Source organism: Paraburkholderia sp. BGA-UO-ETr-F21 (assembly GCF_059567925.1).
The window spans coordinates 1,371,413-1,427,982 of the sequence record NZ_JCAQOY010000040.1 but is presented as its reverse complement, the minus strand read 5'-3'; the positions used below and the strand labels follow the sequence as shown (position 1 = coordinate 1,427,982).

Below are 56,570 nucleotides of genomic sequence, written 5' to 3'. Positions count from 1 at the left end.
AAGAATGAGAGTTGAGCATGACTGGCCCAATGACGGATTATCGAAGCGGTGATAATCGTCGGTCGGGCGCAGCCTGCGTTGTTTCAGGTCAATGAGTCGGCACAAGACCGAATCGTATGTGCCGCTCAGTTGATGCCGGTCATCTGAATTGAATCACGCCTTGAATTGCATGGACTTGAGTTCGAGATACTCTTCGAGTCCATAGACCCCGTTTTCGCGCCCGAATCCCGATTGCTTGAAACCGCCGAACGGCGCGGCCATATTCCATGTTCCGCCATTGATATCCACCTGGCCGGTTCGAATCCGCCGCGCAATGCCGGCGGCACGCTCGTCGCTGCCGGCCCAGACCGCGCCGCCGAGACCGTATGGCGAATCGTTGGCAATCCGAACGGCTTCCTCTTCGTCCTTAAAGGTCAGAATCGACAGGACCGGGCCGAAGATCTCCTCCTGAGCGATCGTCGCCTTGGGGTGCACGCGGCCAAACACGGTAGGCTTGACGAAGAAGCCCGTCGACACCCCGTCAGGCAAGCCCGCACCGCCTGTCACCAGCTCGGCGCCCTCCTCGATCCCCTTCGCGATGTATTGCTGCACGCGTGCCTGCTGCGCCGCCGACGCCAGCGGGCCCAGGCGGGTCGTCTCGTTGCGCGGATCACCGGCGACATACTTCTCGGCGGCCTGCTTCGCCAGCGTGCGCGCTTCGTCGTAGCGGGCCTCGGGCACCAGCATGCGCGTGTGCGCGGAGCATGTTTGTCCGGAATTCAGAAAGCACGCGCTGACCGTGCCCTTGACCGCCGCGGCGAAATCCGCGTCGTCGAGAATGATCGAGGCCGACTTGCCGCCGAGTTCGAGCGCCACGCGCTTGACCGTCGCCGAGGCCAGCTCGGACACCCGCTTGCCGGCGCGGGTCGAGCCGGTAAACGACACCATGTCGACCGACGGATGGCTCGCCAGCACCTCGCCCACCACCGGCCCATAACCGCTCACCAGGTTGAACACGCCGGCCGGCAGCCCGGCCTCGTGAATCGCCTCGGCAAGCACGAACGCGTTCAGCGGCGCGATCTCCGAGGGCTTCAGCACGACTGTGCAACCGGCGGCGAGCGCGGCCGCGACCTTCAGCGTGACCTGATTGAGCGGATAGTTCCACGGCGTGATCGCGGCCACCACGCCGACCGGCTCGCGCACCACGAGCGAATTGCCGACACGCTCTTCATATTGGAACTCGCTCGCGAGCTTCGCATACGCGCCCCAGTTGTAGACGGGGCCGCCCACCTGAATCGCGCGAGCCAGCTTTATCGGCATGCCGACTTCGCCGGCGATCAGTCCGGCCAGTTCGTCGGTGCGCCCTTTCAGGTTCGCCGCGATCTCGTACAGATACTCGCCGCGCTCGGCGGCAGGCGTCGCGGCCCAGGCGTCGAAGGCCACGCGCGCGGCGGCGATCGCGCTTTCGGCATCGGCCTCGATGCCTTCAGGGATGCGGCCCATGATCTCTTCCGTGCCCGAGTCGATCACGTCGATCGTGCCGGTGCCGCACGGCGCGATCCACTTGCCGCCGATATAGAGTTGGTTGTAGGTCTTCACGGTGGTCGGTCCCTGTCTTTGTCTCCGGAATGGTCTTGTATTCTAACCAGCAGGGCGGAGCGGGCCGATGCGTGGGGCGCGCGCCATAAAAAAGCCCGCTTCTTCGAAGAAGCGGGCTTTTTACGGTGCAACGAGATTCCGCGGGCGGTTCAGGCGCGCTTACTGCACGCCTTGGCTCAACAAAAAGTCTTCGTAATTACCGCCAAAGTCGTTCAGCGTGCCATCCGTCTTCACCTCGATGATCCGGTTCGCGAGGCCGCTCACGAACTCACGGTCGTGCGAGACGACGCCCATTCATGTTCAAAGTCAACCACTTGGAGAACATGAATGGCCTCAATCAGCTTACGTGGGACAAAATGGCAGGTCAAGATTCGTCGCAAGGGACAACCGCAACTGTCCGCGACGTTCGCAACCGAGAAAGACGCAATCAAATGGGCAGCGGAACAAGAGCGTGCCGACACCGGGCCAACGGTCGGTGATCTGTTCAAGAAGTACATCGCGCTGGTAGCCCCGCACCGCAAATCAGGGGAGTGGGAGCGGCGCGTTCTGCAACGCATGCTCCGCAGAGAGAAAGGGCTATGCGCCGTGCCGATTACTGAATTCGGAAAGCCGCACCTCGCCGAATGGCGGGACCGACGTGTCACAGAGGTACTTGGAAGTACTGTGGGGCGCGAACTGGACGCCATCTCGCTCGTGTACAGAGTGGCAATAGACGAATGGAACATGGGCCTGACAGTCAACCCCGTGATCGGCTTCCGCAGACCCAAGCTGCCGTTGCCGCGCGATGTGCGATTGGCGGCAGGCGATGACGAACGGCTGATCGGGGCAGCTATCGAATTCAACCGCGAGATCGCCCCGGCCATAATCCTTGCCATCGAAACGGCGATGCGTCAGGGTGAGATAGCGAAGTTGCGCTGGGAGCACATCGACCTAGAAGCTCGCACCGCATTCTTGCCCATGACGAAAAACGGGACGGCGCGCAAGGTGCCACTATCCACGCGGGCGGTAGAGGCGCTGACATGGTGTCCACCGCCTCATAAAGGCCGCGTGTTCAAGTTGACTCAGCACGCCATGAAACATGCATTCAGGCGAGTAAGAGAGCAATGCGGACTAGGGACGCTGCGATTCCACGATCTGCGTCACGAAGCCGCCAGCCGCCTTTTCGAGAAAGGACTGAACGTCATAGAGGTCGCAACCATAACCGGGCATCAAAACCTGAAGCACCTCCAACGCTACACGCATCTACGCGCTGAGGATCTAGCCAAGAGGCTCGGCTGACAGCCCGGTTAGCGTTGATTACGGGACGCTCCGCACCTTGGAGCGTCTCGCTCAATACTAGGCATCTCACGCGCCCCACCCTGCCCGGCAAAGCACGTAGTTAGCTTGACCACTGCAGAAACAGCTTGGCGAACTGTACACAAACAGAAGCAAGCCCAGCGCCGAGCGCCAGCACTGCGGATACGGCCACGAGCGGCGTCAACCAGCGTTGCTCAAACCGATTGGTCTTCTGCACGTCTGCAAACACCCGCTTCGTCTCGGCTTGGAGTGCTGCGAGCTCTGCCTGCATCTTGAGGATGTCCATAGTTACACCGTGGGCGAAGTGCATCGTACCCGCATTCTACGCCGTGGGAGATAGCCAGCCCAGCGTCGGATTGCGCTCCTCGCCTACCTTTGGTGGCTCGCCTAACGGGAGCGCGCAACAGATGGGAGCACCACGGTATGACATACTGTCGGCGCTGAGAAACGGCGGCATGACCGCCCGCACCTGCATCCACCAAGGAGATACAGGTATGGGCACTATCCAGAAGCGACCAAACGGGTCGTACACCGCCAAGGTCAGACGCATGGGCCACCCAGCCCAATCACGCACGTTCTTCGGCAAGCGGGACGCACGGAGATGGATTACCGAGACTGAGGCCGCTATGTCGCGGGCCTGCTTCGTAGATACCACTACGGCGCACCGGACGCTGCTACGGGACGCGTTCATTCGCTACGCTGCCGAAGAGTCCCTAAAGAAGAAGGGAGCCGCAGAGGAGCGCATACGCCTCCGGGCCATGCAACGCGATCCGATAGCCGCGTACTCTCTAGCCAACCTTAAGTCTGAAGTTGTCGCTGAGTGGCGCGACAGGCGACTGTTAAGCGTCTCCGGTTCAACCGTAAACCGCGAACTCAACCTCCTGCACCACGTTCTCGAAGTGGCGCGCAAGGACTGGGGTATTGCGATGGTTGCGAACCCTGTATCGGATGTACATCGCCCACGGTCGAATCCGGGGCGACAGCGCCGCCTGTCAATCGCAGAACAGTCCCTATTGTTGCATGCATGCCGACAGGCTCGCTCATGGTGGCTCGCTCCTATTGTGGAATTAGCGATCCATACCGGCATGCGACAGGGCGAGGTCCGCACGCTTCTTTGGGAGAACATCGACCTCGGGCGGCGTGTCATCGTACTAGACGCCGCTGCCACAAAGACCATGACCATGCGAAGCACGCCGCTCGACAGCCGCTGCTTGGTCGTGCTCGAATCGCTGCCCGGTGACAGGTCCGGGCCGGTGTTTCCCGGCGTGACCCGCAACGCGGTAAAACTCGCCTTCGACCGTGCACGGCGGCGCGCCGGACTCACCGACTTCCGCTTCCATGACACGCGACATGAGGCTACGTCACGATTTTTCGAGCACGGACTCAATCCTGTTGAGGTAGCGTCCATCACAGGCCACAAGACGCCAGCCATGCTCGCCAGGTACACCCATTTGACGATGGGCGACTTGGCGCGCCGCCTAGACAGCCCTCCTCCTGCCAGCGCATCGGAGGTCGCAAGTTTGCTTGATGAACTGAAGCGCCTCATCGCCAGTGCGCAGCAGCCTCCGCCGCCCGTGGGAGTTGGCGACTGAAATCAAACGCGAATGGCACAACCGGCTCGTGAGAACCGGCTGTACCTACGCGCTTAGAAAGACCATCCCCATGCGTTCTTGCTGGAGAGACCGAGGTCTTGCTGCTGAGCATCCGGCTTGTGGCCGAACGTTTCGAGACAGCGCTTGCCGACTGCATCGGCTGTGATGTTGATGTGCTTCATGGCCCCGCTTGGTCCGGTCATGAACAGGGTCATGTATCCGTTGCCAAGGTTCTCGCCGCTCTGCACCTGCCATGCCTTCGGATCGCCGCCTGCCTTGGTGATCTCGCCATCGATAACATACTGCACTGCGTTTTGGTAGTTCGACGTGTGCTGCGCGCCCATGCCCGGATACATCGCGCCTACCGCTGCCTCGAAGGACCGCTGCCCGAGCGCAGCGTTGTGAAGGATGAACGCACCCGGCACGAAGTCCGCGTTCTTCATCACCTGCGAGAATGCCGCCTTGGATGCGTCCTCATCGGTGAGGTGATACGCCGTCTTGTACTGCGCGATGATCGGCGCGACGTGTGTAGCTAACTGCTCCTTGTTTCCGTCGTTCAGGTTGTACGGTGTGAGTTGTCCCGAGCCACCGACGAATGGCATCACTTTCTTGAACCAGCCCGGATCGGATTGCGTCACGATGTCCTTCGCGGCCTTCACATCAGCCGGTGTTGCCGTCGCCGCGCCTCCGCGAGCGATCAGTTCCCGCTGCTGCTTCAACTGCTCAGGGTCGTTGATGTCGATGCCGGAGTTAAGCAGTGCGATCACCTTCGGCGCGTCGCTGCCCACGTACGATGCCACTGCACCCGCACCGCCAGCCCCCTTGTAGAGCTTGCCTGCGTACGTGAGGGCCGTCTGCATCTGCGGCGTGGCTGGGCCATTACCGGAGATCAGACCCGGCAGGTTCTGTGTGAGCGCCTGCTTGAGTTGCGGGGACTGGAACTGCTCCTCGTGCGCCACAGCACTGAGCTTGTCGAACACGTTGTCCTGCACCTCGGCGTCTTGCGACTGCACACCCTTGGCAAACGCAGCGTCTGCCGCCTGCCCTGCTGCACCACCGGCCAGCGGAATACCCGCGAGGCCAGCCGTGTTCGATGAGTTAAGAGCCTGCGTAGCGAGCGCTACCGACTGATCGTAATTCAACTGATCCTTCGCCGCCGCCTGAATCTGCGCGAGCCGTCGCGCGTTGCCCCAGTCCAGCAGCTTGTGCATCTGTGCCCGCTGCTTGTTGTCGTACACCTGCGTGGCGTCACCGTTCAGCTTGCGGTTCGAGTCCTCCATACCATCCATGATCTTGTCGAGCATGGCGTGGCCCTGCGGTGACGAGTCGGGGTTGGCTTGGCCTGATTGCAGGCTGTACTGGAGATCGGCACGCGAGGTGAACAGGTTGCGTGCTGCCGGGTTCTTCAGCGCCCATTGCTCCTCAAGCTTTGGAATCTGCGTCTCAAGGCTGTCCTTCATCTGAGTGTTCATTTCAGCGTACTCAGGCATCGCCTTGATCGCGCGTACCGCCGCCCAGTTACCCGTCTGCGCGTTCGAAAGAACCACATCGCGCAGCCCGCGCTGGTACGCCTCGGCTGTCATGTTGTCAGGCCGCGCAAGCGTGTTCGTGTAGTCCGCGTTGGCCCGCGCCACATCATCCTCGGACAGGTTGTTGCTCGCCTTCAGTGTCGCCTGTAGCGCACCGCCGCCCTGTGTCCCGAGATTGGTGAAGCCGTTATAGTTCTGCTCCTGCGTGTACTGCATGTACTGCGACAGGTGTGTGTCGAGCATCTTTGGAAGCTGCTCAGCCAGCCCCTGCTGCACCATCGAATCGAAGCGTGGATCACCCGTGCTCTGTACTTCGCCCATCTTCTGCACGAGATACTTGCGCACCTGATCGGGTGACTTCTCCCGAAGCTGGGGCATCGCCTGCATGAACTGCGACTGTGCCTCCTGCATGGACGCCGCGACGTTGAACGCCTGCGCGCCCTGCACCGAAGCGTCCGGTCCATACAGCTTCGTGTACCACGGCTGATCGTTTTCGATCTGGATCAGGCTGCGACCTTGCGCCGCCTGCGCCATACCTTCGGCGTACTGCTCCTTCTTCGTGCGGTCGATGTAGCCTTGAATCATGCCGCCCGTGACCTTGTTCAGCGCGTCGATGTTAACGCCAAGGCCGAGCGGCCCTTGCTGCTTGTACGCGTTCGCGAGCGCTGCGTAGTCGGTGCCACCACCGGCCACGCTACCACTGGACTGCCCACTCGCGCCGCTGCCGCCTGAGAAGCTGTTCGAGCTTCCGCCGCTCAGCGTGCTTTGCTGCGTTACTACACCGCCGTCCGAGTTGAGGCTGAAATTGATTGCCATAGATTGCTCCTATTCTGTTCGTTAGATAGACCATCCAGCCTGCCGCAGCAGGGTAAGGAGGTCGGGGTGCTGCTCGCACAATTGAAAGACGCGTGGGCCGGGGACCGTGCGAAAGTCCGCGTTATCGATGTGATGGCCAAGACACCGCACGCTGAGGCGGCCTGTCGGGTACTGCCGCGCCATCCACTCGCCGCTGCGATACTCGACGTATTCGCCAGCTTTCTCTCGGCGGCGTTCAACGTTGCGCGCCAGCCAACCATCTCGTGATTGCTTCGCTGGTGGGAGCGCGGTACATTGGCCTCTCGCATCGGTCTGGAACCCGCGCCCTAACTGCTGACACTCGTAGCAGCCCACGTTGTAGACTCGCCGCCGCGTACCGCCGCACTTCGCACACTCTCGTCCTTCAAACCACGTGCGGCCAGCGATAAGCGCATCGACGCGCGCAGGGTAAGCCGTCTGCGCACGCAGGTGGTTCGCGTATGCCGCATCCATTCGGGCAAAATCGCGATGACGCCGAGTGAGCTTGGCTGCGTAGGGCGGTACCTGATAATGTCGAAGCGCCGCAGGAATACTGTTGCGACTACCGGGCGGCTTCATCTCGCAACCTCATTTCGATACCCTGCGAGCGCCGAGTTCCGCGCTGAAGTAATCCGCAAACTGCCTCTTTGTGTATGCCATCGCTGATTCAGCAGACATGCTCCGCTTCGAGACGGCCCGACTGATCCGGGCCAATTCTGCGTTGACGCCACGCCGGATGCTGCGGATTAGACGTGCCTCCGCAAGAAGATCTGCCTTAAGTTCCGGGTCAAAATGAGACTCCGCGCTCACTTCGCTTTCCCATTCGAGTTGCTGACAACCATAAATCGACTCCTCTTCAATGTCGCACTCGAAGGCGTGCGACGTGCCTAAACTGTTCTGTCGAGACACTGCCATTCGCAACCTTCGTTCACGACGTTTAACGGCGATACAAAGCTAGCCTCCGCCTCTCGCGCTTCGCGCAGACGCTCGGCATGCTGCTGGTCACAGACCATTGCTGGCGTGAGACACCGGCCATGCTGCTCGCGGTCCTTCACCCACTGCTGCCACTGATAAGGCGTCCTAGGCCTATTTCCCATACCTTATTATTCCTTTAATAAAAAGTAATACTAAATTGTGACTCAACGACTAATCTGAACTAGCGAGCGACCGTCCCGTGCCCATTCGCTTCCAATCAAAGCAATGTCAACGGCTTCAGAGACGGTGCGCGGATTCAGCTTCGTTAGCTCCGGCAGAGCCTTCCTGATGCGCGAGAGTGACACCTTACTGATCGTCAGCCCGTCAAGATGAACCCTAATCTGCCCCGCTGCCTTGTCGGCTTTTGTTCCCGCGCGTCTTGGCTTCTCCGCATCGGGCCAAACGACACCGGGAAGCGACGCCGCTAGGATGCTGCGTAATTCGTCTGCTTTCGCCACGAGGATCGTGCATGTCATTTCGTTTGCCTCGCCATTTACGTCAGTCAAGCGACATGCACCACGGTTCATGCCTTGCATCGCGCAATGCGCCATTTCCGACAGCGTTACATCGCGTAACGCCTTGGCGGTGTTGCGGCGCGTCATGTCACCTTGTTGCGCCAACAGTGAAGCAGATAGCTCTAACGGATTTCGACGAAGCACGCCAACCATAATGACGTGTCGGCAATGCACCCATTCGTTCCGGCTCGTCTCTTGCCCCCACGTTGCGAACTCGATACGGTCCAGCCTGACACCTTCGGCGCACAGATTCCTGCGCAGATAGTCGAGCGCATCCTTGAACGTAAAGATCAGCACTTTGCCCTCGGGCAACGACTCGATCACGTGCGCCACTTGCCGCGCCACTGACCGTGAGGCGGCCTCATTGCGGATGAGGTGGTGCTTGCCGGTAGCCATGTCGATCTGCCTTACGGAGACGCGGCTGTAACGCTTGTAGTCCGGGAGCTTCACATTCACGATACTCGCGTCTGCTTGCACCAAAAGCCGGATTGTGTGAGACGCGTCCAGAATCGCGACGTTCGATAGTGCCGGATCCACCGTCACCTCGTAGCGGATGACACCATCTGCTGCACGTCCGTTGCCATTCGCCACGACAGACACCGGCATCGCAAGCAGCCGCAGCAGAGATTCAACGGTCAAAGCCAGCGCCTTTCCGAACGGATCACGCCGGTTCACTGTCCCCAGTGAGTCGCGAATGGCCTGCAACTCGTCCGCATTCAGAATGCCCTCCAAGACTCTTGGCTTGCGCTTGGGGTCATCCTGCAACGCAGCAAGCTCGTTGCCGACGATGACCACGACCTTCGCGAGGTGTGGCGTCATAGCAGGTGCGAAAGTCGATGCCGTAACGTTCGCTGCATTCAGACTCGATACCGCCAGTGATTGCGCCTCCGTTGCGATGAGCGATTCGTCCCATACCAACAGGGAGCGGCGCATCATCCGCTCACGCAAGCGGCGCACTTTCTCCTGAGAAAGTAGCAGGATGCGCGGCGTGCAGCCTTCCGGCGTGGGCGGTTCCGACGCGTATCCCGTACCGGCACCTGCCAGCCGCTTGTCCACTTTCAGCGAGTGCCACAGGCCGATGTCAGCCGAAGACATACCAGCGCCGACTAACTGCCGCCTCAACCGACATAACGCCTCGACTTGAGATGTAGCCACCGCGAAGGTCAGCCCCGGCTCAATCTCCGCCGCCGCCAGAATCAATGCCGCCACTCCCTGCGTCTTGCCGCCGCCACATGGCAGACCGTACGCGAAGCGCCCCGGATCGATGCCGAGTGCCTGATTCGCCATGCCACCCAGCATGAGAAGGGTCGCCTCGCGATGTGCTGGCGACAGGTCGTTCCCGGCATCCTCCAACCGACGAACCAGCTTACTATGCGCCAGTTCTGCCAGAGCAACGGCGCGCTGCTGCAATTCCTTCATACACCTCCGAATTAATGGTAGTCCTCCCAAGAAGGGAAGTCTTTATTAGGGAACACTGCAACTAAATTTCCCTTTCCCGAATGCCCTGCACTCGGCAGGACACTCCAGAAAGGGCCGGGTGTGTTGTCTGTATCCCGGCTTCGCATTGGTTGCCCTCCGCGACTCCCTTGCATCGGCTTTAACGTCGCCCGGACCAAGGTGTCCTCGCCGCCGCCCCTTCCATCCTCCCGACACCAGCCAGTCGGCTGTCGCGAGAATCCAGCGCGGTAAACGCAAAAAGGCGGCTACCTTGGGTTCGCCCGGCGTAAAAGCCGAAAGCCAATCCCAGATAGCCGCCCTTATCGCGTGTTCAGGAGTTGTACGTCCTGAGCAGCCGTTGTAGCGCTTGCGGTACATCTCCGGTTATTACCCAGATCCGCTACAACGACGTTCACTATACCGAACATAATTTCGGCATGCAAGACTTTAAATTGGAGGAGTTACAGGAACGGAATCATCTAATGCGCTTAATGACCTGCGGGTAGGGTGCGTCTGCGTCGCGGCCTCAGCCACGTAGCCCGGTGTTCTTCCGCAATCGCCTGCCGTCTCTGCTCGTCGCAGCGCTTCCTCGGCACGGTATCTGTCGCCTCGCTCGCCGCTCGCATCCGCCAATGCTTGCCACCGCGCCGCACCGGCCCACGCCCCCCGAATCGCGCGAAGCGCCTTATCGCGCGTGCTCGCCTTCGCCGTCCACGGCTCGCACTGGAGCACCCATCCCTCAGTGTCAGCTAGCGTTCCCGCCTCGGCAAACACCTCGTATCCGGCCTCGCCAGCGTCCGCAAGCTCGGTGGCGCGGTCTTCATAGCCGACGAAGAACGAAAGACGCGCGAACTCGTCATTCCACTCGGGGCGTACGGTCCCTGAGATGAACGCCCAAGCGGTTGCGCGGTGCTCTGCCATGCTCGACGGGCGGGCAGCTTCGTCTTCCTTAAGCGCCCACTGCCAATCAGTCTCCGCGAAGAATGCGCCCTCGTCGTACGCCTCGTCGTGGAGGTCCGTGCCGATGTTGAGCGCGGCGTGGCGGCCTTCGGTGTTCAGTGCAATGTTCGGCTTCATGTTGGTCTGCGATAATGTGCGGGCGCGCTGGCCCGCGTGTGAGATGGTTGTCCGGTCGGTCCCTGCCAAGAGTCAACCGGGCTGCTACGGTGTGCGGTGCCAGCGCCTACTCTGCCGCGTCCTCCTTCACCACCTTCAAGATAGTGTTCGGCGCTACGCCGTATTGCTTCGCCAGCGCTCTAGCGCTCGTGTCGCCCACCTTTAGCGCTTCTCGAATCTCAGCTTTCTGCGCGTCCGTCAGCGCATCTGGCCTGCCGCCCGTGCGCCCCTCTGCTCGCGCTCTTGCCAGCCCCGCATGCGTTCGCTCAATCAACAGATCGCGCTCGAACTGTGCGACAGCAGCGAGCACTGTCATGTGAAGCTTCCCCGCTGCGCTGGTCAGGTCAACGCCCTCTAGCGCCAAGCAATGCAGGCGCACACCCATCGCCGCCAGCCGCTCAACGGTAGCCAGCACGTCGCTCGTATTGCGGCCCAGTCGGTCCAGCTTGGTGACGATCAGCGTGTCTCCTTCGTCCAGCTTGTGCTCGACCAATGCCCGGAACTTCGGGCGCTCCATCGCGGCTACGCTGCCGCTGATCGTCTCCTCGACTGTACGCTTCGCATCAACTGTGAAGCCCTTGGCTTTCGCCTCGTGTATCTGATTGGTCGTGGTCTGCTCACCCGTCGAGACTCGGGCATAAAGGAAGGTACGGCTCATGCTGACATCCTGTGTTCAACAAAGGCGTTCACATACTGCACGTGTGCAACAACCCTGTCAATGGACTTTTTGCACACTCCGGCGGCAATGTTGCGCGCGTGCATCATTCGGTCGTTTGTTGAACAGTACGGCTGCGAGCGCCGCAGAGGCTCTAGCGTATGTCGTAGCTTGTTTGAGGTAGTGCGGAGCGCTGCGGACGCTCTGCGCGAGCAAGGCCATCGACCGGGCACCGTGGCACCCTCCGCTGGCTGGAAAGATGCGCGCAGGCGCGCCTACGGGGGAGCGCGGGCGCGTGTGGGCGGCGTAAGTGCCCGCGAATAGCTATGACAAATTTGGGTTCGATCAGCTACAGTCTCGCTGCGTACCGCAATCGTCTAAATCATCCCGGGGGGACTGAATGCCCGATGCGTCCACAATTGCAAGCGCCGTTTCCACAATCCCTCTTTACCGGGACTGGTCATTTTGGAGTTCAGCCATTGCTTTCGCGGCGCTCGCCTTCTCGGTCTGCCCGCTTCTGTGGAAATGGCTAAGGCGACCCAAGCTAGAACTTGAGTTATTCGAGCGGATCGCCATCACCCACAAAGTAGGCAATCCGAATCTGCAAGCGCACCTCATCGTAAGCAACGTTGGGGGCCGAGAAGTGCGCATCGCATCTGTGACGGCCGCCGTTAGCAGAGACGGTGGAACGCCCTACGCGCTACCGGCACGGACTTATCTAGTATCTGGTCAAGCTGTGATGTTCACGCCCTTCACGCTACGATCAGGTGATCAATGGGCGTATGCTGTCAATTTCATAGCACCGTGGGGTCGAGAAAACGAGCAGCGATACCGGGCACTGCAACACGCACTCAGGGACGACATCAATCAACAAATAGCAGAACGCGCACCGGGTGGCGGCAATCAGCCGGCGATTGCAGATGACCGCTTAGTGGCCCCGCTGATTGCCATGTATGAAAATAGCAATACCCGCTGGCAACCGGGGCAGTATGAGCTAACAGTAAAAGTTGTCACCACTTCAAAGCGTGTACACATCGAACGGCGTTACCGATTCACTCTCTTTGAAACCGATGCCGAAGAACTTCGAAAGTTGACGGATGAATACAAGATGGGGTTCGGCATTTACCTCAATCATCCGCACCGTGATCCGTGGGTCTATCCCGATGTGACACGTGCGTAGCTGCTACGGACTGCAGCGTGTATTCAAACGAGATGAGAGCTAATGTGGGTATGTTGAGTAAGGACGGTATCACTAAGGGCGTGATCAAAGGAACACTCGGCAGCGCGGGCAGTGCCGGGCTAGTTGCGCTCTCAAACTACCTTGGTCTTACGCCACCCACATTTGTGGCATGGCTTAAACGTGGAGCGTCTTTCTGGAAAGCCCAAGAGACACTGGCTCGTTGGGAGTTTTGGCTGTGGACACTTGCGACGCTAGTGCTTATCTTGGCGGGTATCAGCGCGCTCGCTGTTCTTAAAGCGCCACGATCACCTCGGCAAAGCTATCGCAGCGACGTTATCCCGGGGCTCCGGTGGCGTTGGGATGTAACCCCGAGAAACGACGTGCTGAATCTGAAAATGTACTGCCCAACGTGCGACCATCAACTTCATGACGCGACCTTCGCGTTTGCGCAACCGACTCCGAGCGGGCCGCGCTTCAGCGGCGCTTGTGAAAATTCCGGCTACACAACATCTGTGCCCGGCCTCCATGCTCTGTATCGGCAAGTCAAGCTGGAGGCCGAGCGAAGGATGCGAACGGGCGAATGGAAACGAGCCAAATAAGATACAGACACAATACGGCTGCTTAACTAATCGGGGAGGATCATGGCGGACGGGAATGCTGCATTAATCGCGTTCATCGGCGTGCTCGCTGGAGGCTACGTCAACAACTTTCTGGCCGAGGACTATCGACGGTTCAGAGACGGGACCGCATTAGCTGGCGCGTTGGCGGGTGAGTTGGCTTCGCACATGCTGGCGTTCCCGCTCTTGAAGGCTATGCTGATGGCTCAGATTACTGCCATAAAGAACGAAGAAAACCCGGCATTCCGCCACTTCGATCCACCCAATGACCCGATTTATGAGAGTGGTGTATGCAAACTCGGGTTACTAGGAAGCGGTCTCGCCGAGGACGTGGCATTCGCGTACCAGCAGATTCGCGCGTTTCGACTGAATTATGCTCTGGTACTTTCGCAGCATGAGAAGATGGGCGGTCCCGAGATCATGGCGCGGCTAGAAGGTTGCCTCGCCACTATCGTCCGGGGCGAACAACGAGCGAACAACCTGCTGTCGGGTCTGCGGACTTTGGCGGCCCAGCGGTATCTCGAAACAAGAACTAGATGGGTTAGATCGAAGGTCACGAGCATCAATTAATTACCGCGCCTTTCCGATCTGCACGCTCTGGAATCTCGGCACTCAAGCACCTACTATCGCGACGATGGACATCACCACATCAGATAAGCTACTTCTAGTCGTGCTATTTGTTATTCCGGGCTTCGTTGCAATGAAGACCTATGCAATTCTCAGTTCAGCTCCACGACTGGACGCATCGAAGGCCGTGATCGATGCCATCGCATTTAGCTGCTGCAACTACGCCGTATTTGCCTTCCCGATCTACTGGATGCGTTACGCAGGGTTAGCTGCGCGCCAACCCGTGATCTATGCCTTCGCTTGGGTCGGCATTATTCTGGTCGGCCCACTGTTATTGGCGGTCGGAGTCTTTGCGTTGCGCAGGGCAAAGTGGATGGGCCGCTGGTTGCCGCATCCGGTAGATCGAGCGTGGGACTATGTGTTCGGCAAGCGCGAGCCGTTTTATCTGATAATCACCTTGACTTCGGGTAAGCGCATAGGAGCGACATACGGTTCGAATTCGTTCGCTTCCAGTTACCCTGCCGACCCAGAGATTTATGTAGAAGAAGCTTGGGATGTAGACGACGCAGAAGGTTTTGTTAGGCGGCACACCAAAACACGCGGCCTGCTAATCACAGGTAGCGCCATTGAATCAATTGAGTTTATTGGACCGTACGATGACGACGAACAAGGGAACGACGAGGCCAAGGACACCCACGAACGACGGGTTCCAGCCGATGCAAAAGGGCTATCAGCCGACCAGCAAACCGAGTCCGGGGGCAGGATACCAGCCACCGACGGGGCATTTGCCGCCGCCGCCCCCGCCGAAGAACAAGAAGTAAGCCGCGACTAACGCTACAAGGGAGACCATGATGATGCCGTTACCTCAAACACTCGAGACACTGGCCCGACTCGGTGTACACCTCGACCTATCCGAGCACAGTTATTTACCACCTACGTTGGAGAATTTGGTTCGGCTAGCAAGGGGTAGTGGCGGTCATGTGACGATCAACGCGTCTAAGTGTTTGCCACCCACCTTAGAAAATCTCGCTCGAATTGGGGGCTCCCACGTCACCTTCAAGTTCTGACCGATGGAGCGGCCCGCTTGCGTCAGCGGTTTCAGCGCAAGCTGCGCTAGGACTAGCGGGTCGAGCACTGTACCAATTCTGCACCAACGCCGGTCGAAAGCAGCGCGCTTCATGTCCCGCAAAAGCTTGCTGTACAATGCCCACACCGGTTGCAGCCGCCTTGAAGCGGCGATGACAGGTTCGTCAAAATGGGCTTTTGCCCACCGGAGAGTGCGACGTAGGACGGCCCAAACGGGAGCCTACTTCCTCGTGAATTTTTTGAGTTCTGCGCTGACTTGGGTATCGCTCATAGCCTCGACTTCCCTCTGAGCTTCCAGCGCACTGATCTGAGCCGTCAAAGTCGCTTTTCGGCCAACCATGTCTGCCAGTTCTGCCGTCAACGCGTCTTTCCGATCACGTAATGCGCTGATTTCTGTAAGGCTGCACTGAGGCTTCGCAGCAACAGCAAATGAATACCCAGCCCCGGCGCATGCGCTAGCCAGTCCGAGCAAAGCCAGCCAATAGGCTATCGGAACATAACGTACCAGCCACGCGATTGTGATCTTTTCATCGACGGGAAAGCCTTCGTCCATCAAACCTCCACAAGCAACGAAAGAACTGACGGCAGCGATCAACATTGCCGCACCTGCTACGCCTCAGCCAGAAAGGCCGCCACCGATTGGCCCAGCGGGACAAATCCGTGGGACAATCGGGTCACATGAATGGGCGTCTTGGGACACTTACTGCACGCCCTGGCTCAACAAAAAGTCTTCGTAATTACCGCCAAAGTCGTTGAGCGTGCCATCCGTCTTCACCTCGATGATCCGGTTCGCGAGGCCGCTCACGAACTCACGGTCGTGCGAGACGAAAATCAGCGTGCCTTCGAACTTGTCGAGCGCGATCTGCAGCGACTCGATCGACTCCATGTCCATGTGGTTGGTCGGCTCGTCCATCAGCAGCACGTTGTGGCGGCCCAGCATGAGCTTGCCCCAGATCATGCGGCCCTTCTCACCACCGGAGAGCACCTTGACCGACTTGCGGATGTCGTCGGCATTGAACAGCAGCCGGCCGAGCGTGCCGCGCACCATCTGTTCGTCGTCGCCTTCCTGGCGATAGCCGTCGATCCACTCCATCAACGTGATGTCGTCCGGAAATTCTTCGTACGTGTCCTGCGGCATGTAGCCGATGTTCGCATTCTCCGCCCACTTCACCGTGCCGTGATCGAGTTGCAGTTTGCCGAGCAGCGAACGCAGCAGCGTGGTCTTGCCCGCGCCGTTCTCGCCGATGATCGCGATACGCTCGCCCGGCTGCACGCTGATGCTGAAGTCGTTGAAGATGGTACGCTCGTACTTCTTCGAGATCTTCTCGGCCACCACCGCGATGTTATGCAGCTTCTTCTCGTACTCGAAGCGGATGAACGGATTCTGCCGCGACGACGGCTTGAATTCCTCGATCTTGATCTTGTCGATCATCTTCAAACGGCTGGTGGCCTGACGCGCCTTCGACTTGTTCGCCGAGAAGCGGCGCACGAAGTCCTGCAGGTCGGCGACACGTTCCTTCGCCTTCGCGTTGGCGTTCTGCTGACGCTCGCGCGCCTGCGTGCTCGCCAGCATGTAGTCGTCGTAATTGCCCGGATAAACCTTCAGCGTGCCGAAGTCCATGTCGGCCATGTGTGTGCAGACCTGGTTCAGGAAGTGGCGATCGTGCGAGATGATGATCATCGTCGAGTTGTACTGGTTGAGCACATCTTCCAGCCAACGGATCGAGTTGATGTCCAGGTTGTTGGTCGGCTCGTCCAGCAGCAGCACATCCGGCTTCGAGAACAGCGCCTGCGCGAGCAGCACGCGCAGCTTCCAGCCTGGAGCGACGTTGCTCATCGGGCCGTTGTGGTCTTCGATCGCGATGCCGATGCCAAGCAGCAGTTCGCCCGCGCGTGCTTCGGCCGTGTAGCCGTCGTATTCGGCGAACTTCGCTTCGAGTTCGGCGGCGTGCATGTAATCGTCGTCCGTCGCGTCGGGGTTCGCGTAGATCGCGTCACGCTCGGTCATGGCGGCCCACATTTCGGCGTGACCCATCATCACGACGTCGAGCACGCGCACGTCTTCGTACGCGAACTGATCCTGGCGCAGCTTACCGAGGCGGATGTTCGGCTCGAGCATGACGTTGCCCGAACTCGGCTCCAGGTCGCTGCCCAGAATCTTCATGAAGGTGGACTTACCGCAGCCGTTCGCACCGATCAGGCCATAGCGATTCCCTCCCCCGAATTTGACCGAGATATTCTCGAAGAGGGGCTTTGGCCCGAATTGCATGGTGATATTGGCGGTAGACAGCACGGCGCGTCCCTTTGAATGTGATATCGGCGAAAAACCCAATATTTTAGCAGGTTATCGTGATTTCAACCCGCGCGCCCGTCGCGCTACGGGTTTTGGACACCGCGCGGCGTCTGCAAAACGTCGATGAAGGCCGACAGGTCGGCCTCGCCGAGACCCATCGCCGCCCCCAGCCGCAGTAATTGCTGGACCGTCGACGAGACCGGCATCGGCGTGCCGGTCTCGTACGCGGTCGCCGCCACCGTGTCGATGTCCTTTTGAAAGGTCCGGAACGCGCCGACCGGTGCGAGGCCGCTTTGCGTCATGCGCGGCACGAAAATCTGCAGCAGCACCGAATCGGCCCAGCCGCCGGCGAGACCTTCGGTCAGCCGGGAGGCGTCGAGCCCGCTGCGCTGCGCGAGGCTGACCGCCTCGGCGATCGCCGCCAGAGTCGCCGTGACGATGGTCTGATTGCACAGTTTGGCGGTCTGGCCCGCGCCGACTTCGCCCATGTGCGTGACACGCGACGCGTAGGCGCCGAGCAGCGGTTTGACGGCCTCGACGTCCGCCGCAGCGCCGCCTGCCATGACGGCCAGCGTCCCGGCAGTAGCGCCGGCCACGCCGCCTGAAACCGGGGCGTCAATCCAGCTCACGCCGCCGACCGACTCGGCCGCGCCTGCGTTCGTGCCTTCATTCGCGCGAATTGCCGTCAGCGCCGCCGCACGCTGCGCGAGAGCGCGCGTCGCGGCTGGCGGAATGCTGGAGTGATCGACGATCCAGCGCAAACGGCCGGCTATGGGCGCATCCCCGCTCAAAAGGCCCGACGCGCCGAAAACGGTTTCTTCGACCGCGGCCGCGTCGGCGACGCACAGCAGCACCGCCTCAGACCGTACCGCGAGTTCGCGCGGCGTGTCGACCACCTGAGCGCCGTCCGCCAGCAGCGCTTCAGCCTTGGCACGCGTGCGATTCCAGACATGCACGGTATGCCCCGCGCGCAGCAGATGCCGGATCATCGGCGCGCCCATCAAACCGGGACCGCAAAAACCAATTTCCACTTTCGAACCTCGTCGGATTTCAGATTGAGTTGCGCGGACATGATAACGGCCGCGTCTGGCCGCGGTATAGCGGGCACGGCATGTGCGGAATGACTTGCTCGAGCGAGGGCCGTTCGCGGCGCTGGCGTTGCCTATACTTTTTGAACACCAACGAAGATCAAAGGAGGAAGTTCATGTCAGAACACGTCTACAAACAGATCGAACTGACCGGCTCGTCGACCAAATCGATCGACGACGCCATCAGCACAGCCATTGCCAAAGCGTCGAAAACGCTGCGCAATCTGCACTGGTTCGAAGTGACGGAGACTCGGGGCCAGATCGAAAACGACAAGGTGGCTTACTGGCAGGTGACGATCAAGGTCGGCTTGCGCATCGACTGACGTAAGGCCGGCGAGAGCCGGCAATGTCCGGCGGGAAAAATCCGAAGTAAAAAAAAGCTGCGTCCGAACCGGACGCAGCGCTCTAGAGCAGCGGTTGCTGAGACCGCCGCCTGGTCGACCTTCTGGCGCCGCTTCCTGACGCGGCACGCCACGGACGCAGTTACTTCGGCAGCGACCCGTCCACGCCTTCGACGTACCAGTTCAGGCGTTGCAGTTCCGGATCGCTCAGCGTCTTGCCGGCCGGCACCTTCACCGCGCCGGACTGGTCCTTGATCGGGCCGGTGAACACGTCCCACTTGCCGCCCGCCAGTTCGTCGCGCTTGGCCGAAACCTGCTTCTGCGCGTCAGCCGGAATCGCGGACGTGTTCAGATCTTCGAGGTTGACGGCCTTCTGCGGAATGCCCCACCACACCGGATCGTTCTTCCACTTGCCGTCCAGCACCTGCTGGATCGCCGCGTTGTAGTACACGCCCCAGTGCGCGACCACCGAACCGAGGTGCGCGTCGGGACCGAACTTCTTCATATCCGAATCCCAGCCGAACGCGTGCACGTGCTTGGCCGACGCCGTGGCGAGCGTGGCGCTCGAATCGGTGTTTTGCAGCAGCACGTCCGCACCCTGGCCGATCAGCGTTTCAGCCGCCTGCTTTTCCTTGCCCGGATCGAACCAGCTGTTGATCCAGATGACCTTGGTATGCACCTTCGGGTTCACCGAACGCGCGCCGAGCGTGTACGCGTTGATGTTGCGGATCACTTCCGGAATCGGCACGGAAGCCACGAAGCCGAGCGTGTTGGTCTTCGTCACGTAACCCGCGGCGACGCCCGCGAGGTAAGCGCCCTGGTACATGCGCACGTCATAGGTGCCGAAGTTCGGCGCCTTCTTGTAGCCGGTTGCGTGCAGGAAAACGGTGTCCGGAAAGTCCTTCGCGACCTTCAGTTCAAAGTCCTGATAGCCGAAGCTCGAACCGATGATGATCTTGTTGCCCTTATTCGCCAGATCGCGGAACACGCGCTCGGAGTCGGCCGACTCAGGCACGTTTTCAATGCGCGTGATCTTGACCTTGCTGCCGAACTTCGCTTCCGCTTCCTTCGAGCCCTGGTCGTGCGCGAAGGTCCAGCCGGCATCGCCCGGATTGCCGAGATAGACGAACGCGACGCCCGGCGCATCGGCGGCCTGCGCGCTTTGCGCGAGCGGCGCGGCGAGCGCGAGCGAGGCCGCGCCCCATGCGAAAGCGGTCAGCAGATTTCTTCTCTTCATGTTTTCTCCTGTCGTGTTTATCGAATGATGTGAAACGTCGGGTCGATGGTCGGTCAGCCCGCCGAGAAAAACGGCTTGCCCAGCGATGCGGGCGCATTCAGACGGATCGTGTTCGGATTGCGCGAGATCAGCACCAGCACGACGACCGTCGCGACGTAAGGCAGCATCGCGAGGAATTGCGTCGGCACCGGCACGCCGATCGCCTGGGCGTAGAACTGCAGGCCGGTCACGGCGCCGAACAGCAGCGCACCGATCAGCAGGCGCCCCGGGCGCCACGTCGCGAACACGACCAGCGCGAGCGCGATCCAGCCGCGGCCCGACGTGAGCTGCTCCTGCCACAGGTGCAGATTGACGATCGAATAATAGCCGCCCGCGAGCCCGGCCATGCCGCCGCCGAAAGCCACCGCGCCGTAGCGCACGCCGACCACTGGAAAGCCCACCGAGTGCGCGACTTGCGGCGACTCGCCGACCGAGCGCAGCACGAGACCCGCGCGGGTACGGTACAGGAACCAGCCGATCACCGCGAACATCAGGAACGCGAGGTAATCGAGCGGCGTGAGGCTGAAGAACGCGGGCCCGAGCACCGGAATCTTCGAGAGGCCGGGAATGGTCCACGTGTCGATGGTCGCGCGCACCGCGGCCGACGTGTAGGGCTTACCGACATACGCCGAAAGACCAATGCCGAAGATGGTCAGCGAGAGGCCGGTGGCGACCTGGTTGGCGAGCATGGTGAGCGTGAGAAAGGCGAACAGCAGCGACATCGCGAGACCGGCGCCGATCGCGGCGAGCACGCCGAGCCACGGGTTGCCGGTGATCGCGGTGACCGCGTAGCCGGTCACCGCGCCCATCAGCATCATGCCTTCGACGCCGAGGTTGAGGACGCCCGATTTTTCGGTGACGAGTTCGCCGGCGCCCGCGAACATCAGCGGAATCGCGGCGGTGACGGCGCTCGAAGTGAGCGAGCTGGCTTGTTGAATGTCCATGGAGATCCGGCGCAAAAATCAGTGAGCAATGAGCGAATGTCGGCGAACCGGTCAGTGAACCTGGGCGGCCAGGGAGCGGCGGCGCACACGGTAGTTCACGAACAGGTCGGCACCCAGCAGGCAGAACAGCAACAGCCCCTGGAACACGCCGGAGAGCGCCTGCGGCAGTTGCATCGAGGTCTGCACCGCTTCGCCGCCGAGATACAGCAACGCCATCAGCAGGCTCGCGAGCACGATGCCGAGCGGATGCAACCGTCCCACGAACACGACGATGATCGCCGTGAAGCCGTAACCCGGCGACCACGTGGCCTGCAATTGTCCGATCGGGCCGGCGATCTCCCCCATGCCGGCGAGGCCCGCGAGGCCACCGCTGATCAGCAGCGAGGTCCAGATGGTTTTCTTGTCGGAGAAGCCGGCGTAGCGCGCGGCGAGCGGCGCGAGACCGCCGACGTTCATGCGATAGCCCGCGAAGCTCTTGCGCATGAAGACCCACACGAGCGGAATTGCGATCAGCGTGACGAATACCGAAGCGTTCAGGCGCGTGCCGCGCAGCCATTTGATGTGCCAGTCGCCGGAGAAAGTCGGATAGAGCGCGTCGCCGCTGAACATTTCCGAGAGCGGGAAGTTCATGCCTTGCGGGTCGCGCCACGGGCCGCTCACCAGATAGATCAGCAGTTGCGTGGCCACATACGTGAGCATCAGGCTGACGAGAATCTCGTTGGTGTTGAAGCGGCTCTTGAGCAGCGCCGGAATCGCCGCCCACGCCATGCCGCCGAGCACGCCGGCGATCATCATGGTCGGCAAAATCCACCAGCCGGTGGCCTGATCGAAATAGATCGCGACGCCGCTCGCGGCGATGCCGCCGAGCAGCATCTGCCCTTCGGCGCCGATGTTCCACACATTGGCGCGATAGCCGATGGCAAGCCCGAGGCCGATCAGGCATAGCGGCGACGCCTTCAGCAGCAGCTCGGACCAGCCGTTCACGCTGGAGAGCGGCTCGATGAAAAACGCGTGCATGGCCTGTAACGGATCACGGCCGACGAGGCTGAAGATCAGAAAGCCGATCGCGAGCGTGAGCAACGCGGCGATCAACGGCACGGCGAGCTGCATGGTGCGCGAGGGCGTCGTGCGTGCTTCGAGTCGATACGGAAGGATCATGGGTAGCGTGTGCTTATCTGGGTTCTGCTTCTGGTTCTGGTTCTAATGCCAGGCGACCCGCCGCGCGTGCGCGGCAGACGTCGGATCAGGCGTGCGCCGGCTGTTCCGCGGATGGCGCCGCGCCTTCGCGGTCGCCGAACAGGCCCGCCATCCAGCGGCCGATTTCCTCGGCATTGGTCGCCCCCGTGGCGCGCACCGGCGAGAGTCTGCCGCCTGCGAGCACCGCGATGCGATCGCAGATGTCGAACAACTCTTCCAACTCCTCCGAGATCACCAGGATCGCCACGCCGCGCGCCGACAGGTCGAGCAGTTGCTGGCGAATGAACGCCGCCGCGCCGACGTCGACGCCCCACGTCGGTTGCGCGACCACTAGCACCTTGGGCGCCTGCAGAATCTCACGGCCCATGATGTACTTCTGCAGGTTGCCGCCAGAAAGACTTTGCGCGAGCGCTTCGGAGCCGCCGCAGCGCACGTCGAACGCCTCGATGCAGCGTTTCGCAAACGCCCGCATCGCGCCCGCCTTGATCCAGCCCGAGCTCACCATCTGCTGACGATGCGCGGTAAGCAGCGCGTTTTCCGACAGCGTCATGGCCGGCACCGCGCCGCGGCCGAGGCGCTCTTCCGGCACGAAGCCGAAACCGAGCGCGCGCCGGCCGCCCGCGCCGAGGCGCCCTGCCGCCTTGCCGCAAATCGTGACGGCGTCGGCGCGCACGCCCCGCTTTTCGCCCGACAGGGCCGATAGCAATTCCGCCTGTCCGTTGCCCGAGACGCCGGCGATGCCGAATATTTCGCCGGCATGCACGCCGAACGACACATCACGCAGCGAGGTGCCGAACGGGTCGTCGCTTTCCACCGAGAGCTGCTTCACGTCGAGCAGCACCGCGCCCGGATTGTGCTCGCGACGCGTGTAATCCGGCAGTGAATGACCGACCATCAATTGCGCGAGCGACGCGTGGGTTTCGCCCTTCGGCTTCACATGACCGGTCACGCGCCCGCCGCGCATCACCGTCGCGGTGTCGCACAGTTCCTGGATTTCGTCGAGCTTGTGGCTGATGTACAGGATGCTGCAGCCTTCGGCGGCGAGGCGTCGCAGCGTCTCGAACAGCTTGCGGACCGCTTGCGGTGTCAGCACCGAAGTCGGTTCGTCCATGATCAGCAGACGCGGGTTCTGCAGCAGGCAGCGCACGATCTCGACGCGTTGCCGCTCGCCCACGGTCAGGCTATGCACGTGACGCTGCGGGTCGATATCGAGGCCGTAGTCGGCGGAGACTTCGCGGATACGCTTCGAGAGCGTCTTCAGATCGAAGGGTTCGTCGAGTGCAAGCGCGATGTTTTCGCCGACCGTGAGCGTCTCGAACAGCGAAAAGTGCTGGAACACCATGCCGACACCCAGCTTGCGCGCCGCTGCCGGACTGCCAATCTCGACCACCTCGCCTTCCCAGCGAATCTCGCCGGCGTCGGGCCGCACCGCGCCGTAGATGATTTTCATCAGCGTGCTTTTGCCGGCGCCATTCTCGCCGAGCACGGCATGGATTTCGCCCGGCGCGACGATCAACGTGACGTCGTCGTTGGCTCGCACGGCCGGATATTGTTTGGTGATGCCCTGGAGCACCAGCCGGGGCGCCGTCTGTTCCGGCCTGTGTGCCGGCTGCGCGGCGGCGCCGTCGCTATAAGAAGAGTCGCTCATGTGATTCCGTAGTACGTCAGTGACTGCCGGTTTCAGCGCGTCCGCCCACCTTGCCGGCAGACGATCCGTCACCACAACCGGATGACAATACCTAATTCGACCCAGTCAGTCGAGCCATCAAAATTCCCGCAAACCCGCGCCGCAGCGTGCTCTGCGGGTATCCCACTCTTGACGCGGCTTTGTGTTCATATTAAAAGTCATATACACCCACGCCCGCTCGATCAGCCAGAACATATATTTCGGAGAAGTCATGAGTCAGCAACGCGAGGCGATCGATACGTACCTATTACGCGTCTTGCATACCCTGTTGATGGAACGCAGCGTCACGCGCGCGGCCGTCAAACTGAATCAATCGCAGCCCGCCATCAGCGCGGCGCTGCGCCGTTTGCGCGACATCACCGGCGACCCGCTGCTGGTACGCGGCAAATCCGGCATGGTGCCGACGGAATACGGTCTGCGCCTGCTCGAACCGGTGCAGAACGCGCTGCGCGAGATCGAACGCATCAAGTTCCAGCAGCACAACTTCGATCCGGCCACTTCCATCCGGTGCTACCGGATCGGCTGCCCGGACTATCTGAACGTGCTGTTCGTGCCGACGGTGGTCGAACGCTTTCGCCAGGCCGCGCCGAACGCGACGCTCGAGTTTCATTCGCTCGGGCCGGCCTTCGACTACGAACTCGCGCTCGAAGACGGCAAGCTCGACATCGTGGTCGGCAACTGGCCTGAGCCGCCCGAGCAGTTGCACCTGTCGAACCTGTTCGTCGATCAGATCGTCTGCCTGATGAGCAACACGCATCCCTTCGCCAAACGCGGCGGGCTGACGCTCGACCAGTACCTGAACGCTCCGCATCTCGCGCCTACTCCTTATTCGGTGGGCCAGCGCGGCGCGATCGACGTGCACCTCGCGCGCGAGCGGTTAAAGCGTCACGTGGTCGTGACCTTGCCGTACTTCAATCTGGCGCCATACGTGCTGATCAAGTCAGACCTGATCTTTACGACGACGCGCCTCTTTGCCGATTACTACGCCAAGTTCCTGCCGCTCACCGTCGTGCCCGCACCGCTCGATTTCCCGCCGATGCAGTACTACCAGCTGTGGCACGAGCGCGTACATTACTCCGACGAAGTGCGCTGGCTGCGCAGTCTGGTCGCCGAAGCGACCAAGACGTTGATCGACAAGCCTTAATCAGTTGTTTTGCCGGTTACCGGCGGCCGCGTGTGTCGCCGCCGGCAGCCTTGCCTTCATGGTGCTTGCTTCTTCGTTCTCTCTTCTTGTTACGCCGCCGCTTGGTAAAGCGTCTTCGCCAACCGGTTGTGCTGCTCTATGACCGGTGCGAGTTCCAGCGTCGTCAACTGCCCTTCCTTCACGACCACCTTGCCGCCGATCACGCTGTAGCTCACCTGCGAAGGCGCGCAGAACACCAGCGCCGCGACCGGGTCATGCAACGCGCCCGCAAAAAGCGGCTGGCGCAGGTCGAACGACACGAAGTCCGCCGCCATGCCAGGCGCCAGCGCACCGATATCGTCGCGGTTGAGCACTTTCGCGCCGCCGAGCGTCGCAATCTCCAAGGCTTCACGCGCGGTCATCGCATCGGGACCGAAGCCGACCCGCTGCAGCAGCAGCGCCTGACGCACTTCGGCGACCATCTGCGCACCGTCGTTCGATGCTGAACCGTCGACACCCAGGCCCACCGGCACGCCCGCCAAACGCATGCGCTTGACCGGCGCGATGCCCGACGCGAGCCGCATGTTCGAACACGGACAATGCGCGACGCCAGTGCCGGTGCGCGCGAACAGTTCGATGCCCGCGTCGTCGAGTTGCACGCAGTGCGCGTGCCACACATCGTGACCGACCCAGCCGAGGTCTTCCGCATACTCCGCCGGCGTCATGCCGAACTTCTCGCGGCTATACGCGATGTCATTGACGTTCTCCGCCAGGTGCGTATGCATCGACACACCGTACTGCCGCGCCATGACTGCCGATTCGCGCATCAGATCGCGGCTCACCGAGAACGGCGAGCACGGCGCAACCACCACGCGCAACATCGCGTAACGCCCTTCGTCGTGGTACGTCTCGATCAGACGCTGCGTATCCTTCAGAATGTCCGCTTCACGTTCCACCACCGAATCGGGCGGCAGTCCGCCGTCTTTCTGCCCCACGCTCATGCTGCCGCGCGCCGCGTGAAAACGCATACCGATCCGGCGCGCCGCGGCGATGCTGTCGTCGAGCCGGCTGCCGTTCGGATAGATATACAAATGGTCGCTCGAAGTCGTGCAACCGGACAGCAACAGCTCGGCCATGGCCGTGAGCGTCGAGACTTCGATCATCTCCGGCGTGAGGTTCGCCCACACCTTGTAGAGGTTGGTCAGCCAGCCGAACAACTCGGCGTTCTGCGCGGCAGGAATCGCGCGCGTAAGGCTCTGATACATGTGGTGGTGCGTGTTCACGAGACCCGGAATCACCAGGTGCCCACGCATGTCCAGCACTTCGCTAGCGGATTGCGGCAGTTCCGCCGTCGGGCCGACCGCGACGATGCGGTTGTCTTCGATGTACAGACCGCCGTCGCGCAGTTCGCGCCGGGCGCCGTCCATCGTGACCAGCACGTCTGCGTGCTTCACCAGCATCGTTTTCTTCGGCTTATTCGTTTGATTGGCCGTTTGTTCCATCGTCATTCGTTTCTCCGCTTCATTGCTTCCGTGCAAAGCCGTTCGAACGCGATGTGACGGCACGCCACCGTGCCGCCGCGTCCCGTCGAACGCCGTTGGCCCGGTTACCCAGCGTGTTTCCGCCGTCTTCGGGGTGCGTTGCGGCTGGTTCGTCATCGATTCCTGTTTGCTGCAACGCACAGACGCAACCTTCGACGGCCAAAATAATGCTGACAACTCGCGCCAATGCGATACCCAACCTCACGCTGCCGATATAGTGGGCCTTTTTTGGCGCCGGTACGATCCGCCGGTAAGACAAATGCAGCGTAAAGGTCGGGAAAACCCGCTCGTTATGGCTTTCAGCAGGCTGTCTGTCATGCGCCAGCTATTATCTTTCCTATCTCGCGCGCGCTGAACGGAACAACCTTTTTACAATGGCTGCCACGGCGCTCGCTTCAATTCGCCGACGGGTATGTAGCCACTGACGTGGAGCCTCGATCCGCCGCAAACGTATCTGGATCGGGCTGCCGCCGAAACCTCGCATTCACATAAGGAAAATTGCGAATGGGAAAGCTCACTACCCATGTGCTCGACACCGCGAACGGCCGTCCCGGCGCGGGCATCAAGGTCGAACTCTTCGCGCTCTCAGGCGATACGCGCCGTGCGCTCAAAACCACCACCACCAATGACGACGGTCGTTGCGACCAGCCGCTGCTCGAAGGCGACGCGCTAGTCGCGGGCGAATACGAACTCGTGTTCGGCGCCGGCGACTACTTCGCGTCGATCGGCACGAAGGTGCCGGAGCCGCGTTTCGTCGATCGTGTCGTGCTGCGCTTCGGCGTGGCCGATGCCGAAGCGCACTATCACGTGCCGTTGCTGGTGTCGCCGTGGTCGTACAGCACCTATCGCGGCAGCTAAGGAGATATCTGCCACGAGGTGTTGGGAAATCGAGGTCGAGTTCGCGCCACCTGCCGATCGCGCTCGATTGCATTGCGCAGATGCTCACGCAGACTCTCGCGAGTACCCGCGAAACGCAATCGAACACATGCGGTTCCAGCGAACCCGATTCGACCCGACAAGCCAATAAAAAACGGCGCGTGCGAACTGAGCGCACCGCGTCTTTCGTCCTCAGGGGCCTGGCACCGAAAGATGGCCCCTTGTGGGCACCCCGCAGTCTGCGCAGCGACGTTTTGTCTGCCGACAACCCGCTCGCCGGGTTCAGAAAGGCACCCAACGTCGTTGCGTGTACAACGAATCAGAAGTGGAGGAGTTTCATGGAAGGCTTTATCACAGACTGGTTGAATCTGGCGATTCGCTGGTTCCACGTCATCGCCGCGATTGCATGGATCGGCGAATCGTTCTATTTCGTCGCGCTCGACAACAGCCTGAAACCGCCAACGGACCCAAACCAGCGCAAGCGCGGCGTGTTCGGCGAGTTGTGGCACGTGCATGGCGGCGGCTTCTACAACATGCAGAAGTACACCGTCGCGCCGCCGGAAATGCCGGAAGATCTGCACTGGTCGAAGTGGCCCTCGTACACGACGTGGCTGTCGGGCTTTGGTCTTTTCACCGTGCTGTATCTGTTCTCGCCGAGCACTTACCTGATCGACAAGAACGTGCTGGATATGGGGCCGGTGGTCGCTGTGGCCGCGGCGCTCGGCTTCCTCGCCGCCGGCTGGATCGTGTACGACTCGCTGTGCCGCATCCTCGGTAACAAGGATAAGGTGCTGGGCATCTGCGTCGGCGTGTATGTGCTGATCGCGGCGTGGCTCGCGTGCCATATTTTCGCGGGCCGCGCGGCTTACCTGATCATGGGCGCAATGCTGGCGACCATCATGTCGGCGAACGTGTTCTTCGTGATCATTCCGGGCCAGCGCAAGATGGTCGACGCCATGCTCAAGGGCGACACGCCGAACCCGATCTACGGCAAGCGCGGCAAGCAGCGCTCGGTGCACAACACGTATTTCACGTTGCCGGTGGTGTTCGCGATGCTGTCGAACCACTACGCGATGACCTACACGCATCCGTACAACTGGGCTGTGCTGCTGGTCATCATGCTGGCCGGCGCGCTGATTCGTCAGTTCTTCGTGATGCGCCACCGTGGCCAGGTGCTGTGGTATCTGCCGCTGGTGGGTATCGCGTTGATGTTCGGCGCGCTCTTCTGGACCATGCCGAAGCCGATCGTGCCGCAAGCGCAAGCCGCCAACGCACCGACGGTGAAGGTGGCCGATATCGCACCGGTTCTGCAACAGCGCTGCGTGGCTTGCCACTCCGCGCATCCGACGATGATGGGGAGTGCGCCGGCCGGCGTGCTGCTGGATACGTCGGATGAGATCTCGCAGAACGCGCAACGGATCTATCAGCAAGCCGTGACGTTGAAGGCCATGCCGCTTGGCAACGTGACGCATATGACCGACGACGAGCGGATGAAGATCGCCGCGTGGTTTGAAGGTGGTGCGGCGAAGTAACCACTAGCCGGGCATGCCGCCCGGCGTCGCGAAGAATCGAGCGACTTTGAAGCGGGCTTTTCGCGTGAGCGGAAAGCCCGCTTTTCATTGGCCGGCTGGTGTCGGTTTCTCCGTGACGAGCCGCATCGTCACGGGCTCGGACGACAACACGCCGGTTCGCGGCTTCAACGAGTTCTATTCCATGCGCGTGCTGGAGCGGCTCGGCGTCGCGCATCGAACGCTTCGACATCGACGCACTGGGAGTGCCGGCGTACGGCGTCGAGGAGATATGTTGTTTATTGGGTTGCAATGGCACACCGCCGGGAAGCGGAAGCTTCACGCCTGAGTCGATGGCATGGCGTCCTTGCGCTCGCCGAAGAAGAGCCTGCAATTCGAGGGGCCTAAACCGGCTATAGACGCCGCGGAGTTTTGCGCGCCTGCCCCGGCGCAATGCGTGCGCCAAGTAATCGGGTATTCGCCGCTTCTCGCCAAACGTAGCTAAACGCGCAACGACGGCGTCGCGCTAGTTTTGTGGTTCGCCACCAAAACAAAAAACCCACAGCACTGGTAATGCTGTGGGTTCTTTCAAATCAACCTGCTCGCTACGCCGTAGCGGCAAACCTCAAACCGCCACCGCGCTCAACGCATCTTCCGTGAGCCACAACGACTCCGCGAGGTCCTGCTCATTGAGATTGAGTCCATCCCCGCCGCGATCGACGACGATAAAGTCGCTCACCTCACCCAACGCGATCAGCGGATGATGCCACACGCCCTTCGCATAGTTCACGCCCTGCCAGCCGCTCGTCACGAACGCGCGAATCTTCGACACGTTCAGCTCACCTGCCGGCGCCACGACCACCAGATACGCCTTGTTGTTCAGCGGGACGAACGCCTGGCTGCCGAGCGGGTGCCGCTCGAGCATCTTTACTTCGAACGGCAGCGTGCGCGGTTGCCCGCGAAACAGGTTCACGAGCGTACGGCCGTTCTCGTCGGTGACATCCACTTTCGCGAGATCGTGATAGCGGATCGTCGTGCCGAGGTTGATTGGGATCTGCTTCGCGCCTTCGAGTTCGATCACGTCGCCGAATGCGGCGAACGCTTCTTTCGTCAACGGTTCGATCGCGAGCGTTTTCATGATGCGAGCGTACCCCACAGACGCAGACGCGACACGCCGCCGTCCGGAATGATATTGAAGCGCACGTGCGTCACCGGACCCAGTGCCGCGATTTCGCTTTCGAAATAGTGCTGGTTGTCCATCTTCAGTTTCTGTTCGCCGAGCAGCACCGGCCAGAACATGGCTTGCGTGATCAGCGAGCTGTCCGTACCACCCGTGACATACGCGGCCTGAATTGAGCAGCGGTCCGGAAAGTTGCCCTTGAAGTGCGCCGTATCGACTTCGATTTTCCTGATCACGCCCGGTTGCGCCAGCGCGACGATCGCCCAGTCGTTGCCCGGCTCACGACGACGGCGCGTTTCCCAGCCGTCACCCATGTTCACGCCACGGCCCGGCATCAGGATCGTCGACGCTGCGCCGAAGTGCTGGTTGTTCGCCGCGACGAGATAGGCGCCGTTCTCCATCGCTGCCAGATCGAACTGCTCCGTGCGGCTCGCGCCGGCCCAGTCGACTTGCGGCTGACCATACACACGCAGACGCGCAATGCCGCCGTCCGGATAAATGTTCACGCGCAGGTGGGTGTAAGCGTTCGTGTCGCTGACTTCGTGATAGTGATGGCTATTGCCTTGCAACGTGGTCGACGGCACGATTTCGGTCCATTGCGTCGACTGGTTCGGCGCGCCGTCCACCACGCGCGCGGCTTCCACCGACGCCGCCGGCGGGAAATTACCCGTGAAGTGGCTGGTGTCGAGATCCAGCCCCTTGATCACGCCCGGACGAGCCAGCTTCACGACGCACCAGTCATAGCCGTTGGCGCGCTTGCGGCGGGTTTCCCAGCCGTCCATCCACTTGCCGTTGTCGTCGTATTTGCCCGGAATGAAAACGGCCGGCTCCGGATTCAGCATGCGCTCCTTCGGTGCGAAGAAATCGTCGCTGGCCTCGAGCGCCTGCGCGCCCAGACGCGGGTCCGCCAGGTTCACATAGCGGCGCGTGAATTCCGGTGCGTTGGGGTCGAGAATCGGGAGTGCCATTTTTGTCTTCCTTGATATTTGCCAGTGCTGAAAAAACGTTTCGGTTCGAGGTCCGCGACGCGTGGTTAAGCCTTATGCGTCGATCAGGTCGTCGAGCCTGAAACGTGCGATGCGGTAGATCTGATCGAGGCTCGCGCGCAATTCTTCGGCGCGGCTATTGTTCACGCGCGCTTCGAAGTTCGCGATGATGCCGTGACGGTCGTAGCCGCGCACGGCGAGGATGAATGGAAAACCGAACTTCTCGCGATAGGCGGCGTTCAGCGCGAGCAGCTTGTCGAACTCTTCCTGCGTGCATTGCGCGAGGCCGGCGCCGCTCTGCTCGCGCGTGGATTCGGCGGTCAGTTCGCCGCGCACCGCGGCCTTGCCGGCGAGTTCCGGGTGAGCGTTGATCAGCGCCAGTTGCTTCTCTTCACCGGCTGTTTCGACGATGTTCGACATCTTGCGATGCAACTCGTCGACGCTGACGAAAGGCCGTTGCTGCGCGGCGATTTCCGCGACCCACGGCGAGTGCTCGAAAATACCCGACAGCGTTGCCACGAACGCTTCGGTCGAGATGCTGTTGAGTTGGTCCAGAGTGTATTGCATCGCCTTCATGCCGCTGCCCCGCGGTTGACTTGTTGGTAAGGGTGATGTTCGCGCCAGTGGCGCGCAATATCGACGCGCCGCGTCACCCACACGCGATCGTGCTGTTCGATATGGTCGAGAAAACGTTGCAGCGCGCGAAAACGACCAGGGCGCCCGAGCAGACGGCAATGCATGCCGATGGAAAGCATCTTCGGCGCTTCGTCGCCCTCTTCGTAGAGCACGTCGAATGCATCGCGCAGGTACGTGAAGAAGTGGTCTGCCGTGTTGAAGCCTTGCGGGCTTGCAAAGCGCATGTCGTTGGTGTCGAGCGTGTACGGCACGATCAATTGCGGTACTGTCGTGCCGCCGGTGACGTCCACGTCCATCCAGAACGGCAGGTCGTCGCCATAGTAATCGGAGTCGTACAGGAATCCGCCGTATTCGGCGACCAGACGATGCGTATTGGGACTGTCACGGCCGGTGTACCAGCCAAGCGGACGCTCGCCTGTCACGCGTTCGATCGCTTCCATGCCGAGACGCATGTGCTCAGCTTCTTTCTCCGGCGACACGTCCTGATAGTGAATCCAGCGATAGCCGTGGCAGGCAATCTCATGACCGAGTTCCACGAACGCGCGCGCCAGTTCCGGATGCCGTTCGATCGCCATGCCGACGCCGAACACCGTGAGCGGCAGGCCACGCTTTTCGAATTCGCGCAGAATGCGCCAGACGCCCGCGCGTGAGCCGTATTCGTAGATCGACTCCATGCTCATATGGCGAGCCGGATAAGCCGCGGCGCCGACGATTTCCGACAGGAACTGCTCCGAGCCAGGATCGCCGTGCAGCACGCAGTTTTCACCGCCCTCTTCGTAATTCAGAACGAATTGCACCGCGACACGCGCTCGCCCCGGCCAGTTGGCCTGCACCGGGTGGCGGCCGTAGCCGATCAGATCGCGTGGGTAGTTCGGGTCGAGTGGCATGGTTTGACGAATGCGTGGTGACGTTACGTAAAATTCGCGTGGAACTCACGTGGATGCACGTGGGGTGGGCGCAGCCGAATAAACACCGGAAACAGCGCCTGAAGCAACACAAAAAACCTTTCAGGCACCCCGCGCCGAGTTGGACCAGTGTAGCGAAAACGCTCCGGTGCGCCCATACACCGGGGCAGATAGTGCGTGTCACGCTGAATGTATGTGCCGGCCCGGTTCCGTAGTGTTTACCCGCACCAAATCGGACGTTCCTGCATTTTCCGGCGCATTTGCCAAGGAAACTTCGGTAGATCCGCGCGGCGCACGCGGGTTCGGATCGGCGTCGACCGGACTGAACGATGCCAGCGCGCCGTCGTAGCGCTTGGCCAGCGGCCGCGCGTAGTCGCCGCGTTTGGCGGTCGAAAGACGAAGCGAGACCAGCGCCTCGGTCCATTTCACCGCTGCGGTCACGCCTTCGATCACCGGCGCGCCGAGCGCGTCCTCGATCTCCGCGCACAGTTCGGCCATACCCGCGCAGCCGAGCACGATCGCGTCCGAGCCGTCCTCGGCAAGCGCGCGCCGGCATTCGTCGAGGATGATGCGGCGCGCCGCCGAGCCGGGCTGGTCGAGGTCGAGGACGGCCACGTCGGTGGCGCGAACGTTGCGGCAAAAACGCTTCATGCCGTAGCGCTCGGCGAGGTGCCACGCCATGCCGCAGGTGCGCGCCAGCGTGGTCACCACGGAGAAGCCCGGCGCCAGCACGCTGGCCGCGTGCATCGCCGCCTCGGCGATGCCGATCACCGGACCCCGCGCCAGCTCGCGTGCCGCGTAGAGACCAGGATCGCCGAAGCAGGCAATCACGTAACCGTCGCAGCCTTCGCGCTCGCCGGCGGCAACCTCGGCCAGCAAGCCTGGTGTGGCCAGCGCCTCGTCGTAATAGCCTTCGATCGACGGCGGCCCCATGGTCGGATTCACCGCGATGACTTCAGTGCCCGGCGCGGCGACTTCGCGCGCGCAGCGGCCCATTGCTTCCGTCATGCGCTGGGTCGTATTCGGGTTGATCAGTTTGATGCGCATATCCACTCCTGTTGCATCTGCACAATTCAGCGTGCGATTCAGCGTGCAATCACGCGATAGAACAGCGCGGCGAGGCCGGCGCCAATGAACCACGAGAAATTCGCCATGCCGTCGAGCGCGGGCACCATCACACAGATCACGGCGATCACGGCAGCCGGCAGCAACGCGGCGACTGCCCGATAGTTCACGCCGTTGCGATACCAGTACGAACCAGTGGGCGCAACCGTGTACAGATCGTCGAGCACGATTTTCTGACGCTTCACGAGATAGTAATCAACGATCAGGACACCGTACAAAGGCCCTATGAAGCTGCCGAGAACATCGAGGGTGTAGTGGATCACGGCGGGGTTGTTGAACAGATTCCACGGCGTAATGAAAATCGACGCCACCGCCGCGAGCATGCCGCCCGCGCGCCAGCTGATCAAGCGCGGCGCGACGTTCGAGAAGTCGAATGCCGGCGAGACGAAATTGGCGACGATGTTGATGCCGATCGTCGCGATCGTGAAGGTCAGCGCGCCGAGAATCACCGCAGTCGGGTAATCGATACGGCCCACGGTTTCAACCGGGTCCGTAATCAGCTGGCCGAAGACCGGCAGCGTGGCAGCGGTCGTGATCACCGTCACCAGCGAGAAGGCCAGAAAGTTGACCGGCAGCCCCCAGAAGTTGCCACGCTGCACGCTGCGAAAGCTCTTGCCGTAGCGCGAAAAGTCGCCGAAGTTGAGCATCGGTCCGGAGAAGTACGACACCACCAGCGAAGTCGCCGTGATCATCACCGGCACGACTTCCATGCCGTGATATTTGACGCCGCCCAGGTTGATGCCGATGTTGCGCCATCCCGCGCGATACACCATGTAGCCCGCGAGAATGAACATCACCACGTAGACGGCCGGGCCGGCGAAGTCGATGAACTTCTTGATGGTCTCCATGCCGTGCCAGAACACGAGTGCCTGCAGGACCCACAGCAGCATGAAACCGGCCCAGCCGAGCGTCGACAGACCCATGAAGCCGTGATGATGGACATCGGCATACGGCAGCAGTTGGGGAACGAACTTCAACACTACGATCACCAGCGCGCTCGACGCCAGATAAGTCTGAATGCCGTACCATGCGACCGCGATCAGGCCGCGAATCACCGCGGGAATATTCGCGCCGAGCACGCCGAAGGTCGCACGGCACGCGACCGGATAAGGCACCCCGTTCGCCTGGCTCGGCTTGGCGATCAGGTTGCACAACAGGTTGACGATCGTAATGCCGACCAGCAGCGCGATCAGCACCTGCCAGCTCGTCAGCCCGAGCGCGAACAGGCTGCCCGCGAACACATAGCCGCCGACGCTGTGCACGTCGGACATCCAGAACGCAAAGATGTTGTATGCGCCCCAGGTTTGGTGGCGCAACGGCGCGAGGTCTTCGTTATAGAGCCGTTCGCTGTAGCCTGCGGGCATTGACGGATCGCCGGTTGCGCCGCCGTCTGCGTAAGTGGGAATTGCGGGATTGCCGGGCGCTGCACTGAACTGAGCCATGATTCCTCCTTGGGATAGGGACCATCGATAGCGAATCGAAGGACGATGCATCGGCCATGCCAGTCGCGCCCGCTTTGCCCGTTCGGGACAAAGGACAGGCGAGCCGCCTGGTTTGCCGTGCCGCGGATATCTCCGTACTGAAGTACTTGTGGTTATCGCACCGTCCGCAGCCGCGGAGCGCCGGCGATGCGTTGCTGCTACTCGATGTCCGTCGCCCGGCGGCGGACACGCGTGCGCGAGCCGGCAGCGCTCACGTCGAGCCGCCTTGCAACACTTGATTCGTTCAGTTCAGTTCAGTTCAATTCAGTGCGGCGCGCACCAGTCAGGCGCGCACGCCGGCCGCCTGCCTCAGCATGGCGCGGACATTGTCGCGGGTCATTCTCTGGGCGCACCGTTGAGGGCGCCGAACACTTCCCGCAGATCGGCCGCACCACGCGCCGGGCGGTCCAGCATCTTCAGTTCGACGCTTTGCAAATGGCGCGACATGAGTGCCGCCGCCTCTTTTGCATCGCCGGCGTCGAGCGCGGCGAGTATGGCTTCGTGGTCCTCGAACGAGCATGGGCTGCGTCCAAGCGACTCGTACAGCGCGGAAATCAGCGTGGAGCGCGCCACCAGCCCGTTCAGGCAATCGCACAACACCGTGTTGCCGGTCAGTCCCGCCAATTCGGTGTGAAACTCGCCCGACAGGCGAATCCACGCCGGAAAATCACGTGTTTCGAACGCTTTGCGTTCCCGGCCGATCATGCTGCCAATGCTCTTCAAGCGCCGCATGCCGTGACCGCTGCAAATCTTTTCAACCACCGCCAGTTCGATGATGCGGCGCATCTCGAACACCTCATGCACTTCCTGTAGCGAGGGGCTCGCCACGAACGCGCCGCGATTCGGCTCGAGATCGACGAGGTGATCCGTCGCGAGTTGCGTCAGCGCCTGCCGGATCGGGCCGCGCTTCACGCCGAATACTTCGCACAACTGCGCTTCGGTCAGCTTGGCGCCCGGCGCAAGCCGATGCTCGAGGATCGCGGCGCGGATGCGCTCGGCGATCACTTCAGGTTTCGAACTATTGGCGGCGGTAGGGTCTGCGTCGGACATGATGTGCGTCTCGGTATGTTGGTCATCTTAGGATGGACATAAAGATTGTCAACAATTTTTGTCTTTAATTTTGACAATTTTCACGGTGAACGAAGGCTGACGGGTTTATGGATCGGTCCCAAAGCCTTGATACAGGCTATGTATAAGTTTAATTAGACTGGAAGGACGCCGTCTATTGAGGGCGGATTTTGTCAACAAAACCGATGGACCTTCATAGGACGTTCTGTTCGAGGTCAATCCCAAAACACAGGCCGTTAGTTGCATTTTTGAAGTAAAAAGAAAGCGGGCCGTTGCCCGCTTCCCTCGCGCGTCCGCTCACGCGAGATACGGATAGCCCGATAAGCTCAATTCGAATCCCTGTGCGTTGGCGACGAGATGCGCGTCCGCGCCCACCGGCAGCGTCAGCATGTTGCGAACATGACCGAATTGCAGCCCTGTCACGATCGGAATGCCGATCACCGACCTCGCCTGCTCGATCACCGAGTGCAAGTCGTAACCATTGTCGTAGTCGTAGGATTTGGCCCCAGAGAAATCGCCCAGCACGAGTGCCTGCTGCTGCGCGAGGATGCCGGACAGATGCAGCTGATAAATCATCCGCTCGACCCGGAACGGTTGTTCGTTGACGTCTTCGATAAACAGGATTCCGCCACTCACCGGCGGCATGTACGGCGTGCCGATCAGCGACACCAGCACCGCCAGGTTGCCGCCCCACAACATGCCCGAGACATCTACGGGCTGTGCCTGCGGCGTGTTGCTTGAGACCGTCATGGTCGGTTTCGTCAACGCGGACCAGAAGTGCTGCATGGTGAACTCGCTGAGTTCCTCCGCCCCGAAATCACTCATCACCATCGGACCGCCGAAGGTTTTCACCCCGGCTCGCGCCAACAACGCAAGCTGGATCGCGGTGAAATCGCTATGCCCCACGAGGGCAACCGGCTGATCGGTCAGGCGCCGTTGCAGCCCTTCGTAGTCGAGTCCGTGCAGAATGCGCACCGCGCCATAGCCGCCGCGCACGGCCAGCACGATGTCCGGCAACTCACGCGACGGGTCGGCGAGCCGGTTCAGATCGGCAGCGCGCTGGCCGTCGGTGCCGGCGAAGCGCAGGTAGCGACGCCGCGCCGCTTCCGCGCCCTCGATGCGATGGCCCTGGGCATGAAAACGCTGCAGCGCGCGATGCAGCACCTCCGGATCATGCGGATACCCGGACGGCGCGATCAGTTCGATGGTGCGATGGACGCTCATGAGCAAGACCTTATTTGACGTTGTAGTTTCAGAGCGCCTCGGCCGGGCCCGCTTCGTTGCCCGATTCGTTGCCCGCTTCGCCACGTGCCGAAGCGCGCGCTTCGCGGCTGGCGCGCCGCCGCTCGGCAAAGAACGATTTGAGCGCGGCGCCGCATTCGCTTTCGAGCACGCCGCCGGTCACCGTGGTGTGATGATTCAACTGCGGATTAGCGAAGGCGTCCACGACACTGCCGCACGCGCCGGTTTTCGGATCGCGCGCGCCGAAGACGACACGAGCGATGCGCGCGTGCATGATCGCGCCGGCGCACATCAGGCAAGGTTCGAGCGTCACGTAAAGCTCGCAGCCCGGCAGACGGTAGTTTTCGACGGCCTGCGCCGCAGCACGCAACGCGGCCATTTCCGCATGCGCCGACGGGTCGTGCGCACCGATTGGATGATTGAAACCTTTGGCGATGACTTCGTCGCCTCGTACGAGCACTGCGCCGACGGGCACCTCACCGGCAGCGCGCGCCTCTTCGGCGGCAGCCTGTGCGAGCGCCATGAAGCGGCGATCGCGTTCGGAGACAACGGGAGTTGCGGGTGAATCGCCGGGCGAGAGCTCCGTCTCCGGCAATACCGCGCCAGAGCCAGAATCCGTCGCGGCCGATCCGGCTACACCACCCGCCAAGGCTTGAGAACTCATCGTATTCGGCACTTCGTGAGAATGGAAAGAATCCGCATCCGGCACGATGGACTGAGCCAGCGGCTCGCTCACGGCGAACCCGCATCTGCCGCATTCAGGCTGCCGACGCGTTCGGACAGCCGTTCGGCAATACGCCGGCAGTATTCGCGCGGCAAAACCAGCGGGCCGCCGCGCAGCGATTCAAGCGCCATGTCGAGTGCAAGCATGCGCGCCTGCAGACGGCAGCGGGTAGCCTGGTCGCTCACGGCATTCAATTCCGCCTGCAGGTCGCGCAACGCGCGCAACTGCTCGACAGCGGGCGGCACAAAGCCCGCATTCTTCAAAATCCGGTTGGCGACGCGTACCTCTTCAGGAACCAGAGCGTCGTCGCCCAAGGATAGCGGCGCACCCGCGCCGGGTAACTCGTCGAACTCCCCGCGCGCGGCGGCGGCGGCAATACGCTGTTCGACTAATGCATCAAGCAATCTCATCTGCGATCCACTACGTTGCGGCCCAAGCATTCTATCAGGCAGCGCACGCTCGTTCCGGCTCCGCAACCGACGAAACCCCCTACGTTTTCAGATTTTTCGTCATTCGAGAGCACGCGGCCGGACGCTAGGCTCAAGGGTTCGCCGCCACGCCGCGTGCCGCCCGCTCCCGCGCTAAAACCTGACAGAAAACTTTCAACGGACCGCGCCGTTCGCGCCTTTGCTCGTGGCTTCTCAAAATGACCGCCGATATGCAATCCGGAATGACTCACCCAAACCGAAACCACGCCGCCATTACGTTCGAGACTGCCATAGCCGCACACCCTCTCCACCTGCGCAAACGCATATCCCGGGTAACCCTGCGGGCGGCGCTGGCCGCCGTGACGATATCGCTCGTGCTATCCGGCTGCGGCGTGTTCTGCGGTGGCGCAGGCGGTAGCGGTGGCGGCTTCGCCGGAGGCTGCGCGACCGGCATGCGGTTCTGAGCCATCGCGCCCGGACACGACGGCATCAACCGCGGCGCCGTGCGCTATGAGCCGGCATCCGCCAAAGGCCACCGAGCCAGCATGACGTGCCGCGTACGCCCGAGCAAACTGTGCATCAACGCAAATTCGCGCACGTTCCAGCACAGCGGTTCAACAGGACGCGCAGCGGCCCAAGGCATGCCATACGCCAGTGTGACGTGCGGCGTATAGTCCACCGCGGCTGACATGGCGTGCTCCCCGCACCCTGCGTCTTGCAACGCGCGGCATAAAGCGTCGTGCAGCCGATGCAGACCATTCACGCCCTCGCCCCCGCCCAACACTAACGGCCCCGGTCGTGGCTTGGATGCAAAGCTCACCACCGTATCGAATTCGACGCTGAACGGTTCCATCCTGACCGACGCGGCTGCTTTCATGGCCGCCTCGACTCGCGCCTGAGGCAAACCGCCCGCGAAATTTCCGAGGTGCTGCAAGGTAACGTGTAGACGGGCCGCCGCGAGCGGTTTGCTGCGCGCGCGACTCTCCCCGCAAAGCTGTTGTGCGAGCTTCGAAATATTCGCCGCCGTATTGGCGTCAGGAAAGACAGCGAAAAACAGACCGTCTGTCGGCGTTGGCGGCGCCTCGAGGCCAGGCAGCCAGAGTTGTTCAGGCATGGAATTTCTGACCAGATAAAGCCGGCATGTAGATGAATCTCCGTTCATTGTGCGGGCTTGCCTGAGCGCCTGATCGACTCAGACCACTCGACTATGCGAGGTCGCACGATCGCCTTGCTAAGGCAAACCCCGGAACTCGCAGGGTATGGATGGGCCGCAGGCGAAAGCGTCGGCAGCCTGCACGCACACCATTGCCGTTGAAGCGCGTTCGCTTTCCACTCAAGAATTGCTCGCCGTCACCGGCCCACGCACAAGACTGTACATCCATACAGTATGAACGGCAACGGCGACTGGACAAAAAGTGGAAGTATTCGTCGGCGCGGCGGAGTGTGAGACGGCGTGCGTCGGCGTCAGCGGGGCTCCCGCGGAGATCGGCGCGGAGGTGGCAAGGATGCCGCGCCGACAGCACCTGACGCGATCGGCGCAATGCATCAACCGTGCCGTGGAGCGGCAAACCAGCCGCGACCTGGCCCCTACCGGGTTCCAACTTGACTTGAGTCAATTGGCCGGAGCGATAGCGGCTCTATCTTCAGCAGACGCACCATACACAGGCTGGCGATCTCCGGTTTTACATCTCCTCATCCGGAAGCGTTTGAACCGAACCAAAAAACATGGCCATATCGAAACACCGGATGCAGGCGCTGCTCGCGCTAGTCGCTCTTGCCGCGGCCGGCGTGGTGGTGTGGCGTTGGCCGGTGCTGTTCGGCTCTCATCATGATTCAACTCATATCGTCGTGTCCGGCAACATCGAGGCTCACGAGAGTGTCCTGAGCTTCACGCAGGTCCAGGCGCCGATTGTCTACCTGCCATTCGACGAAGGCGCTTACGTGAAGCGCGGCACCGTGCTCGCGCGCGTGGACGATCGCCTGTATCGGCGGCAGACGGAAATCGACCAGACCAACCTGCAAGTTGCCACGGCGCAGATCAGCGCCAATGAGAGCACCTTGGCGGCGGCACGTCACAACGTCGTCAGCGATCAATTCGATCTCAGCGAAAAACAGCTCGACCTGGGGCGAGCGGAAATCCTGGTGAAAGGCAACGCGATTCCGCGTCAGGCGCGTGACCTCGCCTTCACCGCCGAACGGCAATCCGCCGCGGCCCTCGCGCACGACAAGGCGCTGGTGGAAGTCGCCGGCAACAACATCACGCTCGCGCGCGCCAATCAGGCCGCCGCCGCGGCGAAGCTCAAGCTCGACGAAGTGATGCTCTCCTACGCCGAACTGAGCGCGCCGTTCGACGGCGTCATCGCAGTACGCGAAGCGGAACTCGGGCAGCTCGCGGGATCGGGCGTCGCGATCGTTACGCTCGATGAACTCGATCACGTCTGGCTGCGCGCGTATGTGAACGAGCCCGATATCGGCAAAGTTCGCCTCAACGAAGCCGCGACCGTGACGACCGACACCTACCCTGGCAAGCGCTACCAAGGGCGCATCAGTTTCATTTCCCCGCAGGCCGAGTTCACGCCCAAAACCGTCGAGACGCACGCCGAGCGCGTGACGCTCGTCTACCGGATCCGTATCGACATCGACAACCCGACGCACGAACTGCTGCCGGGCATGCCGGCCGATGCCTCCATCGCTTTGCTGGCAGCGGGCAAATGAGCACCGACCCGGCAGCGGCGGCCATTCGCGCGCACGACCTGGCGCGCAGTTTCGGCGCCGTGCAGGCGGTGCGGGGTGTCAGCTTCGACATCGAACGCGGGGAAATCTTCGGTCTGGTCGGGCCGGACGGTGCGGGCAAGACCACCATCATGCGCATGCTGGCTGGCGTGCTGCGGCCCGACGCCGGCCAGATCTCGCTGGAAAATATCGACGTGATAGCGGCGCCGGAACGCGCAAAGGCTGCACTCAGCTATATGCCCCAGCGTTTCGGCCTGTACGAAGACCTGACCGTCGCCGAGAACATTTTCTTCTACGGCGAACTCTTCGGGGTGTCGCGCAAAGCCAATCGGACCCGCAGCGGCGAACTTCTCGAGGCCGCCGGCCTCGTGCCATTCCGCGATCGTCTCGCCGGTCAACTGTCGGGCGGCATGAAGCAGAAGCTCGGTCTGGTGTGCGCGTTGATTCACACGCCCCGCGTGCTGCTGCTGGATGAGCCGACCACGGGCGTAGACCCGGTGTCGCGGCGCGATTTCTGGGCGATCCTGTATAACCTGCGCGAAAGCGGTGTCACGATCGTACTGTCCACCGCGTATATGGACGAAGCCGAACGCTGCTCGCGGCTCGCGCTGCTGCATACCGGGCAGATCCGCCAGTGCGACACGCCGGCGCGGCTGAAGCAGGCCATGCCGGGTGCCCTGTTCGCTATCGCCGCGGCAGACCCGCGCGCGGTTCACGACGCCCTCGTGGATGCGCCCGGCGTGCTGAGCGCGTTGCTGATGGGCGACCGCGTGCACGTGCGCGTTGACGACGCCGCGCGCCGTCTGCCGGAATTGCAGGAGCGGCTTGCCACACGCGCCATTGCAAACGCAACCATCACTTCCATCGAGCCGGGCATCGAAGACGTGTTCGTCGCGCTCGTCGGGTCGGGAAGCCCGACATGAGCGCCGAGGCTCCCGTCGTCGAGGCAATCGGCCTGACCAAGCGCTTTGGCAAGTTCACGGCGGTCGACCGGCTCGACCTGTCCATCGCCAGGGGCGAAGTCGTCGGCTTCATCGGGCCGAACGGCGCGGGCAAGTCGACCACCCTCCGCATGCTGTGCGGGCTGCTTTCGCCCAGTGCGGGGCGCGCTTCGGTTGCGGGCTACGACATCGGCACCCAGGCCGAGGCGCTGCGCTCGCATATCGGCTATATGTCGCAGAAGTTCTCGCTGTACGCCGACCTGACCTGCTACGAGAACCTGCGCTTTTTCTGTGGCATCTACCGGGTTCCGCGACACGACATCGCCGAGCGTATCCGGCTCGCCATTTCGACCGCGGGGCTCGAGGGGCGTGAAAATATTCTCGTGCGAACGCTCGCTGGCGGCTGGAAGCAGCGGCTCGCACTCGGCTGTGCGAATCTGCACCGTCCGCCCGTGCTGTTTCTCGACGAACCGACGTCCGGCGTCGAGCCCGAAGCGCGCCGCCGGTTCTGGGATCTGATTCACGGTCTCGCCGCGGGCGGCGTGACGGTGCTGGTCTCCACGCATTACATGGACGAGGCGGAATACTGCCACCGCATCGCGCTGATCGACGCGGGCCATCTGGTGGCGATCGGCAGCCCGAATGAGCTGCGCGAACACAATCTCGGCGGCAATCTGTTCGAGCTGGTTTGCGCGCCGCCTGGCGCGGCTCTCGCCGCGCTGCGCGAGGCGCCCGAAGTGATCGACGCCGCGATCTTTGGCGACCGGCTGCATGTGCTGATGCACCCGGGCGTGCCTGAAACCGTGCTTCAGACGTTTCTTGCAGGACGGCATATCGAGTTTATCGCCGTACGCGCCATCCGGGCCAGCCTCGAAGATGTGTTCGTCCAACTCGTCACGCACGCGGATAAGGGAGTGCACTCACCATGAGCCTGCGGCGGCTGCTGGCGATGGCCTTCAAGGAAACGCTGCAGATCTGGCGCGATCCGCGCAGTCTCGCCATTGCGCTGCTGATGCCGCTGTTGCAAATGGTGCTGCTCGGCTACGGCGTCAGCCTCGATATCCGGCAGGTGCCGCTATGTATCAACGACGAGGAACACAGCCAGTTGAGCCGTGAACTGGTGCAGGACTTCGTGTCGTCGCACTGGTTCCTCGCGGTTCGGAACGTGACCAACGAGCGGGTATTGCGCGACGCGATGGATCGCGGCACGTGTGCCGGCGTCGTCACGATCCCCGTCGATTTCTCGCGCGTGTTCACCACGACGGGTACCGCCTCGGTGCAAACCGTGTTCGACGCGACCGACGCCAATACGACCAACATTGCAATCGGCTACGCCCAGAACGTGATCGCGCGCATGACGGCCGAATTCCAGTTGCGCTGGCGGCAAAGCCACGGCATTCGGCCGCAAACCGTCGGTCTGGTCGATCTCGAACCGCGAGTCTGGTTCAACGAGACGCTCGACAGCCGCAACTTCATTATCCCGGGCGTCGTCGCGGTCATTCTGGCGCTGGTCGGCGCACAACTTACGTCGTTGACCACCTCGCGCGAGTGGGAGCGCGGCACGATGGAGCAACTCATCTCCACGCCGGTCACCGCGCTCGAAGTCATGCTCGGCAAACTGCTTCCGTACTTCGTGATCGGACTCGTTAATGCCGCATTCTGTCTGCTCAGCACGGTTTACTGGTTTCACGTGCCGTTGCGCGGGAGCGTAGGCACCCTGATCGTCACGACCGCGCTGTTTACCCTGGTCGTGCTTGGCATCGGCTATCTGGTGTCGGTTCACATTCGCAGCCAGCTCGGCGCAAGCCAGGTCGCGCTGCTGCTGACGATGCTGCCGACCAGCATGCTGTCAGGCTACACCTTCGCCATCGACCAGATGCCCGCGCCCATCCGGCTCGCCACGCTGCTTGTCTACGCCCGCTATTACATCACCATCCTGCGGGCCGTATTCCTCAAAGGCAGCACCCTTTCCGATCTCGCCGTGCCGATTCTCGCTCTAGCCGTGTATGCGCTGGCCATTATCTGGATCGCCGCCCGGGCGTTCCGCAAACATCTGGACTAGCCCATCATGTTCGACCGTCTGCAGGTCATGTTGATGAAGGAGTTCCTCGAACTCAAGCGCGACCGGTGGGCGATGTTCCGGCTGGTCGTGCCGCTGTTGCTGCAGGTGATCATCTACGGCTATGCCGCGACTTTCACCGTCAATCATGTGAGCCTTGCCGTGCTCGACCTGGACCGCAGCCAGGCGAGCCGCAACCTCGTCTCGCACTTCGTCGCCACCGGCAAATTCGACGTGGTCGATAACGCCAGCACGCAGCGCGATATCACGCATGACATCGATAGCGACAAGGCGACGATGGCGCTCGTCATCCATGCCGGATTCGCGCAGCATCTCGGCAACGGCCAGAGCGCGCCGCTGCAGGTCGTCGTGGACGGCACCAACTCCAACACCGCGCTCATCGCGCTGGGCTACGTCAGCCAGATCGTCACGCAGTTCCAGAACGATCAGATGAGCAACCAATGGTCGGACCATTCGGGCCCCGCCCGCACCGAGGTCGCCGTGACGCTGCGTGAGCGCCCCTGGTACAACGACACGATCGACGATCGCTGGTTCTTCATTCCAGGCGTGGTCGGCACGCTCACGCTGATGCAGGTGGTCAGCCTCACGGCGTTTGCCGTGGTTCGCGAACGCGAGATCGGCACGTTGGAGCAGATCATGGTCAGCCCGATCAGGCCGGTCGAGTTCATCCTGGGAAAAACCGTGCCCTTCTTCCTGATCGGTCTTGTCGACGTTGCCCTCGTGACGGCGGTAGGCATAGGGTGGTTTAGGGTTCCGTTCGTCGGCAACCCGCTCGTCATGCTGGTCGGCGCATCGCTATTTCTGCTCGCCGCATTGGGTCTCGGTTTGCTGCTGTCCACCTTCTCGCGCACGCAGCAACAGGCGTTCGCGCTCAATTTCTTTCTGATCAATCCGCTTTTCATTCTGTCGGGGTTTGCGTTTCCTATTGCCGCAATGCCCAAAGTCCTGCAATGGATTACGTTGATCAACCCATTGCGTTACTTTCTCGTCGTGCTGCGCTCGGTTTTTCTGAAAGGCACTGGATTCGCCGTGCTATGGCCGCAGTTCGCGGCAATGGCAGCGCTCGGTGCAGTCATGCTGACGCTAAGCGTATTGCGCTTTCGCAAATCGCTCGATTGAATTGCGGTGTTTTCGGCTCGCGGGGGTTGCTCATTTGGCGAATTGGCGAATTGGCCCCGGCGGTTACCTGCTGCATTCAGTAAGCCAGCACTTCTCCCAGCAAACCGACACCCACGCCCGCACAAATAGCCGAGTAGCCGCGATTGCAGGTCAGAATTTCTTTTTCAAACTGCATGGCGAATCTCAATTCGGGACATCTCTCGTAAGCGATAAATACCAAGCAGACCAAGGCCGACAATACAACCATTGAAAAGGCAATCTTCTCCAGAATTCGATAATGATGCGACATGCCCATGCTCCCAAATCTTCATTCGCCCGGTCATCGCTTTGGAAGCGATGAAGGGATCATGCAGCGAACCGCTGTCCGCGAGGCCCGACGGATTGCAATACCTGACATGTGCCTAGTGCACTTGTCGCCCGAGGCCTCAAGGTCGGTGCGTTCCCAGTGTCGAGACTACGCACATTTTCCCCAGCCCACTTGACGTGTCACAACAAATCGCGAACGTTGAAAAACAACCACAGCCGACAGACACAATAAACGCAAGATCGGCGATCTATCGCCATCGCTGCGTTCCAGCGCTGAGTTTGTTGACTTCGCTCAAACGCCAGCCACCCTTCTTTCGTGAAGATGTGAGTTACCGCGACCGATGACATGGGACCAGACCCGTCCATTCATCGACTGTGCTGTCTGCGTCATGCGCTTGCCGATTTGCGCACGCGTTTTGAACAGACTGAATAAATTCAACCGAAGTCGTCCATCGACCGATCATGACCATCACGCTGAACGACAGGAATCCGCCTCGCCCCGTCCTGCGCGCGCGACTCGCCGGCTGGGTGTCGAGGCCAACTTTCAGGCGGGACATCGCCATTGTGCTTGTCGTCAAACTGGCACTGCTGATGGCGCTCAAATACGCTTTCTTCAACCATCCACAGGCAGAGCACATGTCGCTCCCGCCTGAGCAAGTCGCGCAGGCGCTGCTGTCCGTGCCTGCCTCGCATCCGTCCCAAGGTGATCAACATGCCCGTTAGCGAAGTCGTAGAACTGTCGCGCCTCCAGTTCGCCATCACGGCGCTCTATCACTTCCTGTTCGTGCCGCTCACGCTCGGCCTGTCCTGGCTGCTCGTCATCATGGAATCCGTCTACGTGATGACCGGCAAGCAGATCTACAAGGACATGACCCAGTTCTGGGGCAAGCTGTTCGGCATCAACTTTGCCATGGGCGTCACCACCGGCCTCACGCTCGAATTCCAGTTCGGCACCAACTGGTCGTACTACTCGCATTACGTGGGCGACATTTTCGGCGTGCCGCTCGCCGTCGAAGGCCTGATGGCGTTCTTCCTCGAGTCCACCTTCGTCGGCCTGTTCTTCTTTGGCTGGAAGCGTCTCTCGAAGGTCCAGCACGTGGGCGTCACGTTCCTCGTCGCGCTCGGCTCGAACCTCTCGGCGCTGTGGATTCTGGTGGCCAACGGCTGGATGAACAATCCGGTCGGCGCCACCTTCAACTACCAGACCATGCGCATGGAGCTCGACAGCATCTTCTCCGTGCTGTTCAATCCGGTCGCTCAGGTCAAGTTCGTGCACACCGTCTCGGCGGGCTATGTGACGGCCTCGATGTTCGTGCTCGGCGTGTCGTCGTGGTATCTGCTCAAGCGCCGCGACACCGAATTCGCGCTGCGCTCGTTCGCGATCGCCGCCGGTTTCGGCCTCGCCTCCACGCTGTGCGTGATCGTGCTCGGCGACGAATCCGGCTACCGCACCGGCGAAGTCCAGCAGGTCAAACTGGCCGCGATCGAATCCGAATGGGAAACCGCGCCCGCTCCGGCACCGTTTACGATCATCGGGATTCCGAACCAGAAGGAAGAACGCACCGACTACGCGATCCGGGTTCCCTACGCACTCGGCCTCATCGCCACGCGCTCACTCGACGAACCCGTGGTCGGCCTGAAGGACCTGATGGTGCGCAACGAGGCGCGCATCAGGAACGGCATGCTCGCCTACGCCGCGCTGCAGAAGCTGAAACAGGGCGACGTCACCGACGAAGCCAAAGCCGCCTTCGACGCGCACAAGCAGGACCTCGGCTACGGCCTGATGCTCAAGCAGTTCACCGCGAACGTCACCGACGCCACGCCCGACCAGATCACCCAGGCCGCAAAGAAAACGATCCCTCCGGTGGCGCCCGTGTTCTTCTCGTTCCGCCTGATGGTGGGCCTCGGCATCCTGTTCCTCGCGACCTTCGTGCTGGCGTTCTGGTTCTGCGCGCAGCGCTCGCTGCTGCTGGAGAAGCGCCGCTGGTTCCTGCGCTGGGCCGTGTGGGCGATTCCGCTGCCGTGGCTCGCGGCGGAATTCGGCTGGATTGTCGCGGAAGTGGGCCGCCAGCCGTGGACCATCGCGGGCATTCTGCCCACCAGCCTGTCGGCCTCGAGCCTGACGGCAGGCGACCTGTATCTGAGTATCGGGGGCTTCGTGGTGTTCTACACGGTGCTGTTCATCATCGAGATCATGCTGATGTTCAAGTATGCGCGGCTCGGTCCCTCGTCGCTGCATACGGGCCGTTACCACCATGAACAACAGCCGCCGAATCAGCCGCTGAACCAGCCGTTGCCGACCAACACGGTCGCCTGATTCGCCGCCACCGAGTTTCAAGGGAAAAGAACATCATGGATTATGCAAGCCTCAAACTCATCTGGTGGGTGCTGATCGGCGTGCTGCTGATCGGCTTTGCGCTCACCGACGGCTTCGACATGGGCGCGGCGATCCTGCTGCCCTTCATCGGCAGGACCGACGCCGAGCGGCGCATTGTCGTCAATACGGTGGGCGCGACCTGGGAAGGCAATCAGGTGTGGCTCATCACCGCCGGGGGTGCGATGTTCGCCGCGTGGCCGCTGGTGTACGCGGCCTCGTTCTCCGGGTTCTACTTCGCGATGCTGCTGGTGCTGTTCTCGCTGTTCTTCCGGCCGGTCGGCTTCGACTACCGCAGCAAGCGTGAAGATCCGCGCTGGCGCAGTGCGTGGGACTGGGCGCTGTTCGTCGGCGGCTTCGTGCCGGCGCTGGTGTTCGGCGTCGCGTTCGGCAACCTGCTGCAAGGCGTGCCGTTCTCGTTCGACACCGACCTGCGCGTCACCTATCACGGCGGCTTCTTCGCGCTGCTCAATCCGTTCGCGGTGCTGTGCGGGCTCGTCAGCGTGTCGATGCTGGCCGCGCACGGCGCCGCCTTCGTGAAGATGAAGGCGGACGATATTGTGGCCGAACGCGCGTCGCTTGCGCTGCGCATCGCGTCGCTGGCGGCCGTGGTGCTGTTCCTGATTGCCGGCGCGCTGATCGCAACGATGATCGGCGGCTACCAGCTGGTCGACGCGGCGCCGCTCGATACGGTTGCCAATCCGCTGCTAAAGAGCGTGATCGGCGCACCGGGCCTGTGGCTCACCAACTACGCCACCTATCCGTGGATGGTGGCCGCTCCCGTCGCCGGCCTGGCGGGCGGCTTGCTGGCCGTGTTGCTCGCGCGTTCGCGCTTTGAAAAGAGCGCGTTCCTGTCGACCTCGCTGATGATCATCGGCGTAATCCTCACAGCGGGCTTCTCGATGTTTCCGTTCATCATGCCCTCCTCGCTCGACGGCCGCAGCAGTCTCACCGTGTGGGATTCGACCTCGAGCCGCATGACGTTGCAGATCATGCTGATCGCCGTGATCGTGTTCCTGCCGATCATCCTGATCTATACGAGCTGGGTGTATCGCGTGATGCGCGGCAAGGTGACTGCGGCAGCGCTCGAAGAAAATCACCATTCGATGTATTGATCGCCAATACGCGAATTTTTTCGTAAATCACTGGACCTGAACAACCGGGAGCACACAATGTGGTATTTCAGCTGGATTCTTGGTATTGGCGTGGCGCTTTCGTTCGGCATAGTCAACGCGCTCTGGCTTGAGTCACGCCAACCGGTTCAGGAAGCGAAGCGCCCTGAACAGAGAAGGACCTGAGCAGAGAGGTCATGAGTCGGCACGGCATTCAAGGCCCGTGCGCACGCGCGGCTCGACTGAGATAACCGCGAGACTGACGCGCTCACCGTCCTGACTAAAAACGGATGATCCGATAAGGATAGGTGCACGCTCAAGATCGTCGAAGCGCAACCGCTCATGGCGGGCAGGAAGGAACATCGAATGAGCACCGCCACGCCGCTAGCGCAGACAACAGACCCATCATTCCCTCTGGAGCGCGGCTATCTGTTTTCAGCCGACGGCGTGGGCCGCAAGATAGACGCAAACTCGGCGGCCCGGTGGTTAGCCAATCGCAACGACAACAGCGGCGAATTCATCTGGCTGCACTTTCATGATATTCCCGCCGTGCTGGAGAGTTTGCCGTTGCAACACAGCGTGGCCATGCCCGAGGCTTTCGCCGAAGCCCTCAGGGAAGGCTCCCGTTCAACCCGTATGACGCACGTACACGACGACGTCATTGCCGTACTCAACGACGTCGAATACGACTTCGGAAGGCAAAAGCCTCTCCAGGTGGCAACGCTATGGCTCAATGTCAGCGATCGCTGTCTGCTAAGCGCGCACGCCCGGCCGCTGCGTTCGGTCAATCAATTGAGACTGGCTGTCGAAGCCGGGCAACCCTTTCGCAGCCCGCTGTCGCTCCTGATCAACCTGCTGGAAGAGCAGGCCGATGTGCTGATCGGGATTGTGCGGTTGGCGGCGAGATCGGCCGATAAGGTGGATGAAACGCTGCTCGCCGGTAAATTGCCGAAGCGTTCGGGCCTCGGCATCATTCGCCGCGATCTGGTCAGCCTGCGCCGCCTGTTGGTTCCGGAGCCCGCCGCGCTCTTTCGCCTCGTCAACCGGCCGCCCAAATGGGCACGTGACGAAGACATGCAGTCGCTGCGGCAATCCGCCGAGGAGTTCTCGCTAAGATTGCGCGACATGAGCAGCCTTGAGGAGCGCATCAAGTTGCTGGAAGCGGAGATTGCCGACCGCGTTGCCGAGCATACCAACAGGAGCGTATTGATCCTGACCGCCGTCACCGTGATCGCGTTGCCGATCAACCTGATCTCAGGTTTGCTCGGGATGAACGTGGGTGGCCTTCCCTTCAAATACGACACGCACGGATTCTGGATCATCGCCACGATCGCAGTGCTGTTCACCAGCCTCGCAGCGTGGCTGATATTCCGCCCAAGGCGCGATTGATGTTCGATGTCCCGTCATCGCTCATGGCCTCGCCCAACACCGAGCGGGCTCGCAAACCAACGGGAGCAGCCCCTCTTGCGCGGAAGCGCAAAAAAAAGCCCGGACGAACCGGGCTCAACACGCTACTCCTTGGGGGTCCCCACCCCCAATACGAACCTTATCGCGGCCCCGCCCGATCATCTTTGTGCTGAATCAAGGCACACACTGAACATCATTTGATCAGACCAGTCACACTCCCGATTTCCAGGGCCACGACGGATACAAGCGCTCGTCATTTTCCACGCTCTCACGCGAAGCCGATAACGGGTCGCCACTTTCCCGTTCGACATCGCCGGCACCCGGCCGCGCCATCTGCGCGTCGCGAGCCAGAGGCTCCGGCTGTTCCGCATCACTGCTCGTGGCGGCCTCGGCTGCCTCGCTCGCTTCGATCGGTTCCTGACCCAAGCCAAACCACGCGACCGACTCGCGCAGCGTCGCGACGTAGTCCTGCCAGCCTTGCGCGTTGCCGGCAAACAGCGCCTGCCGCACCGTACGCGCGAGTTGCTCGCGATCCAGTTCCAATTCAAGCAACGCTTTCGGCCACGAAACAAAACCAGCGGCGACATGCTCGATGAAATCCCGTGAGTTCATCGAGGGCAATACGTGCGTGAGCAACGGTAAGCCCTTGAGCGAATCATTCGCGGCCACCGCCTCGTTCACGGTTTGCCTGTCGGCGCCACAAGCCATGAGACGATTGACCGTCTCCAGCACGTCGCCCAGATGAAGCAGCAATGCACGCCGCTCGTACGCATCTTTCACGTTTTCAACTCCCTGCACACAACGTCTATTCGAACCTCGCGCATGTCGGCCCGGTGTGCAAACGAAACAGTCCGGATCACACCACTGGCCACTCGCTCGAGGAACCCTTGTCTGCCCTGCGCACACGGGCGCATGGTCAAAGAATAGCCGGCTTACTCGGCAGTTCCTCGAACGTCCCGGTTTCCGCGGGGAAATGCTTCTTGAGCAACTCCGTTACCTGCGCGACGCCACTCAGCACGCCAGCCTCGTAGTTACCCCGTCTGAATTCCGCCTCCATTTGCTGGCAGATGGCTTCCCACTCGCCCGGCTTGACCCTCGCATGCACGCCACGGTCGGCAACGATCTCCACATCATGGTCGGCGAGCAGCAGATAGATCAGTATCCCATTGTTGTGCTCTGTATCCCAGACTCGCAATTGGGAAAACACGTCGATCGCACGCTCTCTCGCCGACATGCCTTCCCATAGCGCCGCGATGTGGAGCGTACCTTCGACAGCAAACCGGATCTGCCCCATGTGCGCGCGATGGCTGTCGCGGACGGCTTTTTCGATGGCGCGCAGCACGGGGACCGGAAAGGCCCGGTTCACATGCCAGCGAGTCAGGAACAAATGTCTGACGATGCGTTCGAGGTTCATGGCTACCACCTGCCCGACGCGCCACCGCCGCCAAATCCGCCGCCACCGCCCCGGAAGATCGTGCGACCCGAATCGCCGCCGAACCTGCCGGGCTGCCCGCCGATCACGCGAGCGCCGGCGACCGCGCCAAGACCGCTGCCGAGCAGCGTAAACGCGAGCGCAATCACACCTGCAACGGCGGCAATGAACAGCGCGCCCGACAACATCCAGGCCACGAGCGCAACCGCGCCCCCTGTCACGACCGCGCCGGGCAGCCGCCCCAGCAAGACGCGCAGCACACCGCCCGCGACGAGCGTCAGCACGAAAAGAACCGGCAGATAGTGAGCAAGCTGCGCCGGGCCGCTTGCGCGCTGGTCCGGCGGCGGCAACGGTTCACCATCGACCACACGCATGATGCTGTCGACGCCGGCGGCGACGCCGCCGTAGTAATCGCCCTGTTTGAACCGCGGAACGATCGTCTCGTTGATGATGCGACTGCTCGTCGCGTCGGTGAGCGCGCCTTCGAGGCCATAGCCGACTTCGATGCGAAGCGTCCGGTCCTCCTTCGCGATGATCAGCAGCACGCCGTCATCGATATTCTTGCGGCCCAGCTTCCATTGCTCGACAACGCGAAGCGAATATTGCTCGATGGTTTCCGGCGCGGTGGTCGGCACCATGAGCACCGAGATCTGGCTGCCCTTTTTCGCCTCGAACGCCTGCAAGGTCTGTTCGAGCGATGCGCGTTGAGCGTCGGCGAGCGTGCCCGTCACGTCCGTCACATGCGTGGTAAGGGCCGGAATCGGCGCTTGCGCGCCGGCGCCGGACGACAAAAATGCTGAGAGCACAAATAACCATGTGCCGGCGAGTTTGAGGAGGTTCAATTCGCTGCTCCGCTTGCCGGCGCGGGTGCCGTATTGAAATCGACCTGCGGAGGCCGAGCGATCTCCGCTTCGTTCGTGACCGAGAAATTGGGCTTTTCCTTATAGCCGAACACACTGGCCGTCAGATTGGAAGGGAACGACCGAACCGTCGTGTTGTAGTCCTGCACTGCCTTGATGTAGCGGTTTCGGGCCACCGCAATGCGGTTTTCGGTGCCTTCCAGTTGCGCCTGCAGGTCGCGAAAGTTGGCGTCCGACTTCAACTGCGGATACGCCTCGGATACGACGAGCAGCTTCGAGAGCGAACTCGACAGTTGCGCCTGAGCCGATTCGAATCGGGCGAACGCCTGCGGGTCGTTCAGCAGTTCAGGCGTAGCCTGCACGGATCCGACTCGCGCGCGAGCCTCGGTGACGCCGATCAGCACGGACCGCTCCTGACTAGCAAAACCCTTTACCGTATTCACGAGGTTCGGCACCAGGTCGGCGCGGCGCTGATATTGGTTGACCACCTCCGACCAGTCTGCCTTTACCTGCTCGTCCTGCCTCTGAATGGCGTTGTAACCGCATCCGGAAACCGCCATGACTATGACAGCCAGCAAACCAAGACATAGGATGCGCATTGAGCCTTCTCCCTGTTTTAATGACCCCGTGGACTGGGCTGATGAATGCAGGCATCGGCGCACGCTACTCGGCGCAAACTGGTGTATCCCTGCAAACCTACAGTATTCGCTGTGAACCTGGGTTCGTTGATCACGGTCAAGCTCACGAGAACTGGCCGGCGCAACGTTATCCTCGGCTATGCAGAGAATTCTCCGGATCGCTCGCCCCGGCAGGTATGAAATCGCGCAAGACCGCGAACAGGCAAAAACAGCACACGAACAATGCCCGCGTGGCTTCGCAGGCGCGGCAAGCGATCGGCGCCGGTATCGACTGACAGGTCCAATAGAACCTTGAGGAGGCAGCATGTGGTATGCATGGCTGGAAACACAGCGCAACCTGATGCGCATGCTTGGCGCGTGGAGTCTGCCTGCCGGCGACGGCAGCATGCAAGCGCCCGAGACGCGAGCCGCCGCGGCGGGTTACGACTGGCTCTACCGCCTGATTCAGCCGCCGGCCGAAGCGCCCCGTTTCGACATCCCGACAGTACGCATCGGCGGACGGGACATTGCGGTCGTCGAGCAGGTGATCGAGCGCACGCCGTTTTGCGCGCTGCGCAAGTTCAGCCGCGCGCCGGACGTCGGGGCGTTCCTGCCGGAGCCGGGCAGCGACGCGCCGGCGGTATTCCTCTGCGCACCGCTCGCGGGCCACCACGCGGTGATGTTGCGCGAAGCCGTTGAAACGCTGCTGCAGGTCGGTGACGTGTACGTCACCGACTGGGCGAACGCGCGCGACGTGCCGTTGGACGCCGGGTCGTTCGGACTCGACGACTACATCCTCGTCATCCAGCAGTTCTTGCGCGCGACGGGAAGCGCAGCGCTGCACATCGTCGCCGTTTGTCAGGCAACGAGCCCCGCGCTAGCGGCCGCCGCACTGGCGGCAAGCGCCGGCGAGCTGCCCGCGCGCAGCATCACGCTCATGGGCGGTCCGATCGACGCGCGTATCGCTCCAACGCAGATCGGCAAGTTTGCTGGAACCCATTCGCTGGACTGGTTTCGCAACACGGCAATCGACACGGTCCCGCCGCCCCACCCCGGCGCCGGCCGGCGCGTCTACCCCGGGTTCGTCCAGCACGCGACGTTCGTCGCCGCCAACCCCGACCGGCAATGGGCGCTCGAATCGGGCTACTGGGCAGCCCAGTGTTCGGGCGATGAGCGGGCGAGCGCGAGTGCTTTGCGGCGCCTGAACGAATATGCGGCTGTCCTCGACATGACCGAGGACTACTTTCTCGATTCGATCCGTGTGTCTTTTCAGGAATACTCGCTGGCTCGCGGGACCTGGCAGATCGGCACGCATCCGGTGCGGCCTCAGGACATCGTTTCGACGGCGCTCTGCACGGTCGAAGGCGCACGCGACGACATTACCGGAGCCGGCCAGACACATGCCGCCCAGTCGCTTTGCAGCGGTATTGCGCCGGCCATGCGGCAGATGCTGACCGTTGAGAATTGCGACCACTACGACCTGTTCACCGGACCGAAATGGCGAGATGTCATTTACCCTGCGCTGACTGCGTTCTGGCGCTCCATCGATTAGCGGCGGTTGGCGGCGGTTGGCGGCGGTTGGCGGCGGTTGGCTGCGGTTGGCGGCGGTTAGTTGCGGCGGTTCGTTTTATCGCCGGGTGCTGCCGTGCCGCTCGGGCGCGGGCAGTCCGGCGCGTGGATCGCTAACCGCTATCCGGGTCAACCGTGTTGCTCGACTGGAGACGGACTGCCTGCCACGTGCGCCTCAGGCGCCGCACGGCCGGAAGCGCCCGGTGCGACACCTGGTATCTCCGCCTCCGGCGTGCCTGGTTGCCGCCCTGCGGCCGGCGCCGCGTCGCCAGCCATCACCTTCAGCAAGGTGGCCTGGTCGAGCACTTCGCACTCCAGGAGCCGCCTCGCGATGCGGTCCAACTGCTCGCGGCGATCAGCGAGCGTGCGCGTGACACGTTCATGCGCCTCGGCAAGTGTGCGCCGAACCTCGTCGTCGACCAGCTTCGCCGTGCTCTCGCTGAAGCGCTCGCCGCGCCCGCCCGCCGACGGATAACCCAAGCCGGGATCGCTGCTGTCGAACGTGAAAAGCCCCAATGGTTCGCTCATTCCATAGCGGGTCACCATATGCCGCACCAACGCCGTGGCCCGATCCAGATCGTTCTCGGCGCCGGTCGAGACGTCGCCGAAGACGATCTCCTCCGCCACTCGGCCGCCGAGATACGCGTCGAGCCGGTCCAGCAGTTCGCTTTTGCGCAGCACGTAGCGGTCTTCGGTCGGCACCTGCTGCGTATAGCCGAGCGCAGCGACGCCACGCGGAATGATCGATACCTTCTTCACGGGGTCGCAATGCGGCCGGCTCAGCGCGACCAGCGCGTGTCCCGCTTCGTGGTAGGCAATGGTGATCTTTTCCTGTTCGTTCATCACGCGGCTTCGGCGTTCCATGCCCGTCATCGCACGGTCGATCGCTTCGTCGAAGTCCGCCATGCCTACCGCCGGCTTGTCGAGTTCGGCAGCATGCAAGGCCGCCTCGTTGACCACGTTGGCGAGATCGGCCCCGGCGAAACCGGGCGTGCGTGATGCAATCTCGGCCAGATCGACGTCGGCGGCCAAGGTCACTTTCTTCACGTGGACCTGCAGAATCTGGTGGCGTCCGTTGAGGTCCGGGCGGTCGATCGCGATGTGCCGGTCGAAGCGTCCAGGACGCAGCAATGCCGGGTCGAGAATCTCCGGGCGATTGGTCGCCGCCAGAATGATCACGCCGGAATTCGGCTGAAATCCGTCCATCTCGACCAACAGTTGATTCAGCGTTTGCTCGCGTTCGTCGTTGCCGGATGTGACCCCAGCGCCGCGCACTTTGCCCAGCGCATCCAGTTCGTCGATAAAGACAATGCACGGCGCCTTCTTTTGCGCCTGTTCGAACAGGTCGCGCACGCGCGCAGCCCCCACGCCCACGAACATCTCGACGAACGCCG

The 56,570-nt window shown here is 61.8% G+C and carries 56 protein-coding genes (2 of these 56 running past the window's edge); 22 read left to right on the top strand and 34 right to left on the bottom strand.

The window, feature by feature from the left end:
* The 3 genes from AC57B1_RS38870 to AC57B1_RS38860 form a co-directional block, all read right to left on the bottom strand.
* On the bottom strand, positions 1–19 hold the beginning of the coding sequence (locus tag AC57B1_RS38870) for an NAD(P)H-dependent flavin oxidoreductase (RefSeq protein ID WP_496420313.1). The gene continues 1,172 nt to the left of window position 1, outside the view; the window shows 19 of its 1,191 coding nt (coding positions 1–19); it begins with the start codon at positions 17–19; the stop codon falls past the left edge of the window.
* A 134-nt stretch (positions 20–153) separates the two neighbouring features.
* Positions 154–1,578, bottom strand: a complete 1,425-nt coding sequence (locus AC57B1_RS38865; protein WP_496420312.1) for an aldehyde dehydrogenase family protein — start codon at positions 1,576–1,578, stop codon at positions 154–156.
* Positions 1,579–1,737: 159 nt separating this feature from the next.
* Complete coding sequence (locus AC57B1_RS38860; RefSeq protein WP_496420351.1) at positions 1,738–1,872, bottom strand: hypothetical protein; 135 nt, start codon at positions 1,870–1,872, stop codon at positions 1,738–1,740.
* Between the two features lie 33 nt (positions 1,873–1,905).
* Here AC57B1_RS38860 and AC57B1_RS38855 point away from each other — a divergent pair, with 33 nt between their 5' ends.
* The gene (locus AC57B1_RS38855; protein WP_496420311.1) at positions 1,906–2,856 is read left to right on the top strand and encodes a site-specific integrase; all 951 of its coding nucleotides are present in this window, start codon (positions 1,906–1,908) and stop codon (positions 2,854–2,856) included.
* Positions 2,857–2,956: 100 nt separating this feature from the next.
* Here AC57B1_RS38855 and AC57B1_RS38850 read toward each other — a convergent pair whose 3' ends face one another.
* Positions 2,957–3,160: a hypothetical protein gene (locus AC57B1_RS38850; RefSeq protein WP_496420310.1), complete on the bottom strand. Its 204-nt coding sequence runs from the start codon at positions 3,158–3,160 to the stop codon at positions 2,957–2,959.
* Positions 3,161–3,368: 208 nt separating this feature from the next.
* On the opposite strand from AC57B1_RS38850, the gene AC57B1_RS38845 reads away from it, so the two are divergent.
* The gene (locus AC57B1_RS38845; protein WP_496420309.1) at positions 3,369–4,466 is read left to right on the top strand and encodes a tyrosine-type recombinase/integrase; all 1,098 of its coding nucleotides are present in this window, start codon (positions 3,369–3,371) and stop codon (positions 4,464–4,466) included.
* 53 nt (positions 4,467–4,519) lie between these two features.
* Here the strand turns inward: AC57B1_RS38845 and AC57B1_RS38840 are convergent, their stop codons facing one another.
* Entirely contained in the window at positions 4,520–6,811 is a 2,292-nt protein-coding gene (locus tag AC57B1_RS38840) for a hypothetical protein (RefSeq protein ID WP_496420308.1), read from the bottom strand.
* 66 nt (positions 6,812–6,877) lie between these two features.
* Here AC57B1_RS38840 and AC57B1_RS38835 point away from each other — a divergent pair, with 66 nt between their 5' ends.
* Positions 6,878–7,078, top strand: coding sequence for a hypothetical protein (locus tag AC57B1_RS38835; RefSeq protein WP_496420307.1), 201 nt, complete (start codon positions 6,878–6,880; stop codon positions 7,076–7,078).
* A gap of 339 nt (positions 7,079–7,417) precedes the next feature.
* Here AC57B1_RS38835 and AC57B1_RS38830 read toward each other — a convergent pair whose 3' ends face one another.
* The 4 genes from AC57B1_RS38830 to AC57B1_RS38815 all read right to left on the bottom strand — a co-directional run bounded on the left by AC57B1_RS38830 (position 7,418) and on the right by AC57B1_RS38815 (position 11,530).
* Positions 7,418–7,744, bottom strand: coding sequence for a hypothetical protein (locus AC57B1_RS38830; protein ID WP_496420306.1), 327 nt, complete (start codon positions 7,742–7,744; stop codon positions 7,418–7,420).
* A gap of 224 nt (positions 7,745–7,968) precedes the next feature.
* The gene (locus tag AC57B1_RS38825; RefSeq protein ID WP_496420305.1) at positions 7,969–9,738 is read right to left on the bottom strand and encodes a hypothetical protein; all 1,770 of its coding nucleotides are present in this window, start codon (positions 9,736–9,738) and stop codon (positions 7,969–7,971) included.
* Positions 9,739–10,203: 465 nt separating this feature from the next.
* On the bottom strand, positions 10,204–10,833 hold the full coding sequence (locus AC57B1_RS38820; RefSeq protein ID WP_496420304.1) for a hypothetical protein: 630 nt from the start codon (positions 10,831–10,833) through the stop codon (positions 10,204–10,206).
* A gap of 106 nt (positions 10,834–10,939) precedes the next feature.
* The gene (locus AC57B1_RS38815) at positions 10,940–11,530 is read right to left on the bottom strand and encodes a recombinase family protein (RefSeq protein WP_496420303.1); all 591 of its coding nucleotides are present in this window, start codon (positions 11,528–11,530) and stop codon (positions 10,940–10,942) included.
* A gap of 397 nt (positions 11,531–11,927) precedes the next feature.
* Here AC57B1_RS38815 and AC57B1_RS38810 point away from each other — a divergent pair, with 397 nt between their 5' ends.
* The 3 genes from AC57B1_RS38810 to AC57B1_RS38800 all read left to right on the top strand — a co-directional run bounded on the left by AC57B1_RS38810 (position 11,928) and on the right by AC57B1_RS38800 (position 14,723).
* Complete coding sequence (locus tag AC57B1_RS38810) at positions 11,928–12,707, top strand: hypothetical protein (RefSeq protein WP_496420302.1); 780 nt, start codon at positions 11,928–11,930, stop codon at positions 12,705–12,707.
* A gap of 641 nt (positions 12,708–13,348) precedes the next feature.
* Positions 13,349–13,894, top strand: a complete 546-nt coding sequence (locus AC57B1_RS38805; RefSeq protein WP_496420301.1) for a hypothetical protein — start codon at positions 13,349–13,351, stop codon at positions 13,892–13,894.
* Positions 13,895–13,958: 64 nt separating this feature from the next.
* Positions 13,959–14,723, top strand: coding sequence for a DUF6338 family protein (locus tag AC57B1_RS38800; protein ID WP_496420300.1), 765 nt, complete (start codon positions 13,959–13,961; stop codon positions 14,721–14,723).
* Positions 14,724–15,197: 474 nt separating this feature from the next.
* Here AC57B1_RS38800 and AC57B1_RS38795 read toward each other — a convergent pair whose 3' ends face one another.
* The 3 genes from AC57B1_RS38795 to AC57B1_RS38785 form a co-directional block, all read right to left on the bottom strand.
* Positions 15,198–15,575 (bottom strand): hypothetical protein, encoded by a 378-nt coding sequence (locus AC57B1_RS38795; RefSeq protein WP_496420299.1) that lies wholly within the window; start codon positions 15,573–15,575, stop codon positions 15,198–15,200.
* 102 nt (positions 15,576–15,677) lie between these two features.
* Positions 15,678–17,270, bottom strand: coding sequence for an ABC-F family ATPase (locus AC57B1_RS38790; protein ID WP_091793656.1), 1,593 nt, complete (start codon positions 17,268–17,270; stop codon positions 15,678–15,680).
* Positions 17,271–17,353: 83 nt separating this feature from the next.
* Positions 17,354–18,301, bottom strand: a complete 948-nt coding sequence (locus AC57B1_RS38785) for an NAD(P)-dependent oxidoreductase (protein WP_496420298.1) — start codon at positions 18,299–18,301, stop codon at positions 17,354–17,356.
* A 173-nt stretch (positions 18,302–18,474) separates the two neighbouring features.
* Here AC57B1_RS38785 and AC57B1_RS38780 point away from each other — a divergent pair, with 173 nt between their 5' ends.
* Positions 18,475–18,681, top strand: coding sequence for a dodecin (locus AC57B1_RS38780; protein ID WP_091793652.1), 207 nt, complete (start codon positions 18,475–18,477; stop codon positions 18,679–18,681).
* A gap of 160 nt (positions 18,682–18,841) precedes the next feature.
* Here the strand turns inward: AC57B1_RS38780 and AC57B1_RS38775 are convergent, their stop codons facing one another.
* The 4 genes from AC57B1_RS38775 to AC57B1_RS38760 all read right to left on the bottom strand — a co-directional run bounded on the left by AC57B1_RS38775 (position 18,842) and on the right by AC57B1_RS38760 (position 23,764).
* Positions 18,842–19,936: a BMP family ABC transporter substrate-binding protein gene (locus tag AC57B1_RS38775; RefSeq protein ID WP_496420297.1), complete on the bottom strand. Its 1,095-nt coding sequence runs from the start codon at positions 19,934–19,936 to the stop codon at positions 18,842–18,844.
* A gap of 53 nt (positions 19,937–19,989) precedes the next feature.
* Complete coding sequence (locus AC57B1_RS38770) at positions 19,990–20,919, bottom strand: ABC transporter permease (protein WP_091793648.1); 930 nt, start codon at positions 20,917–20,919, stop codon at positions 19,990–19,992.
* A 51-nt stretch (positions 20,920–20,970) separates the two neighbouring features.
* On the bottom strand, positions 20,971–22,077 hold the full coding sequence (locus AC57B1_RS38765) for an ABC transporter permease (protein WP_091793646.1): 1,107 nt from the start codon (positions 22,075–22,077) through the stop codon (positions 20,971–20,973).
* An 85-nt stretch (positions 22,078–22,162) separates the two neighbouring features.
* Positions 22,163–23,764, bottom strand: a complete 1,602-nt coding sequence (locus AC57B1_RS38760; protein WP_408353198.1) for an ABC transporter ATP-binding protein — start codon at positions 23,762–23,764, stop codon at positions 22,163–22,165.
* Between the two features lie 250 nt (positions 23,765–24,014).
* Here AC57B1_RS38760 and AC57B1_RS38755 point away from each other — a divergent pair, with 250 nt between their 5' ends.
* Positions 24,015–24,947, top strand: coding sequence for a LysR substrate-binding domain-containing protein (locus tag AC57B1_RS38755; RefSeq protein ID WP_074764203.1), 933 nt, complete (start codon positions 24,015–24,017; stop codon positions 24,945–24,947).
* 89 nt (positions 24,948–25,036) lie between these two features.
* Here the strand turns inward: AC57B1_RS38755 and AC57B1_RS38750 are convergent, their stop codons facing one another.
* Complete coding sequence (locus tag AC57B1_RS38750; RefSeq protein WP_496420296.1) at positions 25,037–26,434, bottom strand: 8-oxoguanine deaminase; 1,398 nt, start codon at positions 26,432–26,434, stop codon at positions 25,037–25,039.
* A 537-nt stretch (positions 26,435–26,971) separates the two neighbouring features.
* Here AC57B1_RS38750 and uraH point away from each other — a divergent pair.
* On the top strand, positions 26,972–27,325 hold the full coding sequence (gene uraH / locus AC57B1_RS38745) for a hydroxyisourate hydrolase (RefSeq protein WP_496420295.1): 354 nt from the start codon (positions 26,972–26,974) through the stop codon (positions 27,323–27,325).
* A gap of 356 nt (positions 27,326–27,681) precedes the next feature.
* A complete protein-coding gene (locus AC57B1_RS38740; protein ID WP_408353194.1) occupies positions 27,682–28,875 on the top strand; it encodes a urate hydroxylase PuuD in 1,194 nt (397 codons plus the stop codon).
* A 601-nt stretch (positions 28,876–29,476) separates the two neighbouring features.
* On the opposite strand, the gene AC57B1_RS38735 is transcribed toward AC57B1_RS38740, so the two are convergent.
* From AC57B1_RS38735 to AC57B1_RS38685, 11 genes are all read right to left on the bottom strand, one after another.
* Entirely contained in the window at positions 29,477–29,989 is a 513-nt protein-coding gene (locus AC57B1_RS38735; RefSeq protein ID WP_496420294.1) for an ureidoglycolate lyase, read from the bottom strand.
* Positions 29,986–30,999 carry an allantoicase gene (alc, locus tag AC57B1_RS38730; protein WP_408187232.1) on the bottom strand — a complete coding sequence of 338 codons (1,014 nt, stop codon included), beginning with the start codon at positions 30,997–30,999 and terminating at the stop codon, positions 29,986–29,988. Before alc ends, AC57B1_RS38735 begins: the two co-directional genes overlap by 4 nt.
* 72 nt (positions 31,000–31,071) lie before the next feature.
* Positions 31,072–31,593 carry a 2-oxo-4-hydroxy-4-carboxy-5-ureidoimidazoline decarboxylase gene (gene uraD / locus AC57B1_RS38725; protein WP_408353190.1) on the bottom strand — a complete coding sequence of 174 codons (522 nt, stop codon included), beginning with the start codon at positions 31,591–31,593 and terminating at the stop codon, positions 31,072–31,074.
* Positions 31,590–32,540, bottom strand: coding sequence for an allantoinase PuuE (gene puuE / locus AC57B1_RS38720; protein WP_408353188.1), 951 nt, complete (start codon positions 32,538–32,540; stop codon positions 31,590–31,592). The genes uraD and puuE overlap by 4 nt, the downstream gene beginning before the upstream one ends.
* A gap of 198 nt (positions 32,541–32,738) precedes the next feature.
* Complete coding sequence (locus AC57B1_RS38715) at positions 32,739–33,605, bottom strand: aspartate/glutamate racemase family protein (protein WP_496420293.1); 867 nt, start codon at positions 33,603–33,605, stop codon at positions 32,739–32,741.
* A 38-nt stretch (positions 33,606–33,643) separates the two neighbouring features.
* Complete coding sequence (locus AC57B1_RS38710; protein WP_408353184.1) at positions 33,644–35,125, bottom strand: NCS1 family nucleobase:cation symporter-1; 1,482 nt, start codon at positions 35,123–35,125, stop codon at positions 33,644–33,646.
* A 375-nt stretch (positions 35,126–35,500) separates the two neighbouring features.
* Complete coding sequence (locus tag AC57B1_RS38705) at positions 35,501–36,214, bottom strand: GntR family transcriptional regulator (RefSeq protein ID WP_408187228.1); 714 nt, start codon at positions 36,212–36,214, stop codon at positions 35,501–35,503.
* 315 nt (positions 36,215–36,529) lie between these two features.
* Positions 36,530–37,456 carry a muramoyltetrapeptide carboxypeptidase gene (gene ldcA, locus AC57B1_RS38700; protein WP_091793621.1) on the bottom strand — a complete coding sequence of 309 codons (927 nt, stop codon included), beginning with the start codon at positions 37,454–37,456 and terminating at the stop codon, positions 36,530–36,532.
* A gap of 28 nt (positions 37,457–37,484) precedes the next feature.
* Positions 37,485–38,138 (bottom strand): tRNA adenosine(34) deaminase TadA, encoded by a 654-nt coding sequence (gene tadA, locus AC57B1_RS38695; RefSeq protein ID WP_496420292.1) that lies wholly within the window; start codon positions 38,136–38,138, stop codon positions 37,485–37,487.
* 68 nt (positions 38,139–38,206) lie between these two features.
* Positions 38,207–38,608, bottom strand: a complete 402-nt coding sequence (locus AC57B1_RS38690; protein WP_091793619.1) for a DnaJ family domain-containing protein — start codon at positions 38,606–38,608, stop codon at positions 38,207–38,209.
* Positions 38,609–39,134: 526 nt separating this feature from the next.
* Entirely contained in the window at positions 39,135–39,740 is a 606-nt protein-coding gene (locus tag AC57B1_RS38685; RefSeq protein WP_496420291.1) for a 2'-5' RNA ligase family protein, read from the bottom strand.
* Between the two features lie 611 nt (positions 39,741–40,351).
* Here AC57B1_RS38685 and AC57B1_RS38680 point away from each other — a divergent pair.
* The 5 genes from AC57B1_RS38680 to AC57B1_RS38660 are packed head-to-tail and all read left to right on the top strand — an operon-like array spanning position 40,352 to position 45,499.
* Positions 40,352–41,341, top strand: coding sequence for an HlyD family secretion protein (locus AC57B1_RS38680; protein ID WP_496420290.1), 990 nt, complete (start codon positions 40,352–40,354; stop codon positions 41,339–41,341).
* On the top strand, positions 41,338–42,282 hold the full coding sequence (locus AC57B1_RS38675; RefSeq protein WP_408353176.1) for an ABC transporter ATP-binding protein: 945 nt from the start codon (positions 41,338–41,340) through the stop codon (positions 42,280–42,282). Before AC57B1_RS38680 ends, AC57B1_RS38675 begins: the two co-directional genes overlap by 4 nt.
* Positions 42,279–43,229: an ABC transporter ATP-binding protein gene (locus tag AC57B1_RS38670; protein WP_408353174.1), complete on the top strand. Its 951-nt coding sequence runs from the start codon at positions 42,279–42,281 to the stop codon at positions 43,227–43,229. The genes AC57B1_RS38675 and AC57B1_RS38670 overlap by 4 nt, the downstream gene beginning before the upstream one ends.
* Positions 43,226–44,362, top strand: coding sequence for an ABC transporter permease (locus AC57B1_RS38665; RefSeq protein WP_496420289.1), 1,137 nt, complete (start codon positions 43,226–43,228; stop codon positions 44,360–44,362). The genes AC57B1_RS38670 and AC57B1_RS38665 overlap by 4 nt, the downstream gene beginning before the upstream one ends.
* 6 nt (positions 44,363–44,368) lie before the next feature.
* Entirely contained in the window at positions 44,369–45,499 is a 1,131-nt protein-coding gene (locus AC57B1_RS38660; RefSeq protein ID WP_496420288.1) for an ABC transporter permease, read from the top strand.
* Between the two features lie 76 nt (positions 45,500–45,575).
* On the opposite strand, the gene AC57B1_RS38655 is transcribed toward AC57B1_RS38660, so the two are convergent.
* Complete coding sequence (locus AC57B1_RS38655; RefSeq protein ID WP_408353168.1) at positions 45,576–45,788, bottom strand: hypothetical protein; 213 nt, start codon at positions 45,786–45,788, stop codon at positions 45,576–45,578.
* 479 nt (positions 45,789–46,267) lie between these two features.
* Here AC57B1_RS38655 and cydP point away from each other — a divergent pair, with 479 nt between their 5' ends.
* The 5 genes from cydP to AC57B1_RS38630 all read left to right on the top strand — a co-directional run bounded on the left by cydP (position 46,268) and on the right by AC57B1_RS38630 (position 50,680).
* Positions 46,268–46,528, top strand: coding sequence for a cytochrome oxidase putative small subunit CydP (gene cydP, locus AC57B1_RS38650; RefSeq protein ID WP_496420287.1), 261 nt, complete (start codon positions 46,268–46,270; stop codon positions 46,526–46,528).
* Positions 46,518–48,122: a cytochrome ubiquinol oxidase subunit I gene (locus AC57B1_RS38645; protein WP_091793600.1), complete on the top strand. Its 1,605-nt coding sequence runs from the start codon at positions 46,518–46,520 to the stop codon at positions 48,120–48,122. The genes cydP and AC57B1_RS38645 overlap by 11 nt, the downstream gene beginning before the upstream one ends.
* A 35-nt stretch (positions 48,123–48,157) precedes the next feature.
* A complete protein-coding gene (gene cydB / locus AC57B1_RS38640; protein WP_496420286.1) occupies positions 48,158–49,294 on the top strand; it encodes a cytochrome d ubiquinol oxidase subunit II in 1,137 nt (378 codons plus the stop codon).
* A 57-nt stretch (positions 49,295–49,351) separates the two neighbouring features.
* Complete coding sequence (gene cydX / locus AC57B1_RS38635; RefSeq protein WP_091800412.1) at positions 49,352–49,477, top strand: cytochrome bd-I oxidase subunit CydX; 126 nt, start codon at positions 49,352–49,354, stop codon at positions 49,475–49,477.
* Between the two features lie 180 nt (positions 49,478–49,657).
* Positions 49,658–50,680: a transporter gene (locus AC57B1_RS38630; RefSeq protein WP_496420285.1), complete on the top strand. Its 1,023-nt coding sequence runs from the start codon at positions 49,658–49,660 to the stop codon at positions 50,678–50,680.
* 228 nt (positions 50,681–50,908) lie between these two features.
* Here the strand turns inward: AC57B1_RS38630 and AC57B1_RS38625 are convergent, their stop codons facing one another.
* The 4 genes from AC57B1_RS38625 to AC57B1_RS38610 form a co-directional block, all read right to left on the bottom strand.
* Positions 50,909–51,478 carry a hypothetical protein gene (locus tag AC57B1_RS38625; protein WP_496420284.1) on the bottom strand — a complete coding sequence of 190 codons (570 nt, stop codon included), beginning with the start codon at positions 51,476–51,478 and terminating at the stop codon, positions 50,909–50,911.
* A 136-nt stretch (positions 51,479–51,614) separates the two neighbouring features.
* Positions 51,615–52,112, bottom strand: coding sequence for a TPM domain-containing protein (locus AC57B1_RS38620; protein WP_496420283.1), 498 nt, complete (start codon positions 52,110–52,112; stop codon positions 51,615–51,617).
* A gap of 2 nt (positions 52,113–52,114) precedes the next feature.
* Positions 52,115–52,972, bottom strand: a complete 858-nt coding sequence (locus AC57B1_RS38615; RefSeq protein ID WP_408483236.1) for a TPM domain-containing protein — start codon at positions 52,970–52,972, stop codon at positions 52,115–52,117.
* Positions 52,969–53,589: a LemA family protein gene (locus AC57B1_RS38610; protein WP_496420282.1), complete on the bottom strand. Its 621-nt coding sequence runs from the start codon at positions 53,587–53,589 to the stop codon at positions 52,969–52,971. Before AC57B1_RS38610 ends, AC57B1_RS38615 begins: the two co-directional genes overlap by 4 nt.
* A gap of 41 nt (positions 53,590–53,630) precedes the next feature.
* On the opposite strand from AC57B1_RS38610, the gene AC57B1_RS38605 reads away from it, so the two are divergent.
* On the top strand, positions 53,631–53,903 hold the full coding sequence (locus AC57B1_RS38605; protein ID WP_408354626.1) for a hypothetical protein: 273 nt from the start codon (positions 53,631–53,633) through the stop codon (positions 53,901–53,903).
* Between the two features lie 29 nt (positions 53,904–53,932).
* Positions 53,933–55,159, top strand: a complete 1,227-nt coding sequence (phaZ, locus tag AC57B1_RS38600; protein ID WP_496420281.1) for a polyhydroxyalkanoate depolymerase — start codon at positions 53,933–53,935, stop codon at positions 55,157–55,159.
* A gap of 146 nt (positions 55,160–55,305) precedes the next feature.
* Here the strand turns inward: phaZ and ftsH are convergent, their stop codons facing one another.
* On the bottom strand, positions 55,306–56,570 hold the 3' portion of the coding sequence (gene ftsH / locus AC57B1_RS38595; protein WP_496420280.1) for an ATP-dependent zinc metalloprotease FtsH. It continues 709 nt past the right edge of the window; 1,265 of the gene's 1,974 nt are visible here — the last part of the coding sequence; the start codon falls outside the window, past its right edge — the gene reads right to left on this strand; its stop codon occupies positions 55,306–55,308.

Coding starts and splice junctions, on each gene's coding strand:
- AC57B1_RS38860 (WP_496420351.1), bottom strand. CDS start 1,872: ATGGGCGTCGTCTCGCACGACCGTGAGTTCGTGAGCGGCCTCGCGAAC.
- AC57B1_RS38855 (WP_496420311.1), top strand. CDS start 1,906: ATGGCCTCAATCAGCTTACGTGGGACAAAATGGCAGGTCAAGATTCGT.
- AC57B1_RS38850 (WP_496420310.1), bottom strand. CDS start 3,160: ATGGACATCCTCAAGATGCAGGCAGAGCTCGCAGCACTCCAAGCCGAG.
- AC57B1_RS38845 (WP_496420309.1), top strand. CDS start 3,369: ATGGGCACTATCCAGAAGCGACCAAACGGGTCGTACACCGCCAAGGTC.
- AC57B1_RS38840 (WP_496420308.1), bottom strand. CDS start 6,811: ATGGCAATCAATTTCAGCCTCAACTCGGACGGCGGTGTAGTAACGCAG.
- AC57B1_RS38830 (WP_496420306.1), bottom strand. CDS start 7,744: ATGGCAGTGTCTCGACAGAACAGTTTAGGCACGTCGCACGCCTTCGAG.
- AC57B1_RS38825 (WP_496420305.1), bottom strand. CDS start 9,738: ATGAAGGAATTGCAGCAGCGCGCCGTTGCTCTGGCAGAACTGGCGCAT.
- AC57B1_RS38820 (WP_496420304.1), bottom strand. CDS start 10,833: ATGAAGCCGAACATTGCACTGAACACCGAAGGCCGCCACGCCGCGCTC.
- AC57B1_RS38815 (WP_496420303.1), bottom strand. CDS start 11,530: ATGAGCCGTACCTTCCTTTATGCCCGAGTCTCGACGGGTGAGCAGACC.
- AC57B1_RS38810 (WP_496420302.1), top strand. CDS start 11,928: ATGCCCGATGCGTCCACAATTGCAAGCGCCGTTTCCACAATCCCTCTT.
- AC57B1_RS38805 (WP_496420301.1), top strand. CDS start 13,349: ATGGCGGACGGGAATGCTGCATTAATCGCGTTCATCGGCGTGCTCGCT.
- AC57B1_RS38800 (WP_496420300.1), top strand. CDS start 13,959: ATGGACATCACCACATCAGATAAGCTACTTCTAGTCGTGCTATTTGTT.
- AC57B1_RS38795 (WP_496420299.1), bottom strand. CDS start 15,575: ATGTTGATCGCTGCCGTCAGTTCTTTCGTTGCTTGTGGAGGTTTGATG.
- AC57B1_RS38780 (WP_091793652.1), top strand. CDS start 18,475: ATGTCAGAACACGTCTACAAACAGATCGAACTGACCGGCTCGTCGACC.
- AC57B1_RS38775 (WP_496420297.1), bottom strand. CDS start 19,936: ATGAAGAGAAGAAATCTGCTGACCGCTTTCGCATGGGGCGCGGCCTCG.
- AC57B1_RS38770 (WP_091793648.1), bottom strand. CDS start 20,919: ATGGACATTCAACAAGCCAGCTCGCTCACTTCGAGCGCCGTCACCGCC.
- AC57B1_RS38765 (WP_091793646.1), bottom strand. CDS start 22,077: ATGATCCTTCCGTATCGACTCGAAGCACGCACGACGCCCTCGCGCACC.
- AC57B1_RS38760 (WP_408353198.1), bottom strand. CDS start 23,764: ATGAGCGACTCTTCTTATAGCGACGGCGCCGCCGCGCAGCCGGCACAC.
- AC57B1_RS38755 (WP_074764203.1), top strand. CDS start 24,015: ATGAGTCAGCAACGCGAGGCGATCGATACGTACCTATTACGCGTCTTG.
- AC57B1_RS38750 (WP_496420296.1), bottom strand. CDS start 26,434: ATGACGATGGAACAAACGGCCAATCAAACGAATAAGCCGAAGAAAACG.
- uraH (WP_496420295.1), top strand. CDS start 26,972: ATGGGAAAGCTCACTACCCATGTGCTCGACACCGCGAACGGCCGTCCC.
- AC57B1_RS38740 (WP_408353194.1), top strand. CDS start 27,682: ATGGAAGGCTTTATCACAGACTGGTTGAATCTGGCGATTCGCTGGTTC.
- AC57B1_RS38735 (WP_496420294.1), bottom strand. CDS start 29,989: ATGAAAACGCTCGCGATCGAACCGTTGACGAAAGAAGCGTTCGCCGCA.
- alc (WP_408187232.1), bottom strand. CDS start 30,999: ATGGCACTCCCGATTCTCGACCCCAACGCACCGGAATTCACGCGCCGC.
- uraD (WP_408353190.1), bottom strand. CDS start 31,593: ATGAAGGCGATGCAATACACTCTGGACCAACTCAACAGCATCTCGACC.
- puuE (WP_408353188.1), bottom strand. CDS start 32,540: ATGCCACTCGACCCGAACTACCCACGCGATCTGATCGGCTACGGCCGC.
- AC57B1_RS38715 (WP_496420293.1), bottom strand. CDS start 33,605: ATGCGCATCAAACTGATCAACCCGAATACGACCCAGCGCATGACGGAA.
- AC57B1_RS38710 (WP_408353184.1), bottom strand. CDS start 35,125: ATGGCTCAGTTCAGTGCAGCGCCCGGCAATCCCGCAATTCCCACTTAC.
- AC57B1_RS38705 (WP_408187228.1), bottom strand. CDS start 36,214: ATGTCCGACGCAGACCCTACCGCCGCCAATAGTTCGAAACCTGAAGTG.
- ldcA (WP_091793621.1), bottom strand. CDS start 37,456: ATGAGCGTCCATCGCACCATCGAACTGATCGCGCCGTCCGGGTATCCG.
- tadA (WP_496420292.1), bottom strand. CDS start 38,138: ATGAGTTCTCAAGCCTTGGCGGGTGGTGTAGCCGGATCGGCCGCGACG.
- AC57B1_RS38690 (WP_091793619.1), bottom strand. CDS start 38,608: ATGAGATTGCTTGATGCATTAGTCGAACAGCGTATTGCCGCCGCCGCC.
- AC57B1_RS38685 (WP_496420291.1), bottom strand. CDS start 39,740: ATGCCTGAACAACTCTGGCTGCCTGGCCTCGAGGCGCCGCCAACGCCG.
- AC57B1_RS38680 (WP_496420290.1), top strand. CDS start 40,352: ATGGCCATATCGAAACACCGGATGCAGGCGCTGCTCGCGCTAGTCGCT.
- AC57B1_RS38675 (WP_408353176.1), top strand. CDS start 41,338: ATGAGCACCGACCCGGCAGCGGCGGCCATTCGCGCGCACGACCTGGCG.
- AC57B1_RS38670 (WP_408353174.1), top strand. CDS start 42,279: ATGAGCGCCGAGGCTCCCGTCGTCGAGGCAATCGGCCTGACCAAGCGC.
- AC57B1_RS38665 (WP_496420289.1), top strand. CDS start 43,226: ATGAGCCTGCGGCGGCTGCTGGCGATGGCCTTCAAGGAAACGCTGCAG.
- AC57B1_RS38660 (WP_496420288.1), top strand. CDS start 44,369: ATGTTCGACCGTCTGCAGGTCATGTTGATGAAGGAGTTCCTCGAACTC.
- AC57B1_RS38655 (WP_408353168.1), bottom strand. CDS start 45,788: ATGTCGCATCATTATCGAATTCTGGAGAAGATTGCCTTTTCAATGGTT.
- cydP (WP_496420287.1), top strand. CDS start 46,268: ATGACCATCACGCTGAACGACAGGAATCCGCCTCGCCCCGTCCTGCGC.
- AC57B1_RS38645 (WP_091793600.1), top strand. CDS start 46,518: ATGCCCGTTAGCGAAGTCGTAGAACTGTCGCGCCTCCAGTTCGCCATC.
- cydB (WP_496420286.1), top strand. CDS start 48,158: ATGGATTATGCAAGCCTCAAACTCATCTGGTGGGTGCTGATCGGCGTG.
- cydX (WP_091800412.1), top strand. CDS start 49,352: ATGTGGTATTTCAGCTGGATTCTTGGTATTGGCGTGGCGCTTTCGTTC.
- AC57B1_RS38630 (WP_496420285.1), top strand. CDS start 49,658: ATGAGCACCGCCACGCCGCTAGCGCAGACAACAGACCCATCATTCCCT.
- AC57B1_RS38620 (WP_496420283.1), bottom strand. CDS start 52,112: ATGAACCTCGAACGCATCGTCAGACATTTGTTCCTGACTCGCTGGCAT.
- AC57B1_RS38610 (WP_496420282.1), bottom strand. CDS start 53,589: ATGCGCATCCTATGTCTTGGTTTGCTGGCTGTCATAGTCATGGCGGTT.
- AC57B1_RS38605 (WP_408354626.1), top strand. CDS start 53,631: ATGAATGCAGGCATCGGCGCACGCTACTCGGCGCAAACTGGTGTATCC.
- phaZ (WP_496420281.1), top strand. CDS start 53,933: ATGTGGTATGCATGGCTGGAAACACAGCGCAACCTGATGCGCATGCTT.